The organism is Streptomyces sp. NPDC086147, assembly GCF_040702165.1.
Lineage (GTDB): Bacteria > Actinomycetota > Actinomycetes > Streptomycetales > Streptomycetaceae > Streptomyces.
This window is the reverse complement of record NZ_JBFBJO010000002.1, coordinates 452012-508778: the sequence shown is the minus strand read 5'-3', so window position 1 is coordinate 508778 and position 56767 is coordinate 452012. Positions and strand designations below refer to the sequence as shown.

Genomic DNA, 56767 nt, shown 5'->3' with positions numbered 1-56767 from the left:
CGCACCGACCTCCTGGAGCTGCTGCGCGAGCAGGGCCGCGACCAGCTCGTGGTCACGGGCGTGTACGCGCACATCGGGGTCCTGATGACGGCCTGCGACGCGTGGATGAGCGACATCCGGGCCTTCGTCGTCGCGGACGCCGTGGCCGACTTCTCCGAGCGCGAGCACCGGATGGCCCTGGAGTGGGCGGCGGGCCGCTGCGCCGTCGTCACGACGACCGACCGGGTGTTCTGACCCGCCGTGCGCTACGAGGAGGTCCCGGGCCACCCGGGAGTGGTGACGGCCCGCGTGTCGGAGGCCGCGGGCCCGGCCCGCGCGCTCACGTCCGTGCTGGACGACGAGGAGCGCGCCCGGGCCGCCCGCTTCCGGTTCCCGGCGGACGCGGACCGGCACCGGGTCGCCCACGCGCTGCTCCGGCTGGTCCTGGGCCGTCACGTGGGCGAGCCCCCCGGGCGGCTCGTCCTGCTCCGCCGGCCGTGCGCCGGCTGCGGCGGCCCGCACGGCAAGCCGTACCTCCGGGGCCACGACGCCGCGCACTTCTCGCTCTCCCACGCGGGGGACCGGGTCCTGGTGGCGGTCGCCCCGGTGCCGGTCGGCGTGGACGTCGAGGCGGTCCCGGAGGCCGGCCTGGTGCGGGACATGACGGGCGCCCTCCACCCGCGCGAGCGGGCGGAGCTGGACGCCCTCCCGGCCGCCGCCCGGCCGGCCGCGTTCGCCCGCTGCTGGACCCGGAAGGAGGCCGCGCTCAAGGCCTCGGGCACGGGCCTGGCGCGGGGCGCCGCCGAACCGTACGCGGGCACCGCCGCCCGCCCGGCCCGGATCCCCGGCCTTCACCTCGTCGACCTGCCCGTGCTCGACGGCCACCTCGCCGCCCTGGCCCTGCTCACCCCGCCCGAAACGGCGTGACGCCCGGGGGCCGTTCGTCCGGCACACGGCCCCTCCGGCCTCCCGACGCGTGATCCCTCCGCCCTCCCGGTGCACCACGGCTCTCCGGCATCACCCGGCCCCGGCGCGCCGTTCACCCGCATGGGCCACAGGGTTCCGGGCACCCGGGGGAAGGGGTCTTGCGGGGGATCACGCGACGGAGAGGGAACCATCCATGGCTTCTGAAGTGTCACGGGCCTCCTCACCAGGCCCGGAAGAGTCGTCGACGGTCACCACCGCCGTCCCCGCCCGCCTCGACCGCCTTCCGTGGTCGCGGTGGCACTGGATGATCGTGATCGGCCTCGGCACCGTCTGGATCCTGGACGGCCTGGAGGTCACGATCGTCGGCAACGTCGCCGGCCGCATCGCCGAGGACGGCAGCGGCCTGGACATCACCGCCGCCCAGATCACCGGCGTCGCCGCCGCCCTGTACGTGGCGGGCGCCTGCTCGGGCGCGCTGTTCTTCGGCTGGCTGACCGACCGCTACGGCCGCAAACGCCTCTTCATGGTGACGCTGGTCGTCTACCTGGCGGCGACCGCGATGACGGCGCTGTCGTTCGAGACCTGGTGGTTCTTCCTCTTCCGGTTCCTCACCGGCTTCGGCATCGGCGGCGAGTACGCGGCCATCAACTCCGCCATCGACGAGCTGATCCCGTCGCACTACCGCGGCCGGGTCGACCTCATCATCAACGGGAGCTACTGGCTGGGCGCGATCGGCGGCTCCCTGCTGTCCATCGTGATGCTGGACACCGACATCTTCCCGAAGGACCTCGGCTGGCGGCTCAGCTTCGCCCTCGGCGTCGTCCTCGGCCTGGTCATCCTGCTGGTGCGCCGGCACGTCCCGGAGAGTCCGCGGTGGCAGTTCATCCACGGCCGGGGCGACGAGGCGGAGGAACTCGTCGGCGCCGTGGAGAGGGAGATCGAGGAGGAGAAGGGCGCCCCGCTGCCCCCGCCGGACCGCGAGATCACCATCCACCAGCGCAAGAGCATCGGCTTCGGCCTGATCGCCAAGACGGTCTTCCGGTCCTACCCGCGCCGGGCGGTCCTCGGGCTCTCGCTCTTCATCGGGCAGGCGTTCCTCTACAACGCCATCACGTTCGGCTTCGGCACCATCCTGATCACCTTCTTCGACGTGCCCACGGGCAGCACCGGCTACTACTTCGCCGTGATCGCCGCGGGCAACTTCATGGGGCCGCTGCTGCTCGGCAAGCTCTTCGACACGGTCGGCCGCCGGATCATGATCTCGTCGACGTACCTGCTCTCCGGCATCCTCCTGTTCGGCACCGCCTGGCTCTTCGACCGCGGCTCGCTGACGGCCACGACGATGACGGCCTGCTGGTGCGTGGTGCTGTTCTTCGCGTCGGCGGGCGCGTCCAGCGCGTACCTGACGGTCTCCGAGATCTTCCCCATGGAGACCCGCGCGATGGCCATCGCCTTCTTCTACGCCCTCGGCACGGCGGCCGGCGGCATCAGCGGCCCGCTGCTCTTCGCGGACCTGACCGCGTCCGGCGTCGTCGGCGACACGGCCCTCGCCTTCCAGATCGGAGCCGGGCTGATGTGCGCCGCCGGCCTCGTCGCCGCCTTCCTGGCGGTCAACGCCGAGCGCCGCTCCCTGGAGGACATCGCGGAGCCCCTGTCGACGGCGCGGCCGGCCTCCTCCGCCGACGCCTGAGGTCCGGCGCCGGACGCCCGACGCCCGATGCCTCCGGGGGACGTTTGGATCCTCGAAATCGGCGCAAACGTTCGATGTAAGCGTTCAATAAGCACGGAACGGGCCGCACGGCACACGCGAAGGAGACGGGAACCATGGGAATCATCGCTTGGATCGTCATCGGACTGCTGGCGGGCCTCATCGCGAAGGCCCTGACCCCCGGGCGCGACCCCGGCGGGTTCATCATCACCACGCTGCTCGGCATCGCGGGCGGCCTCCTCGGCGGCTGGCTCGGCAAGGTGATCTTCGGGGTCGACTCCATCGACGGCTTCTTCGAGCTGTCGACCTGGATCGCGGCCATCATCGGCTCGGTGATCCTGCTCCTCCTCTACCGCCTCTTCACCGGCAACTCGCGACGCCGCGCGTAACGGCGTGAGGCCAGGTCACCCGGCCCTCCGCACGATCCGCACACGACGCGCGCACGGCCCGCCCCGGGCCCCGCACACGGCCCCGCCCCCGGTTCCCCCGAGGGCGGGGCCGACGCGTGTCCGGCGGCCGGAGGTCCGCTCCCCCGGTCCGTCCGCTACCGTGGGGCGCGCTCTCCGCCCGGGCCGACCGCGCCCGGGCGCTCCGTCCCGCACACCGAGGAGGTCCGCGTGTCGCCCGTCACCTCCCTTGGCGCGCCCGCGGGCCACGGCGTTCCGCCGACGCCCCGAAAATCCGCCGGACGCGCCCGGCCGACCCCCGCTTCCCGGATCTTTTCCGGAAAGCCGGGGGATTTCTGTTATCGGCCCGGCGCCCGGCGGTCTCCCATGTGTTGGCCCCCGAGGACGACCGGAACAGGCAGGGTGATTCGAGCATGAGTACACAGCAGCTCACGGAGCTGGTCAGGGCCGCGCAGAGCGGGGATCCGCAGGCGCAGGACCGCCTCCTCACCCACCACCTGCCGCTGGTCTACAACATCGTGGGCCGGGCGATGAACGGCCACCACGACGTGGACGACGTCGTGCAGGAGACGATGCTGCGGGCGCTCGCCGGGCTCGGCGACCTGCGCGCCCCGGACAGCTTCAGGTCCTGGCTGGTGGCCATCGCGATGAACGTCGTCCGGGGCCACTGGCACCGGCAGCAGAACTCCTTCGTCACGGGCGGCCTCGACGACGCCCGCGACCTCCCGCAGCCGGGCGCCGACTTCGTCGGCCTGACCGTGGTCCGGCTGAACCTGTCCGGCCAGCGGCGCGAGACCGCCGAGGCGACCCGCTGGCTGGAGCCGGACGACAGGGCCCTGCTGTCCCTGTGGTGGCTGGAGTGCACGGGCGACCTGACCCGCCACGAGGTGGCCTCGGCCCTCCAGCTCTCCCCGGAGCACACGGCGGTGCGCGTCCAGCGCATGAAGGCGCAGCTGGACGCCGCCCGTGTCGTCGTGCGGGCCCTCACCGAGAACCCGCTCTGCCCCGACCTGCGGTACGAGCTCGGCGGCTGGGACGGGCGCCCCTCCGGGCTCTGGCGCAAGCGAATAGCCAGGCACGCCCGCGCGTGCGCCCACTGCGCCGGCCTGTCCCACGGCCTCTACCCGGCCGAGGGCCTGCTCGCCGGACTGCTCCTCGTCCCCCCGGCCGGACTGCTGCTCGCGGCCTTCCGCGAGCGGGCGGGCCTCGACCTCGCCACCGCGACCGCCCCGCTCGGCACCCCCGCGTACGAGCCGGTCTCGTACGGACAGATGCCGTCCGGACAGGCTCCGTACGGGCAGACCTCGTACGGGCCGACCCCTTACGAGCAGACCTCGTACGGACAGACCTCCTACGAGCAGGTCCCGTACGAGCAGTCGGGGCCGACCGGCCACGAAATACCCCAGACCGGTGGATACGCCCACGAACCGGCTGGATACGTCCAGGAGTCGGCGGAGTACGCCCACGAGTCGGCGGAGTACGCGTACGAGCCGCTGGAGCCGGCCGGGTACGAGTCGGCGGGAGCGGCCGGACCGGCCTCCTCCCCCGCCGTCGGCGCCCGCGGCGCCCGCGCCACGCGCCGCCGCAGGCGGGAGCAGCAGCAACAGCGCGGACGCCGACGCGTGGCCATCGCCGCGAGCATGGCGGTGGCCGCCGTCACCGGAGGGGCCTTCACCCTGGTCAACGGTCCCGACGAGGACGACCTGACGGCCCTGGACGCGCCGCGCGCCTCGACCGTGGACCTCACGGTCCCCGCGTCGGCCCCGGCCGGAGGCTCGACGGCGACCACCGCCTCGGCCGCGGTCACGCCCACGGCCACGCCGTCCGGCACGCCCCGGCCCAGCAAGACCGTCTCCGCCAAGCCCAAGGCCACCACGTCGGCCCCGGCTCCGGCCACCACGACGGCCGCCGCCCCGCAGACCTCGCGGCCGGCCGTGACCAAGCCGACCCGCAGGCCCACCCAGGCGCCCGTCACGAAGGAGCCGACGACCCCGAGCCGTCCCACGGCCACGAAGCAGGACTCCGGCCACAGCTCCGTCGAGGAGCAGGTGATCGCCCTGGTCAACGCCGAGCGGGCCAAGGAGGGCTGCGGCGCCGTCACCGGGAACTCCCTCCTGGCCAGGGCCGCCCAGGGCCACTCCGACGACATGGCCGCGCGGGACTTCTTCGACCACACCAACCCGGACGGCGCAGGGCCCGGCGAGCGCGTCACGTCCACCGGGTACGGCTGGTCCACCTACGGCGAGAACATCGCGATGGGCCAGCGGACGGCGGAGCAGGTGATGGAGTCCTGGATGAACAGCCCCGGCCACCGCGCGAACATACTGAACTGCTCGTTCAAGGAGCTGGGCGTCGGCCTGCACACGGGTGACGGCGGTCCCTACTGGACCCAGGTCTTCGGCGCGCGCTGACCCGGGGTCCCGCGCCGGGTCCGGCACCGGGGTTACGGTCGGCGGCATGGTTGGTGATCGTCAGGGGTGGCTCCGGTGCCTGCTCGGCGGGGCCGTGTTCGTCGTGGGCATGGCCGGCACCACGCTGCCGACCCCGCTCTACCCGCTCTACCAGGAGAAGTTCGGGTTCTCCGAGCTGACGGTGACCGTGGTGTACGCCGTGTACGCCTTCGGGGTCATCGGAGTGCTGCTCCTGGCGGGCAACGCCTCGGACACGGTCGGCAGGCGCCCGACGCTGCTGTGGGGCCTCGGGTTCGCGGTGGCGAGCGCCGTCTGCTTCCTGTGCGCCGACGGCCTGGGGTGGCTGTACGCGGGCCGGCTGCTGTCGGGCCTGTCGGCGGGCCTGTTCACGGGCGCCGCCACCGCCTACGTCATGGACCTGGCGCCGCCGGGCGGCGCGTCCCGGGCGACACTGGTGGCGACGGCCGCCAACATGGGCGGCCTCGGCTGCGGCCCCCTGCTCGCGGGACTGCTCGCGGAGTACGCCCCCGAGCCGCTGCTGCTCCCGTTCGCCGCGCACCTCGCCCTGGCGGTCCTCTCGGCCGTCGTCGTCCTGCGGCTGCCGGAGACCGTGCGGGAGGTCCGGCCGCTGTCCGCCGTACGGCCCCGGTGGCCCGCCCTGCCCGCGCCGGTCCGCCCGGTGTTCGTGCCGGCGGCGCTCGCCTCCTTCGTGGGCTTCGCCCTGTTCGGGGTGTTCACCTCGGTCAGCCCCGCCTTCCTGGCACGGTTCCTGGACGTGGACAACCACGCCGTGACCGGTCTGGTCGTGGCCCTCGCCTTCTTCTCCTCCACCGCCGGGCAGCTCGCCGTCGGCCGCGTCGGGGTGCCCCGGTCCCTGCCCCTGGGCTGCGCCGTGCTCTTCGCCGGCCTGGCCCTCCTGGCGGGCGCGCTCGCCACCGAACTGTTCGCGCTCGTCGTCCTGGCCGCCGTCGTCGGCGGCACCGGGCAGGGCCTGACCTTCCGCGCGGCCCTGTCCGCTGTCGCCGGGGCCGCGCCGGAGGACCGGCGCGCGGCGGTGATCTCGACCCTGTTCCTGGTCGCGTACACGGGGATCTCGCTCCCCGTGATCGGCGTCGGCCTGCTGAGCGGGCCGCTCGGTCTGGAGCGGGCCGGCCTGGTGTTCACCGGCTGCATGCTGCTGCTCGTGGCCTGCGCCGCCGCCTATCTGCTCCGGCGGCCGGTGGGGGCGGGGACGCGGTAGGACGGCAAGGCCTCACGTCAGGATTTCGACGTACCCGTCGGTGCCGTGCACGCGGATCCGCCGCCCGTCCTCGATCAGCCGGGTGGCCCCGGCCACGCCCACGACGGCCGGCAGGCCGTACTCCCGGGCGATCACCGCCCCGTGGGTCATCAGGCCGCCCACCTCCGTGACCAGGCCCGCGATGCCGACGAACACGGGCGACCAGCTCGGGTCGGTGAAGGCCGTGACCAGGATGTCGCCCGCTTCGAGGTCGGCCTCTTCCATGTCGAGGACGACGCGGGCCCTGCCCTCGACGGTGCCGGCGGAGACCGGCAGCCCGGCGAGGGCGCCGTCCGGGACGTCGTCCCGCCGGTAGGACCCGTCGAGGACCTCGCCGTCCGAGGTCAGCACCCGGGGCGGGGTGAGCGCCCGGTGCGCCCGGAACTCCTCCTCGCGCCGCCGGACGAGCCCCTCGTCCACCCGCCCCGTGCGCACGGCCTCGTGGAACTCCTGGAACGTCAGGTGGAAGACGTCCTCCACCGCGGCGAGGACACCGGCCCGCACGAGCCGCTCCGCCTCCTCCATCAGGGCCCGCTTGTAGACGGCGTAGCGGCTGACGATGCCGTACTTCGGATACTCACGGTATCCGGCGAAGGTCCGGACCCGGTCGATCATCCGCTTGGTCTCCTCGGCCTTCCGCTCCCCGTCGGGCAGGACCCGCAGGCGGGTCAGCACGTCCCGCTCCTTCTCCCGCGCCGTCCGCAGGCCCTGCTCGAAGCGCCGCTCGGCGGCGCCCGGCCCGAAGTTCCTGACGTTGTCGAGGATCGCGGGCACGAGCGCGGTGGGGCGCTCGCGCCAGCGCGGCCTGGTGATGTCGATCTCGCCGACGCAGCGCATGCCGTACCGGTCGAGGTAGGCCTCCAGGGCGTCGCGCGCCCCGGCCCCGCCGGGGAGCTTCGGCAGTTCGTCGAGGAAGCCGTCGTCCTCGGCGCCCTCCAGGAAGGCCACGACGTCCGGATGGGGGCGGATCGCGTCGGCGACGTCGAGCAGGGCGAGGCCCATCTCCGACGTGACGTTGTCGGGGGCGGACAGCGTCAGCGCGTCGGCCGCGTTCTTCTCGCCCAGCCACTCGAAGAGCTTGTCGTTGAGCCACCAGGTGGCCTCCATGCCCGCCGTGAGCACCTGGAAGCTCAGCGGATCGCCGAGGACCCGCTTGTGCTCCTCGAAGGCTTCGAGGAGGAAGTCGAACAGCTCCGGTCCGCTCTTCGTCCGGATGTCGCGCTCCAGGGCGGCGACGGACGCCCGGCTGCGTTCGATCAGCGAGGCGACGATCGCCGGGTCGGTCTCGACGGAGGCGGGCGCCCCGCCGGCCGCGGGCGCGCCGGGACCGGCGTCCGGCAGCGACGGGACGAAGCCGTCACGGTCGAGGACGGTCTCCAGGGCGTCCCTGATCAGCGGGTCGCCCTTCCCGACGACCTCCAGGAGGCCGGCCCGGCTCGCGGGCGAGGCCAGGCGCCGGGTGACGTCGACGAACAGCCTCCCGCCGGCCTCGTGCATCGGCACCATGGCCGTGAGCTGCCACATGGAGTACCCCAGGGGCTTCATGGCGTCGGTCATCATCTGCTGGTGCCCGACCGAGACGTAGACGTGGTTCTCCCCGTCGCCGGCCTCGGGAACGGGGAACAGCGTGGTGACCGGCCGGCTCTGGACGATCACGAAGTCGTCGTCGACCAGACACCACTCGATGTCCTGCGGGCGGCCGAAGCGCTCTTCGATCCGCCGTCCGAGCCGTACGAGCCGCACGACCTGCTCGTGCGTCAGCGCCGGCCGCTCCCGCCCCTCCGCGTCGACCGCCGCCTCCCGCGTGCCGCCGCCGGGCAGGGGGTGGAGGGCGTGCCGTTTGTCGGCGATCGTCGCGGCGACGACCTCATCGTCCCGCACGGTGAAGACGTCCGGGTTCACCAGGCCGGAGACCAGGGCCTCGCCGAGTCCGAGTCCGGCGTCCACCGTGGCGGTCCTCCGGTCGCCGGTGACGGGGTCGGCCGTGAACAGGACTCCGGCCGCGCGGGGGAAGGCCATCCGCTGGACGACCACGGCCATGCGGACCGTGCGGTGGTCGATGCCGTTGCGGTGGCGGTAGACGACGGCCCGCTCGGTGAACAGCGAGGCCCAGCACCGGCCGACGTGCCGGAGGACCTCCTCCGCGCCCACGACGTTCAGATAACTGTCCTGCTGGCCGGCGAAGGAGGCCGTCGGCAGGTCCTCCGCCGTGGCGCTGGAGCGGACGGCGTAGGCGTTGTGCGCGCCGAACCGGGCGAGCGCGCCGGTGACCGCCTCCGCGACGTCGTCGGGTACGGCGGTCGCCTCGACGGCGCCGCGGATCTCCGCGCAGATCGCACGGATCGCGTCCCGGTCGTCCCGGTCCTCCGGGTCCAGGAGGGACAGCCGGTCGAGCAGCCCGTCGAGCGCGGGCGTCCGCTCCACGACCCGCCGGAAGGCCTCCGTCGTCACGCAGAAGCCGGCCGGCACGCGGACGCCGTCGAGCCGCGACAGCGCGCCCAGGTGCGCGCCCTTGCCGCCGACGAGCGCGATCCGCGTCTCGTCGGTCTCCTGGAGGTCCCACACGTACCGCGCGTGCATCGCGCTCCTCTTTTCCGCAGGTCATGGCCGAGGCCGACGATTCTGCGCCACGACGGGGGCCTTGCCGCAAGCCCCCCGGTGCGCTATAAGTTGAGCACGGCGAGGAGAGCGATCTCCTCGCCTTCGTCGTTCCCGCACCGGTCCCCCGTCGGTGCCTCCGCGGTCCTCCTCCGGGCGGATCGGGACGCCGGGGCGTTGTCAGTGGGGCCCTATAGCTTCGGAGTTGTTCGAGAAGCTGTGCGAGAGGGGCGGACTCATGAGTGTCCGGCATGCGTTGAGGGTCGTACTGGTCGACGTGAACGCCGAGGTGGTGGCGGCCTGGCGGTCCGCGTTCGCGGACACGCCCGAGGTCGAGATCCGGCGGGGCTCCCTCCTGGACGTCGACGTCGACGCGTGGGTGTCCCCCACCAACGCCGGGGGCCGGATGGACGGCGGCGTCGACGCCGTCGTCAAGCGGTACCTCGGCGCCGGCATCCAGGTGCGGGTGCGGCGGGCGATCCGCGAGCGGTTCGGCGGGAGTCTGCCGGTGGGCAGCGCGGTGTGCGTCCCGTCCGGGGCCGCCGTGCCCCGCTACCTGATCTCGACCCCGACCATGCGCCAGTCCTCGCAAGACGTCGGCGAGACCATGAACGTGGCCCTGGCGTGCGCGGCCGCGTTCCAGGCGGTGCACCTGCAGAACCGGGCGGAGCCCGGCAGCGTCCGGTCGGTGGCACTGGTGGGTCTGGGGGCGCAGACGGGGCGGGTGCCCGCGCAGGTGTGCGCCAATCTGATGTGGACGGGCTACACCCTGTTCCACGACCACGGGTTCGCGGATTACGACGAGTTGAGGGCCGCGGTACTGGGGCAGCTCGACGACATCCGGGGAGCGGGGTCCGCGCGGCGGGTCCGGATCGACGTGCCGCGGCGGCCTTCCTTTCGCCGCTGACCCGAAGACGCCGCAGGGCCCGCAGAACGACGCCGTCCCCGCCGACTCCGCCCCCTCCGTACCGAATCCCGGGAGTTCCGCCCCCATGAGCGATGCCGACGTCTCCGCCGCGGGTGATCCGCTGAAGCTGGCCGAGCTGTTCACCGGTGGCGGCGAGCCGTGGCTGCCGCTGCTCGCCCCGGTGATCGGGGCGCAGCCGGGGGCCGCCGACTTCATCGGCCCGGAGCGGAGCCCGGAGGTGGTGCCGGTGAGGGAGTTGACGTTCCAGGCCCTCAAGCCGCATCCGCCGCACAAGTGGAAGGTGGTCGCCTTCGGCCAGAACCCGTATCCACGGGCGGAGAGCGCGACCGGCATCGCGATGTTCGACAACACCTTCCACGACTGGAAGGACAGCCAGTTCGGCCGGGTGGCCAGCATCCGCTGCATCATCAAGGCCGCCGCGATGTGGAAGTACGGCATCGTCAAGAAGACGCCGATCGCCGACGTCCGGGCCCTGTTGGAGAAGGAGGACACGGTCCCGCCGCCTGAGTGGTTCCAGGCGATGCTGACCCAGGGCGTGCTGCTGCTCAACGCGTCCCTGACGGCGAGCGCGGACGGGTCGGTGCCGACCGACCGGCACACCGCGTTCTGGCGGCCCGTGGCCGAGCAGATCGTGGAGGAGATCCTCCGGGCCAAGCAGGAGGCCCCGGAGGAGGACCGGGGCGTGGTGTTCGCCTGGTGGGGCGCGCACGCCCGGAGCCTGAAGCGGGTCGTCCAGCGGCTGGAGAAGAAGTACCCGGGGGTCGAGGTCCGGCACCTGGACCACGCGAATCCGGCGGCGCAGGGGGACGTCTTCTGCGAGGGCGACCACTTCGCCCGGGTGAACGACGCCCTGGCGGCGGTGGGGACCGAGCCGGTCGACTGGCTTCCGGTGAAGGGCTGGGACCGGGAGGCGGCGGGGTCCGGAGCGCCGGAGGACGGTGGGGTCGCGGAGCGGATGGGGGCGTTCATCGCCTCGACGATGGAGCTGCACCAGCTCTATCTGGAGCGGCTCACGAGCGTCAAGGACGAGGGCCTCGTCCTGCCGCCGATCACCGGTGTGTTCGACACGCCGCTGATGGACTTCCGGAAGGCCGTCGAGCCGGTGTCGGGGGTGCTCCGGAACCTGGACCGGCACATCGAGCGGTCGGGCCTGTTCGGGGAGGCGAAGGCCGCGTCGGCGGAGGACGTCGGCGGGCTGTCCGCCGACGCGATCTCGGCGCTCCACCTGTACACGTGCGAGTCGGCGTTCTACCGCGAGATCAACGCCGTGCTGCGGTCCCCGGACCGGGAGCGGCTGGTGCCGTACCTGCCGTACCTGCGGCTGCTGTTCTCGGCGGTGGCGGAGCTGCCGGCGCGAAAGGAGCCGCTGTGGCGGGGCGTGGCGCTGGACCTGCGGTCGCAGTATCCGGTGGGGCGGACGGTGACCTGGTGGGGCGTGTCCTCGTGCACGTCCGAACCGGCCGTGGCCCGGGGGTTCCTGGGGAGCCGGGGCAAGCGGACCCTGTTCGAGGTGACGCCAGCGAGGGCGGTGGGGATCCGGCGGTTCTCCGCGTTCACCGGCGAGGAGGAGTACATCCTCACGCCGGGAACGCGGTTGGAGGTGACGGAGGTGAAGGCCGAGCGCGGGGGTCTGTGCACCGTGCGGCTGACGGAGCTGGAGGGCCCGGGTCCGGTGTCCTGAGCGGCCGCTCCGGAGTGGTTCGCCCGGGAGCGGCCCGCCTCGGGGCGATCCGCCTCGGAACCGCCCGGCTCAGAGCAGTCCGACGGCGTGGGGCGGGGCGTAGACGTGGCGGGCGAGGTGCTCGCCGCCGCAGCGGACGAAGAGGTCCCGGTGCGGGCCGGGTTCCCGCTCGCGGGCGATCCGCTCCCGGTGGCGGGCGCAGGTCTCGCAGCCGGGGTCCCAGTCGGGCAGGAGGTCGCGGTGGCGGGCGGCGAGGTGGGTGCCGAGGGCGATCTGGGTGGTGACGGTGCTGTCGAACGGGTCCCAGTCGACGCCGCGTTCGCCGGTGAGGCGGAGTTCGGCGATCCGGTCGCCGACGCTCCGCATGGTGCGGTAGAGACCGGCGCACTCGTCGCAGTCCCACATCCAGGGCGGAGGCAGGGGCCACTCGTGGCCGGGGTCGATCTCGTCCGGGCTCATGGAAGGGACGATAGTGCGCGGGGCCCGGAACTCCGGGCCCTTTCCCCGAACAGGCGGTTACCGTCCGGTACCGGGACGCGGCGGCCCCGGGCACGCTATGACGCTCTTCCCCGGCCGGGCTACAGGTCCTCGCAGAGGGATCGGGCCCGGTCCAGCTCCTTCTTCACCTCCGCGTTGAACTCGAAGGTCATGGAGAACCGTTCCCGGGAGCCGCGGACGGCCTGGGCGAGCGGCTTGTACCGCGCGTCCCCCGCCGCCGCCGCCGTGGAGAGGGCGCCGGCCGCCGCGTAGCGGTTGAGGGCGATCTCGCCGGGGGCGCCCTTCGCGGTGGCCTTTCCCGGGTCGAATCCTTCGAGTGCCCGGCACGCGGCGTGCGCGTCCGCGGCCGCGCCTTCTCCGGCGGAGGCGGTGTCCCCGCTCAGCATCCAGGCGGCGCCCGTCCCCGCGACGCCGAGCAGGAGCCCGGCTATGAGGGAGAGGGCCACGGTTCTGGTGCGGTTGCGGGGCGGCTCGGAGACCACGGGCGCGGGAGCGGCGTATGGCTGCTGTGGCTGCATGCGGCCCAAAATAGCCCGCCCGCTCACCGCCCTGGCAAGAGGCGGACCGCCCCGAAGCCTCCCGTGTCCGGGCGGACTCGGCGGCGTCCGGGGACGGCGGCACGGGGAACGGCCTCACCGGAAGGGGGGGCGGTGAGGCCGTTCGGTTCCCGTGGGGAAGCGGGGAGAGGTCACTCCATGGGGGCGAGCATGCCCTTGCGGAGGCGGGCCAGGTTGCGGGAGAGCAGCCGGGAGACCTGCATCTGGGAGATGCCGAGCCGCTTGCCGATCTCCGACTGCGTCAGCTCCTCCACGAACCGCAGGTGGATCAGCAGCCGGTCCCGCTCACCGAGCTCGGCGACGAGGGGCGCGAGGGCGTGGAAGTCCTCGAACAGCTCGAGCGCCGGGTCCTCTTCTCCTATGAGGTCGGCGAGCATGGCGCCGCCCTCCTCCCCCTCGCCGCCGACGGTGGCGTCGAGCGAGGTGGAGTTGTAGCCGTTGGAGGCGATCCGCGCCTCGATGACCTCGTCCTCGGAGAGGTTCATCAGGGCCGAGAGCTCCGCCACGCTCGGCGAACGGCCGAGGCGGGAGCTGAGCTCCTCCGTCGCCTTGGCCAGCTCCACGCGGGCCTCCTGGAGGCGGCGGGGAACGTGGACGGCCCAGGAGGTGTCGCGGAAGAACCTCTTGATCTCCCCCACGATGCAGGGGACGGCGAAGGTGGTGAACTCCACCTCGCGGGAGATGTCGAACCGGTCGATGGCCTTGATGAGGCCGATGGTGCCGACCTGGACGATGTCCTCCATGTCGTCGCCGCGGGCCCGGAAGCGGCCGGCCGCGTAGCGCACGAGCGACATGTTCATCTCGATCAGCGTGTTGCGGGCGTACTGGTACTCGGGCGTTCCCTCCTCCAGCACCGCCATCCGGTCGAAGAACACCTTCGACAGCTCGCGCGCGTCCTTCGGCGCCACCTTGCCGGGGGCCTCGAGTACGGGAAGGCCCCCCGCGGTCTTCTCGGCGCCGGTCTTCGTCTCCATCAGCACTGTGGTCGGCACTTCGATGACCCCCTCTTTCGTCGACAACGAGTCTTCCCCCGGACCGCCCGCATACCCCGGGTCTCACGGAGCATGCACATCTTCTTGAAAATTTCTCTCCGAGCGTGCGGAGCCCTCGTCCGGGCGGTGTTCAGACGAGGGCGAGGCGCGCCCTGACCCGCTTCCCGGAGGGGTGCGGCTCGACGCTGACGCTCTCGCAGACGGCGACGACGATCTCCACGCCGTGCTGGCCGATGCGGCCGGGGTCGTGGCCCCGGGGCACGGGAGAGGTCTCCAGGCGGTCGAACACCGAGATCTCCAGAGCGTCCTCGAAAAGTTCGAGGAGCAGTCGGCAGGGGCCGGGCGCGTGGCGCACGGCGTTGGTCACCAGCTCGCTGACCACCAGGCGCGCGAGGTCGACGCGCTCGCGTGCGACCGGCCGGCGTCCCGCGGCCGGTGAGGCGGTGAGGAAGTCGGCGGTGAAGTCGCGGGCGGACGCGACCATGCCGTCGTCGGCGTCCGCGCCGTCGTAGTCGACGCTCGCGTACAACAAGGGCTCCTGTGTCGCGCGCTCCGCGGCGATCGCGTCCGTCATCGGCCTGCCTCCCCTCACACGGCTCGGTGCCGTGCTTCGTACCTCATCCTGCGCACCTTCCCTCCTTTGCGATTTCCACACCATCGGCCTCCGAGAACGCGCACACGGCCGTACTCATACGGCGGATGGGCCGGGAAGCCCTCCCCGATCCCCATCCGCGTCCGCGCGCGGCCCGGCGGGCCCACGGCCGTGCCAGTCCAGACAGAGTACGAGAACGTCGTCCGGCAGTCCGCCGGGGGCTTCCTCGCGCAGCGCCCGGACGACGGCGCGGGGGGCGTCCGCGCAGTCCGCCTGGCGGGCTCCCTCGATCGCGCGGCGCACCGAGCGGTCGAGGTCCGTGTCGCCGCCGTCCGGCGGGGCCTCGCCCCGGTCGCAGGCGACGAAGACGAGCCGGTCGCCGGGGAGGACGCGGAGGCGCTGGGTGACGTAGACGGTGTCCTCGAACATGCCGAGGGGCAGTTGCCGCTCCAGGTCGATCCGCTCGGCCGCCGCGCCCCGGCCGCGCCAGACCGTGGGCGAGCCGGCGTCGACGACCAGCACCTCGCCGGTGGCGCGGGCGAAGCTCAGCAGGAGGGCGGAGAGGGACCGCTCGCCCCGGTGCTGCCCGTAGAGCGCCTGGTCGGTGAGGCTGGCCTGGCCCACCAGGTCGAGGCCGGCGCGCCGGGCGTTGCGGATGGCGTTCAGGGCAAGGCTGCTGACCAGGGCGGACGGGGTGTCGGGGCCGGTGCCGTTGGCGACGACCAGGGTGAGCCCGTCCTCGGTCGCGCACCAGTCCAGGACGTGTCCGCCCGAGGTGTAGGAGGGCTCCCAGTAGGCGTGCAGGTCGAATTCCGGACCGGTGCACGCCCGCCCGGGCAGCACGCCCCACTGCATCTCCGCCGGGACGCTGAGGGCGTTCGCCCTGCGCGTCCGGCGGTACAGGTCGGTGTGGCGGTCCGCGACGCGCAGGGCGTGTCCCAGCGTCTCGGCGATGTCGGCGAGTTCCTCGGTCGCCGCGGGAGTGGCCAGGTCCGAGGGGAGGACGACCACGAGGACGCCGTACCGCTCGCCGCGAACCGTCACGGGAAGGTACGCGGTCGCCGTGGGCCCGTCACCACCGAAAAGATATGGTTGCTGTGTGGAAAGCGCGTGACCCGCGGGCCCCGGCCCCACGGCCACGTGCCGCATCCTGTCCGGAGCCTGCACGGGCTCGACGGGGCGCAGCGACGTGAGCCCGTAGTCGAGGAGCAGGAGATCGGCGGAGAGCACGGCGAACCGCCGGGCCAGATCGACACGGAGGGAGTCCAGGAGGCGGTGTGGCGGCGCCCCGCGCAGAGCGCGTTCCACTGTCACGTGTCGATCCACCGAACCCGTACCGCCTTCTGGAGAGATGTGGAGATGACCGGCGCGTCGCGAGGCCGACGCCTTCGGCCCCGGACGCCTGAGGAGTGTCGGTAGCCATGGACACGAACCCCGCCCCGTCCCCGCGGGAGCCGCAGGGGACGGCACAGGCCGCCCGGGAGCTCATCGAGCTTCTGGAGGTGCTGTGGGAGCGCGGCCGGGACATGGTGTCGGCGACACCGGTGTCGGCGTCTCAGCTCCGCGTGCTCTACAGCCTCGACCGTGAGGAGGGCATCAACCTCCGCGCCCTGGGGGAACTGCTCGGTTCCGCGCCGCCCTCGGTGAGCCGCATGTGCGACCGCCTGGAGGCGCTGGGGTTCGTGCAGCGGCTGCCCAGTCCGGTCAGCCGTCGGCAGCTCGAACTGCACCTGACCGTCCGCGGCAAGGCGTACCTGCGCGATCTGCGGGTCCAGCGGGAGGAGGCCCTGCTCACGGTCATCTCGGGCATGACCCCGACGAGCCGCAAGGCGCTGCTGCGCGGGCTGACGGGCTTCCAGGACGCACTGGACAAGGAAAGACCGTCGGCGCCCCCGGTGAGCCGGGGCGCGCCGCTCAAGGACGTCCGGTCCGCCTGACCCCCGCGCGCCCCGCGCGCCGCCCGGTCACGTAGCCCATGTCCCACTTGTCACCCTCTGCCCGCCCATGACACGTCCACCGGACACGAGCCAGGTGTTGCCCCAAGGATACAGTTGCCGCACGGCAACTGTTGACACCGGGCGTACGGGTGGACGCGCGAGGACGCGTCAGGCGTCGGAGCCCACCGGAAGGCCGCCTCCCGACAGGCCGGGGCCGAGGAGACCGGGGCCGGGATCGGATCCGTCCTCCTGCCGTCCGTACCAGTCGAGGCAGACGACGAGCGCGTCGTCCTCCAGCGGGGCGTCGCCGTGGTACGCGGCGAGTTCGCGCAGCACCGCGCCCGGGACCTGCGAGGACGGCAGCAGTTTCGTGGCGGTGAGCGCGCGGGCCAGCGCCCGGTCCCCGTAGGTCTCCCCGTCGGGGGAGGCCGCGTCGTACACGCCGTCGCTGCCGAAGAGCAGCCGGTCGCCCGGGCGCACCTCGAGGCGCTGCGGCACGTAGACGGTGTCCTCGAACATGCCCAGGGGCAGCTGGGCCTCGAACGAGACGGGCTCGACGGAGCGGTCCCGCAGCCGCCACAGGCGCGGCGAGCCGGCGTCCACGGCCTCCACCCCGCCCGTGGCGAGGTCGAAGCGCAGCAGCAGCACCGAGACGAAGGCCCCGCCGCGGTACTGCGCGTACACGGCCTGGTCCGCCAGGGCCGCCTGGTCGGCGAGACCGAGGCCGGCGCGGCGGGCGTTGCGGAGCGCGTTGATGGCGAGGGTCGACAGGAGGGCGGCCTCGATGCCCTCCCCCATCCCGTTGGTGACCGTGAGGGTCAGGTGGTCGGCCGAGGCCGACCAGTCATAGTTGTCCCCGAAGATCGCGTAGGCGGGCTCCAGGTGCGCGCCGAGGGCGAACTCGGGGCGGACGCAGGAGCGGCCCGGCAGGAGCTGCCACTGCATCTCGGCCGCCAGCGTCAGCCGGGTGGCCCGCCGCGCGAGGTCGTACAGGTCCGTGTCGCGCTCGGCCACCAGGATCTCGTGACCGAGCGCGTCGCAGACGTGCAGCAGCTCGGGCAGCAGGGACACGAGGTCGCCGCCCGGCGGCAGGGCGACGGTGAGGACGCCCATCCGGTCCCCCCGGACGGTGACCGGCAGGTGTACGGAGACGGCCTCGGTGTCACGGGTGACGTACGGCTCCTGGGCGCCGAAGGCGCGCCCCTGCGGGCTGCCGTGGATGAGGACCGGCGGGATCGCCTGGGGAACGCGCTCGACGAGCTGGAGCGACCGCAGCGCGTAGTCGGCGAGGCGGAGCTCCACCCGCAGCGCTCCGCACTGCTTCCGCAGGGCGTCCGCCACGACGCCCACCAGCAGGTGCGGAGCGGCCCGGCGCAGTGCCCGCTCGACACCGGTGATCTCGTCCACGTGTTCCGGCTTCTCCTTCTCGTTCTCGTCCCCGTCCGCGGCGCGGTCCGCTAGCCCTCGTGCCCGGCCGCGACGAGCGCGCCCGCCACGTCGGCGTGCAGGGGCGTCGTCATCGTCAGGCCCGTGATCTCCAGGATGCGGCGCACGGCCGGGGTCGGCGCGGCGAGATGGAGGTCTCCCCCGGACTCCCGTGCGTCCCGCCCGGCTCTGATCAGCACGTTCAGACCGGAGGAGTCCATGAAGTCCAGGGCGGAGAGGTCCAGGACGAGGTGGCGGCGGCCGTGCAGGAACTGGTTGGCCAGGTGGTGGTGGAGCATGGTGGCCGTCTCGATGTCGAGTTCGCCGCCCACGGACAGGACCGCCGTGTCGGCGTCACGGATCTCCACTTCGACGTCCAGGTTCACTTCGCGTTCGGGCATGCTCTTCCTGCTTTCCACGGGTGGGGTGATGGTCGGTGGGGCGTGCGGTCAGGTGACGCGCACGCCGATCAGACACGTGTCGTCGTCGGTGTCGGACTTGCTGTGCGTGAGCAGCAGGTCGAGACGCCGTTCCAGTCCGTCGGCCGGCCTGCCGGCCGTGGCGAGCAGCTGGTCCAGGGAGTCGTGCACGGAGGTGTCCCGCCGCTCGACGAGGCCGTCGGTGTACATCAGGACGGTGTCGTCGGCCTCCAGCTGGATCTCCGCCTCCTCGTACTCGGCCTCGGCGAGGGCTCCGAGCAGCAGCCCCTGGAGGAGCGGCAGCGTGGTGGCCCGGTCGCCCCGGACGAGCACGGGCGGGAGGTGTCCAGCCCTGGCCCAGCGCAGGGTGCGGGTCACGGGGTCGAAGACGCCGCAGACGGCGGTGGCCGTGACCTGGGCGGTGAGGTGGTGGGCCACGTTGTTCAGCCAGGACAGGAGCTGTCCGGGGCCCGCGCCGGTCACGGCGAGGCCGCGCAGGGCGTTGCGCAGCACGACCATGCCGGTGGCGGCCTCTATGCCGTGGCCGGCGATGTCGCCGACGCACAGCAGGATCTTCTTGGACGGCAGGACGACGGCGTCGTACCAGTCGCCGCCGACCAGGGACTCGGTCTCGGCGGGCCGGTAGCGCACGGCGACGTCGAGGCCCGGGGCGTCGAGCGGGGCCTTGGTGGGCGGCATGATGGCGTGCTGGAGCTGGAGGGCCAGCCGGTTGCGCTCCGCCGACTCCTGCTCGGTCAAGGCGAGTTGGTCGCGGGTGGCCGCCAGGGCGACCTCCGTCCAGTGCTGCGCGGAGATGTCCTGGTAGGCGCCCCGCACGGCGAGGAGCCGTTCGTCGATGTCGAGGGAAGGTTCGGCGATCACCCGGATGTGGCGGGTCACCCCGTCCCCGCGGAGCATGCGGAAGGCCGTCGAGCTCGCCCGCCGCTGGTTCAGCACGGCATGGAGGAAGCGGCCGATGGCGACCGCGTCGTCGGGGTGGGCGTGGGCGGTGAGGTCGCGCAGCGAGACCGGCCCCTCGGTCATGTCCCGCCCGAAGAGGTCGAAGAGCTGTCCGTTCCAGGTGATCTCCCCGGTCAGGACGTCCTCCTCGAAGCCGCCGATGCGGCCGAGGCGCTGGGCGTGCTGGAGCAGGCTGGCGAGCCGGGCGGTCTCGTCCTCGATGCGCCAGATGAGGAGCACGCTGTCGCCGTGCCGGCTGATGCTGAGGTCGGCGGCGGACGCGAGCGGCACCTGGTCCACGAGGGCGGTGAGGCGGGTCCGCCGGGCGCGGAAGGGCTCCCCGGTGGCGTAGACGCGCTCGATCCGCTCGAAGAGCTCGTTCTGGCCGGCCGTGGTGGGGTACGCCTCCAGGAGCAGGGCCCCGTCGACGGCGCCGCGCGAGCGGCCCGCCGGGTCCTGGAAGTGCTCGTTGGCGTGGCGGATGCGGAAGTCCCGCAGGCGCCCCTCGTCGTCCAGGTGCGGGGTCAGGACCAGGGCCGGGTCGTAGAGGCCGTCGGCGAGTTCCACGAGCTCCGACGCCCCGGCGGCCGCGGGCGAGAGCGCCCGGGTCGGCACCGGCTGGAGGGGGAGGGTCTCCAGGGTGTGGGCGCACAGTTCGGCGAGGGCCTCGATCTGGCGCTCCACCGCCTGCGGCTGGGGTTCCAGCGGCCGGGGCCAGCAGATCTCCAGGACGCCGTGGATCCGTCCGCCGGTCCCGGCGGGCACCGCCACCCGGCCGCCGTCGGGGTGGCGGGTGTGGCCGATCGAGGGGATGCCGACGGCCGCGAGCGAGCGGAACCGCACGGTCCGGCGGGCGGTGAGGGCCTCCCGGGCCACGGTGGCCACGCCGGGCGGCACGTAGCGCCAGCGGGCGGGCTCGTCGGCGCCGAAGCCCGCGTGGCCGCAGAGGGTCAGGGAGGCGTCGGGGCCGGTGGTCCAGATGGCGACGGCGCAGGCGCCCAGGGGCGCGAGGGCGTGTGCGAGGAGGGACTCGGCGACGGCCTGGCTGTCCCCGGCGTTGAGCGCGGCGCTCTCGGCCGTGCGCAGGCGCACGGCGACCGACCCGTCGGCCCCGATGTCGGTTCCGTCGGCCCCGGCGTCCGTCCCGGGCCCGTCCGGCTCCCGTACGGTCCTGACGAAGTCGTCGGCGACCTCGGCGACCTGGTCGTGGGCGGCCTGGTTGATGATGTCCGCGGCCAGTTCCAGCTGGGAGAGCCCGGCCTGGCCGGCCAGTTCGGCGAGCTGCTTCGCGGCCTGGGCCGGGCCGCAGCCGAGCCGCTCGACGATGACGCCCTTGGCGAGTTCGATCAGGGCGCGCCCCTCGGCCGCGGCGTGCGCGGCGCGCACCTCCTCGCGCAGCCGCTCCACCGTCTCGGCGAGCCGGCCCACGGTCGAGCGGTCGTCCGGCGACCGCGCCTCCTCCTCTTCCCGGGAGGGGGCGGGCGCGGCGGACTCGGCCGGTGTCGGAGCGCCGTCCCCGTGGGGACCGACGGCGGGGTGTCCGCCGCGGCGGTGGGGAGCACTCATGACGCGGACTCCTCGGGGGACGGCGGCCGGGGCCGCGGGCGGACGGAGGGAAGAGCGGGGGGCGGAAGGGGCCGTGGCGGGCCCGTGGTCTAGCCGTCGTGCAGCCACCGGCGGATGCAGGCGATGAGGTCGTCGGCGTCGACCGGCTTGGTCACGTAGTCGCTGGCGCCCGAGGCGAGGCTCTTCTCGCGGTCCCCCGGCATGGCCTTGGCGGTGACCGCGATGACGGGCAGCCCGGTGTGGGCGGGCATCTGCCTGATCTTCGAGGTGGCGGTGTAGCCGTCCATCTCCGGCATCATGACGTCCATCAGGACCAGGTCGATGTCGGGGTGCGCGGCGAGCGCCTCGATGCCCTTGCGGCCGTTCTCGGCGTGCAGGACCTTGATGCCGTGCAGCTCCAGGATGCCGCTCAGGGCGTAGAGGTTGCGGGCGTCGTCGTCGACCACGAGGACCGTGCGGCCGTGCAGGGCGGTGTCGATGGTCTGCGGCGCCGGGGGTCGGTGCTCGCCGCGCACCAGGGGCACGACGTCGCCCGGCTGGTCCGCGGACAGGTGCAGGGCGATCCGCTCGCGCAGTTCGTCGAGGCTGGACAGCAGCTCCAGCGGGCGCCGGCGGGCCCGGCTCTGGAGGGCCCGCTCGTGCTCGGCGGTGAGCCTGCGGTTGTTGTGGGCGAGGACGGGGACGGTGCGCAGCGCCTCGTCGCCGTCCATGGCGTCCAGGAAGTGCAGGGCCTCGCCGTGGGCCATGTCGACCTCCAGCACGACGCAGTGGAACGGCTGGGTGGCGAGGGCGGTCGCGGCCTCCTGCGGGCCCACGGCCGTGATCAGCTCGATGTCCTCCCGGTCCGCGCGGTCGCGGGCCGCGGCCAGCTCCACGACGGCGTTCTCCGCGACGAGCGAGAGCAGGCCGCGCGGGCGCTCCTCGATCACGAGGAGGCGCCGGATCTGCCGGGCCGTCGGTGCGGCGGGCAGGGCGGGGCGGAGGGCCGAGGCGTCGGCGGGGAGCTGCGCGATCTGTTCGTCCTCCTCGGGCCGGAGGACCGGGGCTTGGGTGGACTGCTCCTTGAAGTCGGCCCGGGCGACGGGCAGGTAGAGGGTGAAGGTGCTTCCCTCACCGGGCTCGCTGGCGACCGTGAGGGCGCCGCCGAGCAGGTGGGCGATCTCCCGGCTGATGGACAGGCCGAGTCCGGTGCCGCCGTACTTGCGGTTGGTGGTGCCGTCCGCCTGCTGGAAGGCGCCGAAGATGGCGTCCAGGTGCTGGGCGGCGATGCCGATGCCGGTGTCCTTGACCCGGAAGGCGACGACGGGGCCGCCGCGGTGGACCGTGGGGGGCAGCTCGGCGTCCGAGGCGGGCTCGATCCGCAGCTCGACGCTGCCGCGTTCGGTGAACTTGACGGCGTTGGAGAGCAGGTTGCGCAGCACCTGCCGCAGCCGGGAGTCGTCGGTGACGAGGTCCACGGGGACGCCGGCGGCGGTGGAGACGGTGAAGGTGAGGCTCTTCTGCGTGGTGAGCGGCCGGAACGTGGCCTCGACGTAGTCGAGGAGGCGGCGCAGCGCCACCCGTTCCGGGTTGAGGTCCATCTTCCCGGCCTCCACCTTGGACAGGTCGAGGATGTCGTTGATCAGCTGGAGCAGGTCGGAACCGGCGGAGTGGATGATGCCGGCGTACTCGACCTGCTTGGCCGTGAGGTTGCGGGTCGGGTTCTGGGCGAGGAGCTGGGCCAGGATCAGCAGGCTGTTGAGCGGGGTGCGCAGCTCGTGGCTCATGTTGGCCAGGAACTCGGACTTGTACTTGGAGGCGAGGGAGAGCTGCTGGGCGCGGTCCTCCAGCTCCTGCCGGGCCTGCTCGATCTGCAGGTTCTTGGCCTCGATGTCGCGGTTCTGCGAGACGAGCAGGGCCGCCTTCTCCTCCAGCTCGGCGTTGGAGCGCTGGAGCTCCTCCTGCTGGACCTGGAGCTCCTCGGAGCGCGCCCGCAGCTCGTCGGCGAGGCGCTGGGACTCCCCCAGGAGCTCGTCGGTGCGGACGTTGGCGACGATCGTGCTGAGGTTAACGCCCACCGTCTCCATGAGCTGCTCCAGGAAGTCCCGGCGCACGGAGGTGAAGGGGGTGAAGGAGACCAGTTCGATGACGCCCAGGACCTGGTCCTCGACGACGATCGGCAGCACGATCAGGCTGCCTCCGGCGGTGCGGCCGAGGCCGGAGGAGATGTACACGTAGTCGCCGGGCACGTTGTCGGCGGCGATGGTGCGGCGGCTGCGGGCGGCCTGGCCGACGAGGGACTCGCCGAGGCGGAAGCGGTCGCGGCTGTCCGCGGGGCGCCCGTAGGAGCCGACGAGCTTGAGCTCGACGCCCTCCGCGCCGTCCTCGGCGAGGTAGAACGCGCCGTACTGGGCGGCCACCAGCGGGGTCAGCTCGTCCATGACGAGTTCGGCGACGACGGCGAGGTCGCGGTGGCCCTGCATCAGCTCGGAGATGCGGGCGAGGCTGGACTTGAGCCAGTCCTGCTCCTGGTTGGCCCGGGTGGTCTCGCGCAGCGAGCCGACCATCGCGTTGATGTTGTCCTTGAGCTCGGCCACCTCGCCGGAGGCGTCGACGGTGATGGAGCGGGTCAGGTCGCCCTCGGCGACCGCGCTCGCGACCTCGGCGATGGCGCGCACCTGGCGGGTGAGGTTCCCGGCCAGCTCGTTGACGTTCTCCGTCAGGCGCTTCCAGGTGCCGGAGACGCCCTCGACCTCGGCCTGGCCGCCGAGGCGGCCCTCGCTGCCGACCTCGCGGGCGACGCGGGTGACCTCGGCGGCGAAGGAGGAGAGCTGGTCGACCATCGTGTTGATGGTGGTCTTCAGCTCCAGGATCTCGCCCTGGGCGTCGACGTCGATCTTCTTCGAGAGGTCGCCGTTGGCGACGGCGGTGGTGACCTGGGCGATGTTGCGGACCTGGCCGGTGAGGTTGTTCGCCATCGAGTTGACGTTGTCGGTGAGGTCCTTCCAGGTGCCGGCCACGTTCGGCACCCGGGCCTGGCCGCCGAGGCGGCCCTCGGTGCCGACCTCGCGGGCGACGCGGGTCACCTCGTCGGCGAACGCCGACAGGGTGTCGACCATCGTGTTGATGGTGTCGGCGAGCGCGGCGACCTCGCCCTTCGCCTCCACGGTGATCCGGCGGGAGAGGTCACCGCGGGCCACGGCGGTGGCGACCTGGGCGATGGAGCGGACCTGGCCGGTGAGGTTGGACGCCATCACGTTGACGTTGTCCGTGAGGTCCTTCCAGGTGCCCGAGGCGCCCCGCACGGTGGCCTGGCCGCCGAGGTTGCCCTCGGTGCCGACCTCGCGGGCGACGCGGGTGACCTCGTCGGCGAACGCGGAGAGCTGGTCGACCATCGTGTTGATGGTGTTCTTCAGCTCCCGGATCTCGCCCTGGGCGTCGACGTCCACCTTCTTGGAGAGGTCGCCGTTGGCGACGGCGGTGGCGACGTGGGCGATGGAGCGCACCTGGGCGGTGAGGTTGCCCGCCATGGAGTTGACGGAGTCGGTGAGGTCGCGCCAGGTGCCGGAGACGCCCTTGACGTCCGCCTGGCCGCCGAGGATGCCCTCGGTGCCGACGTCGCGGGCCATGCGGGTGACCTCGTCGGCGAAGGAGGAGAGCTGGTCGACCATCGTGTTGATGGTGTTCTTCAGCTCCAGGATCTCGCCGCGGGCGTCGACGTCGATCTTCTGGGAGAGGTCGCCCTTGGCGACGGCGGTGGCGACGTGAGCGATGTCACGGACCTGGGTGGTGAGGTTGCCCGCCATCGCGTTGACCGAGTCGGTGAGGTCGGCCCAGGTGCCGGAGACGCCGGGGACCTCGGCCTGTCCGCCCAGGGTGCCCTCCGTGCCGACCTCGCGGGCGACGCGCGTCACCTCGGAGGTGAAGAGGGAGAGCTGGTCGACCATGCCGTTGAAGACGCTGGAGATCTCGCCCATGAGACCGCCCGCCTCGTCGGGCAGCCGGGTGCCGAAGTCCCCGTCGCGCACGGCGGTGAGGCCGGCCAGGAGCTGGCGTAGCTCCGCCTCTCCCACGGCGGCCGGTCCCGGCCGCCGTGCGGCCGAGGAGCCCTCGATCGTCGTCTCAGACATGCCTCATCCTCGTTCGCTCGCCAGGCACCACAGCGGTCCTGAACACAACCACGGCCGCAGGTCGGGCCACCGCTCTCCCGGTACGACTCCGACCTCGACCGTTGTCATACGACAATAAACGACGACCCTACTCCCCCGTGATCGTCACGAGGAGGGCGGTGGGGAGGCAAGCGGCCGGAACGAGCCGGTACGGGAGCCGGTGCGAAGGGGCCGGGGCCGCACCGGAGGTGTCGAGTCCTCGCCACCGGACTCCACCCCTCCGTCCGCATACAACGCGGGGGCCCGGGTAAGCGGCGCATCGAACCGGGCGGTCGGCGCCCTGACGGCGAGGGGAGACCCACTGTGTTGATGGCCCATCCCGCGGTGTTGAGCAACCTGATCGAGCAGTACGAGACGCTGAGGCTGCTGCACGCGGAGAACGGAAGCCCCGAGGTGCGACAGCGCATGGACGACATCGCGTACACGCTGTGCGTCTCCACGGGCACGCGCGACGTGGACACGGCGCTGATCGCCGCCCGCCACCGGCTCCCCGGTGCGCGTCCCGAGGATGACTCGGTGCTGATGGCCTGATTCCACACGCCGGACCCGGCACGACCCCTTCGCGGGGCGTGCCGGGTTCCGTCGTTTCCGGGGGCGGCCCGGCTCCGGGGCGTTCGTCCGCCTCCGGGGACGGTCCGTTTCAGGGGAGGTCCGTTTCCGGGACGGTCCGTTTCCGGCCGGGCGCGCACGACCGCGCCCGCCACCGGTGTCGGTGGCGGGCGCGGTCGGTGCCGGCGGGGTGCCGGTTACCAGCGGTACCAGCGGCCCGAGCCGCCCTTCGGCCGGGCCACGAAGCCGAGGAGCCAGAGGACGAGCACGATCACGGCCACCCACCAGAGGGCCTGCACCGCGAAACCGGCACCGAAGAGGATCAGCACGAGCAGCAGAACCAGCAGAAGGGGAACCATTTCTTCAACCTCCGAATTTTCACGTGACCCCGCACCCGATTCTCGATCCTCCGGAAATTCCCGCCGCACGGACGGGAATTCAGTTCTTTCTTTCCGGCGGCCGGTCGAACGGGTCCGGGATACTACACAAATAAAAAAATATCGCCAAAGAATGAAAGGGAGCGTCTTCGGGGAAGAGTGCCGCCCCGCGGGAGGGACGGCTCCGGCGCTCCGGAACCGCCCCTCGGCGGGTGTCAGATGCGACCGCCGGTGAGCCGGGTGAGCGGGCCGCGCGAGCGCGTCCCCGTCCTGCGCCCCAGGACGTACGCGCCGGTGAGCGCGGCCGCACTGACGGCGGCGGTGCCACTGGTGAGCGCCTTGCGGGAGCGCACGGCGGTCCACACGAGGCCGCCGGTGCCCCGGACGGCGTGGACGGCCGCGAGGGTCTTCTCCGCGAGGGGCGCGGGAAGCGCGGTCAGCACGCCGCCCGCCGCTTCTCCGGTCTCCCCGGCGCCCTTCTCCGTCTTCCCGGCCGGGGCCTCGGCCCCGGCCTGGGCGCGGAACGTGCCGCCGTTTCGGGTGCCGTCGGAAGCAAAGGACGAACCGTTCCGACGGTAGTGGTTTTCGTTGCTCTTCTCCGATGCACTCATGTTCTTCGTGTAGCCGGACCGGGCCGGAACAAACCCTTTCTCACGGGAATTCCCGCCGGCCCTCGGCAGGCCGGTCGAGGGCCTCCGAAAGACTCTCCTCCTCTTCTTCGAGGAGGCGGCGCACGCCCGGCTCGCCCCGGCGGACGGTCCCGAGCCGCAGGGGGACGGTGGTGGTCCGCCGGCCCGCCGCCGCGAGCACGCCGTGGTGGGCCCTGACCACGTTCGCGAGCCAGTCCGGGTCCTCCATCCGCGCGCGCAGGGGCGCCTCGTCGAACTCGGCCTCCGGGACCTCCTCGACGACGGCGGTGAGGCCCCGGTGCTCGACGGTCGCGAGCCCGCCGCCGAGCGTCACGTCGGGGGGCGGGTCGGCGGGCTGCCCGTCGTCGACGTCGGCGGACCGGACGACGGCGTACACGTACAGCAGCGGTTCGTCGGTGAGCGGTCCCACGGGATCAGCCCGCCTCGACGAAGCTGTACGGGGGAAGCGGCCCCATCACCTGCTCCCGCAGGTGCTCGTGCTCCTGGTGGAGGGCGCGCACGGCCTCCAGGAACTCGTCCCGCCGCTCGCGTTCCACCAGGAACGACAGGTTGACGAGGTGGCCGGTGTCCCCCGGTCCGTGCACCGTGGCCGCCGCGTGGGCGGAGAGGGTCCGCTCGACGAGGACGGCGTCGGCCCGCTCGCGTTCGGCGACGGCCCGCGCGACCAGCTCGTCGAAGACGCTCCGCTCCTCGTGGCTCGCGCCGCCCGACGCGCGGCCGGCGACGTGCCGGGCCATCAGGTCGGGGTCGTCGGTGAGCACCGCGTGGAGCACCGCCTCCGCGTCGTGGTGCACCTTGAGGTTGAACTCGTCCTTGCCGGCGAGCGCCTCCAGACGCTCCGCGTAGAGGTCGTGGTGCTCCTCCAGGACCGCGGCGACCGTGGCGTCGTCGGGGGAGATCCTGCCGAACCGCAGAGGCAGGACCGGGCCGTCCTTGGCGGCCTCGATCACGACGTGCTGGTGTGCGAGGAGGTCGCGGCGGTCCGCCTTCACCTCGGTCGTGGCGTCGCTGCACAGGGCCACCAGGTCGCCGCCGCGCACGGTGCGCACCGGCCTCGGGGGGTTGCCGATGCCCTCGATGGCGTCGGGGAGTTCCCGGCCGGCGGGGGCGATGCCGTAGACGTACGTACTCATTCCTTCTCCTCCCGGTGGTGCGGAAGCGCGGCGGCGCGGCCCGCCGGCGCTGCTCCCGCTGGTGCTCTTCTCCTCGCGGGCCGGGGTGTGCAGGCCCTCCCCCCGGGTCGGTGCGGCGACGCCTGAGATCTCCACGGCCGCCTCCTCGGGCTCCGGACGGGTGCTCGGAATCCGCCTGCCCGCCGGACGCGACTCCACGCCCGTTCGCCGCGGACCGGTGCGAACGGTCCCTTCCCGGACGTTCCCCCGCATCGGCTCCGCCCGCGCGGGCAGGCGGGACGGGAACCCCGTGCACCGGAGCCCCGGCACACCGTCGGTCCCCGCACATCCGTACATCCGTACATCCGTACATCCGTGAAAGGACATCCCATGACTCGTACCGTCGCCAAGGTGATCGTCGACGCCCTCGCCGACCTCGGCGTCGGCCACGTCTTCGGCGTGGTCGGTGACGCCCTCAACCCCCTCACCGACGCCATCCGCACGACGGACGGCGTCGACTGGGTCGGCTGCCGGCACGAGGAGGCCGCCGCCTTCGCCGCCGGGGCGCGGGCCCAGCTGTCGGGCCGCCTCGGCGTCTGCATGGGGACGGTGGGGCCGGGCTCGGTCCACCTCCTCAACGGGCTGTACGACGCGGCCAAGAGCGGCGCCCCGGTCCTCGCGATCTGCGGCCAGGTCCCGCTGTCCGAGGTCGGCGGCGACTACTTCCAGGAGGTGGACAACGACCTGCTGTTCCGGGACGTGGCCGTCTACCGGGCCACCGTCACCTCGCCCGAGCAGATGCCGAGGCTCCTGGAGTCGGCGGTCCGGGCCGCCGTGACCCGCGGCGGCGTGGCGGTCCTCACGGTGCCGGGGGACCTCGGGGACCGGGAGGTCGAGGACGACCGTCCGGTGCGGTTCGCCCTCCCCCGGCCGGCCGTGACCCGCCCCGACGACCCGGCCCTGGCCGAGGCCGCCGAGCTGATCGGCGGGGGCTCCCGGGTCACCCTCCTGGTGGGGCGCGGCGCGCAGGGCGCGCGGGAGGAGGTGCTGCGCCTCGCCGAGCACCTCTCGGCCCCGATGGTGCTCACCCTCAAGGCCAAGGAGGGCTTCGAGGCGGACAACCCCTACGAGGTGGGGCAGACGGGTCTGATCGGCAACCCGGCCGCCGCCCACGCCCTGGACTCCTGCGACACCCTGCTCATGCTCGGCACCGACTTCCCGTACCGCGACTGGTATCCGGAGGACTGCCGGGTGGTGCAGATCGACCTGCGGGAGGAGCGTCTGGGCCGCCGCGTCCCGGTGGACGTCGGGCTCGCCGGGGACGTCGGGGCCACGCTGCGGGGCCTGCTGCCGCTGCTCGCGCCGGTCGGGGACCGCGCCCACCTCGACGACGCCCGCGAGCGGTTCCTGAAGTGGGAGGAGGAGCAGGCCGGCCTCGCCCACCCGGACCACGACAAGCGGCTGGTGGGACGGGTGCGGGCGATGTTCGACAACCGGGGCCACGAGATACGGCCCGAGGCGCTCGCCGCGGCCGTGGACCGGCACGCGGCCGAGGACGCGGTCTTCACCTCCGACACCGGCATGGCCACCGTCTGGCTCTCGCGCTTCGTGCGCATGCGGGGCACCCGCCGGCTGCTCGGCTCCTACAACCTGGGCTCCATGGCCAACGCCATGCCGCAGGCGCTCGGCGCCCAGCTCTGGGACCGCGACCGCCAGGTGGTGGCGTTCTGCGGCGACGGCGGTCTGAGCATGCTCCTGGGCGACCTCATGACGCTCCGGTCCGAACGGCTCCCGGTCAAGCTGGTCGTCTTCGACAACCGCCGGCTCGGCATGGTCAAGCTCGAACAGGAACAGGCCGGCCTCCCCGAGTTCGGCACCGTCCTCGACAACCCCGACTTCGCCGCCGTCGCCGAGGCCCTCGGCCTGACCGGCATCCGCGTCACCGACCCGGCGGACCTGGACGGGGCCGTGCGCCGGGCCTTCGAGACCCCGGGCCCGGTGCTCCTCGACGTCCTGACCAACCCGGAGGAGGTCGCCGTCCCCGGCAAGCCGACCGTGGCCCAGGGCTGGGGCTTCGCCATCGCCAAGATCAAGGAGAACCTGCCGTCGGGTGGCAACTGACCTGTACCGTACCGGACTTCCCGGACGGGCCCGGGGAGGACCGCCCGGTCACAGCCCTCCCAGCCCCGGTCCCTCGTAGACCACCACCGGTTCCGGGCGCGGCTCGGGATCGGGTGGGGGCGGGTCGGTGCGATGGGGCTCCTCCGGCTCGTGCAGCGGGTGTCGGGCCGAGAGGATCTTCGGGCCGTCGATCGCGAGGTGCCGCAGCCGGGCGGGCTCTCCCGGGCGGATCCACTCGGGGCTCTCCGCCGCCTTCATGGCCGCCCGCCCGGCGGCCGTGACGCCGTGAGCGCCGACGAAGGCGCTCTCGGCCCGGCCCTTCACCCGGTGGGCCCACCACAGCAGCGGCGGGTAACCAAGAAGCGGGAGGTAGGAGTCGGTGGCCACCGCCAGGGCGAGGCCCGCCGCGGCGGCCGCGGGCAGCCAGCGCACGACGGTGTCGTGGCGGTTGCGGGCCTCCAGCCTGCGCCGGGCGGCCGGCGACCGGCGGAGCACGCCGGCGGGGTGCCCGTCGTCGCCCTGAAGGCCGTCGAGGACGAGCCGGTCGCGCAGGGCCCGTATCGCGGGCTCGTCGTCCCGGGCCCGCAGCGGCCAGGGCACGTTCCCCTCCTCGTCGGCCGCCCGGGCCGCGAGGTCGAGCGCCGTCCTCTCCGTCTCGTCCCGGGGCCCCCGGCCCAGGGGCCGGAGTACGATGCTCCGCTTCGAGACCCGACGCACTTCGAGGCGCCGGCCCGCGTGCATCCGCAACAGGGCGACCTGGACGACGCGTTCGGCGCGACCGTGCAGATAGGCGAGTTCGTACAGGTCCAGGCGCTGCTCCGGCGGCCGTGGCGGCCGGATCCCGGCCGTCATGGCGCGGTGGGCGCGCCACAGGGCCACAGCCGTGGTCCGTACGGTCATGAGCAGGGCCAGTGACAGCGCGGCCCCGAGCAGGTTCCCCCACCACGTCCCCATGCGCTTCCCCCTCGTGGAACGGTGTGCTTCACTCCCTGTCTGCCCGCGCCGGGCCGGTACGAGACATTCCCCGTCCGTCCCTCAGCCGGCCGCTTCGATCTCGGCCCACACCGTCTTGCCCTCGGTGGTGTAGCGCATGCCCCAGTTCTCCGCGAGGGTGGCGCAGATGAGGAGGCCCCGGCCGCCCTCGTCGACGGCCTTGGCGTGGCGCAGGTGCGGGGCGGCCTGGCCGGCGTCGGTGATCTCGCAGATCAGCGTGGTGGAGTCGGTGATGAGGCGGAGGGTGACCGGGGCGGCGCCGTAGCGGATGGCGTTGGTGACGAGTTCGCTGACGACGAGCGTCGCCGTGAACGGGTCGACGGGGTGGTCCCAGCTCCGGAGCCGCTCCTCGACGTGCCCGCGCGCGATGCCGACGGCGGAGAAGTCGAAGGGGACGGTCCACTCGGCCAGTTCGTCCGGCGACAGGTGCCGGGTGCGGGCGACGAGCAGGACGCGGTCGGAGGCGAGGAGCCGGGCGACGTCGTCCGCCATCGCCTCCGGGGAGCGCCCCGGGTGCGCGAGGGCGTTCACCAGGTCCTCCGTCCGCGTGCCGCCCTCGCCGGGCGCCATGCACAGGGTGCTGCCCTCGGGGAGGACCAGGGAGGCGCAGGCGAAGGGCGGTCCCTCCCCGCCGAGCAGCGGGCCGTCGTCGACCGGCCGGGTCTCGACCGATCCGTCGGGGCGGACGACGGCGAACAGCGAGGTGCCGGCGCGCGCGATGTCGAGCCGCCCGCCGATCGGATCGTGGACGGCGACGGTGCAGCTCGCCGTCGCCCCGTCTCCCCCGGGCCCGGTCTCCTGCTCCCCGGCGAGCCGGAGGGTCGTGGCGTGGAGGCGGGCGAGGAGTTCGTGCGGGTCGAGGTCGAGGGTGGTCAGGCTGTAGACGGCGGTCCGCAGCCGGCTCATGGTGGCGACGGCGCTGAGCCCGGCCCGGTCGACCTGGCCGACGACGAGCGCCACCCGGGCCCCCGACAGGGGAATGACGTCGTACCAGGAGCCGACGCCGCTGCCGTCGGGCTGGTTGCGCCGGGCGATGTCGACGGCCTTCTGGGTGGCCTCCTCCTGGCGCAGCGGCCAGCTCTGGAGCGCCGTCATGACGATGTGCTCGCGGGTGAACCGCAGGGCGTTCTCCAGGCAGGTCGCCGTGCGGGTGGCCATGCCCTCGGCCAGTTCGAGGTCGTCCTCGTCGTACGGTTCGGCCCCTTCCGCGCGCTGGAAGACGACGGCCCCGAAGACCTGTCCCCGGACGAGCAGCGGGGCCACGAGCCGTGTGCCGCCGGCCTGTTCGTCCCGTTCCGGCGGGAGCAGCCGGGGCTCCGTCGGCAGCACCTTCCCGAAGATCCCGGGGAGCAGGAGGGCGCCGGCCGTCGGGATCCGGGGGCCGGTCTCCGTCCCGCCGGTCGCGGTGCAGCGCAGCAGGGGGGCCGGGTCGTGGGAGCGGAGGCCGGGCTCCCTGCCCCTCAGCACGGCGTCGGTGAGGGCGACCACCACCGTGTCGGCGAACCGCGGCACCGCGACGTCGACCAGTTCCCGGGCCGTGCGCTCCACGTCCAGGCTGGAGCCGATCCACTCGTGGGCGTCGTGCAGCAGCCGGAGGCGGGCCTGCGCCCGTTCGCGTTCGGTGACGTCCGTGCTGGTGAGGACCACGCCCAGGACCCGTCCGGCGGCGTCGAGGAGGCGGTGGGCGGAGACGGAGAAGACGTACTCGCTGCGCGGGTCGGTGAACGGGCGCCCCCGGACGAGGTGGTCGAGCCTCGGCCGGCCGGTGGCGAGGACCTCCCGCAGCATCTCCTCGTCGACGTCCACCCCGAGGGGCGCGTACGCCTCCGCGGCGGGCAGGCCGACGATCCGCTCGGCCGGGATGCCGCGGATGCCGACGGCGACCGGGTTGACGCGGACGACGCGCAGCTCCGTGTCGAGGACGTGGAGGCCGACGTCCGACTGGGTGAAGATGGCGTCCAGGACCGCCTCGTCCCACTGGTCCGGGGTGCCGGAGCCGGGGTGCCTCCCGGAGTACGCGTCCATGCGTCCCTACCTCCTTGTCGGGCCGGGGCGGTCGTGTCGGGCCGGGGCGCTCGTGTCAGGCCAGGGCGGTGCGCAGCGCGGTCCAGGCGACCTCGGGGTCGGAGAGGCCGTGGTACATCGGCGGGACCTCCCGGTCGACGTCGAAGTGGTGGTGGACGGCGGTCATGGCGGAGCGGACCGCGTACTCGGCGGTGGAGACGACGTCCTCGGGGATCTCGACGAACTGGCCGAGGAAGGCGAAGTTCCGGGCCCCGTCCGGGACGACGAGGGGGCGGTCGGAGGGGCTCCGGCGCTGGAACTGCGCGGTGGCGTAGGGCATCTGGGCGGTGGTGATCCGGGTGGTCCCCCGCACCTCGTCGGCGATGTCGTCGAAGCCGAGGTGGCCGAGGAGTTCGTCGAGGATCTCGGCGCCGGTGCAGTCGTCCATCGGCTTCGGCACGTGGTCGCCGGGGACGTCGCCGAACAGCGCGTACCCCCACAGCGTGTACGTGTCCTCCTCCTGGTCGCGGAAGTGGGGCTGGGGCGGCACCGCGACCGAGAGGAGCCAGCGGGAGTCCTTCCAGGTCGTCAGGGCGCCCTCGCCGGGGACGTTGCCGGTGTACTTCTGGATGCGGTCCAGGAGGAGGCTGCCGGTCGTGGTGAGGGTGAAGGACTCCCGCTTGGTCTCGTCGATGTTGCCGCAGAAGGCGTGGGGGCGCCCGAAGTCCGGGGCGTTCCTGGCGACCGACTCCCACAGGCGCCAGGAGCCGTCCCGTCGGTCGCGGACCAGTTCGGGGACGGTGGTGCTGTCGCCGTAGGTGGTGTCGGCGGTCGCCGAGCCGAGGGTCAGGAAGGCGTAGTCGTCCTCGCCCAGCTCGATCGTCCCGGCCTCGGCGCCGTTCCGCCGCAGGTGCAGGCGGGAGAGGCGGCGGGCGGCGGGACCGGAGAAGTCGGCGTCGGCGACGGTGGTCCCGAAGTCGGTGCGCACGCCCCGGGCGGTGAGCCACTCCTGGATCGGGCGGACGACGGAGTCGTACTGGTTGTACCTGCCGCGCCGGATCCCGGACAGGGTGTGAAGGCGGGCGAACTCCTGGACGAAGGCGAGGAGGTGGCGCTTGAGCTCGACGGCCGAGTGCCAGGTCTGGAAGGCGAAGGTCGTGCGCCACATGCACCAGAAGTGGGTGGTGAAGAAGTGCGGCCGGAAGAAGTCGTCGACGCGCCGGGCCCCGATCAGCCGCTCGGGCAGGGCGAGCAGCCGGGTCATGTCGGCGCGGTCGCGGGCGTCCAGGCCGAGTTCCGAGGCGTCGGCGATCGTGCGGTCGCCGTTGACGATCCGGGCCCTGGCGTGCGCGGGGTGCTCGGTGTCGAAGGCGCGCATCTCCTGCCGTACGGAGACCGCCGGGTCGTCCAGGGCCGGGATCGTCTCCAGGAGGTTCCACAGGCACACGGAGTGCTCGTCGTCGAACATCGGGCCGCCCCGGGTGACGTGTCCGCCCTCGCGCGTCGGGGCGGGGACGCCGTCCAGCGAGCCGCCCGCGACCGGCAGCTGCTCCAGGACGCGCACGTTCTCGCCGGGTACGCCCGCGTCCCGGACGAGGAAGACGGCCGCGGCGAGCGAGGCGATGCCGCCGCCGACCAGGTGGACCTTGGAGCGCTTCGATGCCGGCACGGGCTGACCTCCGGTTTCGGTGGACGGACGCGACGCGGGCGGTGGGCGGGCGCGGCCCTGGTGTCGACCCTCGCCCGGGGCGGTGGGCCGGGCGAGGCGGAAGGGGCCGTACGGGTGAGGGACGTCCCCGCCCCGCCGCACGCGCGTGCGGCGGGGCGGGGACGGGGTCCGTGCCGGTTACGAGGCCGGGACGGTGTCCACGAAGGCGGTGCCCGCCGAGCGGTAGGCGGCGACCTTGGCGGCCACCTGCGCCGGGGTCAGGACCTGGTCCTTGACGTGCAGGACGTAGTCGACCTTCTGGTCGTAGGAGCGCGGCGTCGTCGAGGTCTGGCCGGCCAGGTCGATCAGCCACTGGTTGAAGTTGATCGACATCGGGCGCTCGGGCAGGTAGCGGGCGTCGTGCCGGCCGAACTCCTGGCCGTCGACGTAGTACACGATGCTGTTGTCGTCGACGGTCAGGACGAGGTCGTGCCAGCCGGCGTAGCTGGTCCGGGACTCGGAGTGCTGGTTGACGGCCTCCCAGGGGTCGGGCCGGTAGGTCTCCCACGAGGTGGTGTAGAGGATGTTGGCGGGCTCGCCCCAGCCGCCGTTGGGCAGGTACTCGAAGTCGTACTCGGCGTAGTCGTCGGCCATCGGGGCCTTGAGGTCGTTGATGGTGAAGAAGGTCTGGACGACCCGGTCGCCGTCGGGGCCCGACAGCGGGGCGTCGGAGAAGCGGACCCGGGCCGCGTAGGTGCCGTTCTTGAACTTCGTCGCCTTGGTGAGGACCTCGGTGTGCCTGGTCGACTCGCCCGTGCCCGCGGTGGAGGACCGCAGGTTCATGATCGAGTTGGTGCCCTCCTTGGCGAAGGTGACGTTCTCGGGGGCCCAGGTGGCGCCGGGCACGCCGGGGCCGCCGGAGTTGGAGCGGACGCTCCAGCCGTGCGAGTCGATCGCCGGGTCGGTGTGCCCGGTGTAGTTGAAGTCGTCGAAGAGCGCGGCGCCGGTGGGCGGCGGGGTGGTCGGGTCGGTGGGCGTGGGCGTCGGGGTGGGGTTGTTGCCGGCCGGGGCGGTGCCCCAGACCGGGACGCCGCCGACGGTCGCGGTGACCTTGGTCCAGTTGGCGTACGCGGTCTGCGCCGGGCCGAAGGAGTAGTCGTCGCTCTGGTTCAGCGGCTGCCAGTTGGAGCGGTGGAAGCGCAGTTGCATGTCGCCGGTGTCCGCGCCGGGGGCGAGGGTGCCGGCCCCGGCGGTGAAGCCGACCTCCAGGTAGCGGTCGGCGGTCGCGGTCGGGTTGGCCAGGGTGCCGAAGGTGCCGGTGATGTTGGCGCAGCCCTTCACGGCCCAGGAGCAGGCGTAGGTGTACGAGGCTCCCGCGTCGGCCTTGAAGTAGTAGCGCACCTTGACCTGGCTCAGCGGCACGCCGGTCGTGCCGGTGTTGACCACCTTGAGCCAGGGCTCGACCTGGTCGCTGCCGGTGGCGCTCTGACGGTACTGGACGGCGACGGCCTCGCCGGCGGCGGCGGCCGGGAGGGCGGTGAGGGCGGTGGCGCCGAGCCCGGTCACCGCGGCGACGGCGAGCGCGGCACGGAGGCGCAGGGTGCGCGTCCTGGTCTGGTCGCTCATGGGGGTTCCTCTCCTCGGAGGTGTCAGGGACGGGGGACGGGGGTTGCGGTGGTGGAGAGACGGCGCGGCACCCCGAGGGCGTCGAGCCGGGTCCTGTGGTGGCGCAGGCGCTCCTGGAAGCCGGGCCAGTCGTGGCGGCCGGTCCAGACGACCTCCGCGAGGGCGCAGAGCCGGGGGAAGGTGAGGTATTCGGCGTGCGCGGCGGTGGGGACGTACTCGGTCCACAGCTGGACCTGGGAGCCGAGGACCCGGGCGGCCTCCTCGGGGCTCCAGTCGGCCGGGGCCGGGTCGTTGCCGTGGACGGTGCGCAGGTCGACGACCTCGCCGGCCTGGCCGGGCGGTTCGGCGGGGCTGGTGGACTGGGGGTAGTCGAGGTAGGTGGTGCGGTGGGGCGCCATGACCACCTCGTGGCCGCGGCGGACGGCGGTGCGGCCGTGGTCGGAGTCGCGCCAGGGCATGACGGTGAAGTACTCCGGGAGGTCGGCGCCGTTCTCGGTCCAGCTCAGCGGCCGGCGGCCGGCCCGCAGGAGGTGGTCACCGATCCGCTCCATGAACCAGCCGTGCAGGGCGTCGGGCCCGGGGAGGCCCTCCTCGGCGACCCGCCGGAGCGCGTCCGGGGACGTGTGCCACTCGGTGGTGGGGCACTCCTCGCCGCCGATGTGGACGTACGGGGAGGGGAAGACGTCCATCACCTCGTCCAGGACCGTGCGGCAGAAGTCGAGGGCCGTGTCGTGGACGCCGAGGATGGTGTCGCACACGCCCCAGCGGTCCCACACGTCGTAGGAGCGGCCCGGGGTGTTGCCCAGCTCGGGATAGGCGGCGAGGGCGGCGCGGACGTGGCCGGGCATCTCGATCTCGGGCACGACGGTGATGCCGCGCTCCGCCGCGTAGGCGACGAGTCCGGTGAGTTCGGCGCGGGTGTAGGCGCCGCCGTGGGGCGTTCCGCCGACCTCGGTGAGGCGGGGCAGGGCGGGGACCGGCATGCGCCAGCCCTGGTCGTCGGTGAGGTGGAGGTGGAGGACGTTGAGCTTGTGGAGGGCGAGGAGGTCGACGTACCGGCGCAGGTAGGAGACGGGGCGGAAGCGGCGGGCGACGTCGAGCATGGAGCCGCGCCAGGGGAAGCGGGGGGTGTCGGTGATCTGCACGCAGGGGACGGTCCAGGCGACGCCGGCGACGGGCTCGTCGGCGAGCGCGTCGACGGGCAGGAGCTGGCGGAGCGTCTGGACGCCGGCGAGGAGACCCGCGGGGCGGGCGGCCCGGAGCAGGACGCCCGCGGTGCCGACGGTGAGGCCGTAGCCCTCCTCGCCGAGGCCGGTGAGGGCCGGGTCGAGGGCGAGGACGACGGAGCCGTCCGGGCGGGCGGGCAGCGGCAGGCCGGTGGCCGGGCCGAGCAGGGTGCGCAGCAGCCGGGCGGCGCCCTCGGCGCCGGGGGTGACCTTGAGGGCGGTCGCGGCGTCGAAGGTGAACCGGCCGGGCAGCGGCGAGAGGTGGGTGGGGTCGGGGACGAGGCGGGGCAGGGGCATCGCGGGGCGTTATCCCTTCACGGCTCCGCCGGTCATTCCGGCGGCGACCCGGCCCTGCAGGACCAGGAAGAGGACGAGGACGGGCAGGGCGAAGAGCGTGGAGGCGGCCATGGTGGCGCCCCAGTCGGTGCCGAAGACGTTGGAGAAGGACGAGAGCCAGACGGGCAGGGTGCGGTCGTCCTGGTCCTTGATGATCAGCATGTTGGCGAAGGCGAACTCGTTCCAGGCGGTGATGAATCCGAAGAGCGAGGTCGCGAGGAGGCCGGGCGCGAGCAGCGGGAGGGTGACCCGGCGGAAGGCGGCGGCCCGGGTGCAGCCGTCGACCTGCGCGGCCTCCTCCAGTTCGGCCGGGACGCCGGCCAGGAAGGAGCGGAGGGTGACGACGGTGAAGGGCAGGGTGATCATGAAGTAGATCAGGCTGAGGGTCACCAGCCGGTCGAGCAGGCCGGCGTCCCGGGCGATGACGTACATCGGGATGAGCAGCGCCTCCCAGGGCGCCATCTGGGCGATGAACACCATGAGGAGGAAGGCGCGCCGGCCGCGCCAGCGCATCCGGGCGACGGCGAAGGCGGCGGCGAGGGCCACGACGAGGGCGAGCAGGACGCAACCGGCGGTCACGAGCAGGCTGTTGCCCCAGAAGGTCCAGAAGCCGTCCGCCGCGACGGCGTGCTCGAAGTGCTCCAGGGTGACGGAGACGGGCAGGAAGCCGGGGGTCTCGGACTGGATGTCGCGGGTGGGCCGGAAGGCGGTGAGGACCATCCAGTACACCGGGAAGACGGCGAGCAGGAAGACGATCACGGCGGCGGTGTTCAGGGGGAGCCGCCGCAGGGCGCGGGGGGTGGCCCGGCGGTCTCGCGGCGGGGCGGGGCGTGCGGGGCCGCCGGTCGGCGTCCCGCCGGGGCGGGGGCGTGCGGGGGCCGTCGGCCGGGGTTCCGTCGGGGCGGGGCGTGCGGGGGTCACCGGTCGGCCTCCTGTCGGAGCAGTTGGCGGAAGTAGGCGATCAGGACGGCCACGAGGATGAGGACGGTGAGGGTGGAGACGGCCGCCCCGAGGTCATAGCGGTGCAGGGACTGGGCCACCCGGTAGGCGTAGACCGGCAGGGTGGTCGTCGCCTCGCCGGGGCCGCCCTTGGTGACGGCCCAGATCTGGGCGAAGCAGCGGAAGACCCAGATGACTTCGAGGCAGAGGACCAGGCCGAAGATCGGCCGCAGGAGGGGCAGGGTGACCGAGCGGAAGATCCGCCCGGCGCCGGCCCCGTCGAGCCGGGCCGACTCGTACAGCTCGGCGGGGACGGTCAGGAGCGCCGAGTGCAGGGTGATGGCGGCGAAGGGGACCGACTGCCAGACCACGAGCAGGACCAGGACGGTGAAGGCGGCGGGGCCGTCGGCCAGCCACGAGTAGCCCTCGAAGGACTCGAACCCGAGCCGGACGAGCACCCAGTTGACCACGCCCAGACGGGAGGCGAAGAGCCACTGGAAGACGGTCGTGGTGGCGATGACCGGGCTGGCCCAGGCGAGGACGAGTCCGCTGGTGACCAGGATCCGCATGCGGCGGCCGAGCCGCTGCATCATCAGGGCGACCAGGGTGGCGATCACCATGATCAGGACGACGTTGACCAGGGTCCACCAGAGGGTGCGCCGGACGACCTCCCAGAAGACGGGATCGGCCAGGACGGTCCGGTAGTTGTCGAGCCCCGCGAACCCGGCGCCGCCGCGGATGAGTTCCCCCATGCCGTACTCCTGGAAGGAGATCAGCAGGTTGCGGACGAGGGGGTAGCCGAGGAGGAGCGCTCCGCCGAGGACGGTCGGGGCGACGAGGAGGTAGGGCCAGGGGGAGGGCCCGAGGGGGCGTCTCACGAGCCGAGGGTCCTGGTGATGCTCTCGGACGCGGTGCGCGCCGCGGTGGCGGGGTCGGTGCCGGTGAGCACGGCGGTCATGTACTGCTTGACCGGGTTGGTGGCCTCGACGGCCGCCCACTGCGGGGAGTTGGGGGTGGCCCGGCCCTGTGCGGCGCCGGCGGCCATGACGGCCGTGCCCTCGTCGTCCTGGACGACCCGGGCGAGGGAGGTGCGGTTGGGGACGTAGCTCATCGTCCGGGCCATGTCCGTCTGCCACTTCTCGCCCGCCAGCGCCTTGACCACCTGGTAGGCGGCGTCGGGGTGGGTGGAGGCCTCGGGGACGATGAAGTCGGAGCCGCCGGTGAAGACCGCGCCGGGCTTGTCGGCCGTGCGTCCGGGGAGGGGGAAGAAGGCGAGCTTGCCCTTGAGGGCGGGGTTGATCTCCTCGACGATCTTCGCGCCGCCGGGGACCGCGATGATCTGGGCGACGTCGCCCTTGGCGAAGACCTCGGCCTGCGGGGGCTTGGACTCGTCGGCGTCCTTGGGTCCCTTGCCGAGGGCCTGGAGCTTCCGGTAGAAGTCCATGCCGGCCAGGGCCTGCGGGGTGTCGAGCGCGCCCTTCCACGTGTCGCCGTCCCGGACGGCGAGGTCGCCGCCGGCCTCCCAGACGAAGCCGGAGAGGGTGTACCAGTTCTGGCCGGGGAGGTAGATGCCCTGGACCTTGCCCTTGTCGAGCTTCTCGGTGGCGGCGAGCCATTCGTCCTGGGTCTTCGGCGGGGTGACGCCGGCCGCGGCGAAGAGGTCCTTGTGGTAGATCACGACGCGGCTGGCCCCGTACCAGGGGATGCCGTACTGCTTGCCGTCGACCTTCCCGGGCTCGGCGAGGCCGGGGAGCCAGTCGGCGCCGTTCAGTTCGGCGACCTTGTCGCTGAGGTCGCGGACGCCGCCGCTGGCCGCGTACTGGGCGACCTGGGTGTTGCCGACCTCGATGACGTCCGGGGCGTCCTTGCTGGCGAGGGCGGCCGTGACCTTCTCGCCGATGCCGTCCCACTCCTGGATCTGGATGTCGAGGTCGATGCCCTGGTGCTCCGCCTCGAAGCCGGTGCGGAAGCGGTCGAGGAAGGCGTCGGTGACGCTGTCCTTCATGATCCAGACGGTGACCTTCTCCGGTCCTCCGGAGGCCTTCGGGTCGTCGGAGCCGCCGCAGGCGGTGGCGGCGAGCGCGACGGCCACCGCGAGGGCGACGGTTCTGCTGAGGGGACGGATCTGCACAGGCACCTCGCTGCATGGTTGACCAATTGGTCAAGTGGTCAGGTGTGTGAGCAGAAGGTGGCACGGACCGTTCCGGCCGTCAATCCCTTGGAAAACATGCGCCGTTCACTCGACCACAGGTCAACTCGTCGGGTTACCATCGGCTTTACCAGTTGACCAGCCACAACCGGCCGACCAGTCAGGGAGAACGGCATGTCAGGGAGAGCGGCATGAAGGACGGCTCCTCCAGCGGAGTGCTGAAGCGGGAGCGGGTGCGGGAGCACCTCCTCGGCCTGATCGAGGCGGGCGGCCCGGGCGACCCCATCCCGTCGGAGCGCACCCTCTGCGCCGCCCTCGGCGTCTCACGCCCCACCCTGCGCGCGGCCGTCGACGAGCTCGTCGCCACGGGCGCGCTCGTACGGGAGCACGGCCGCGGCATGTTCGTCGCCCCCGCCAAGATCGTGCAGCAACTCGCCCCGGACGATGCGGCCTTCGCCGTCCCCCGCGCCTCGGGCACCTGGTCCAGCACCGTCCTGGAGTTCGCCACGGTCCGGGCCGGGGCCCGCATCGGCCGCCGGCTCCGCCTCTCCCCCGCCGCCGGGCTGCTCTACGTCGCCCGCCTCCGCCTCGTCGACGGCTCGCCCATGGCCATCGAGCACCTGCACATCCCGGCGGACCTGGTCGGCTCGGCGCTCACCCCGGAGGAGCTGGAGGCGGGCGACCTCTACGACCACCTGCGGGAACACCACCGGGTCCGGGTCAAGGAGGCGACCCAGTCGATCGAGCCGACCGTCGTCAGCGAGGACGAGGCCGCGCTCCTGGACGTGCCCGTCCTCTCCCCCGCGCTGCTCATCGAGCGCCTCACCCTCGACGCGGAGGGGCGGCCCGTCGAGTACGTCCACTCGGTCTACCGGGGCGACCGGTACCGCATCGTCTCCCGCCTCGACTTCACCCGCGACGGCGTCGTGACCTCCTCCACCGAGGGGGATGCATACTGACCGGCGGCGGACGGCACGGCGGGAGGGGCGGGCATGGAGCTCAAGCGGGAACGGGTACGGGAGCACCTGCTGACCGTGATCGACGGGCGCCGCCCCGGCGCCGCCCCGGCGACGCCATCCCCTCCGAGCGCACCCTCTGCGCCGCCCTGGGCGTCTCGCGCCCCACGCTGCGCGCGGCCGTCGACGAACTGGTCGCGACGGGCCTGCTGGTGCGGGAGCATGGACGGGGGATGTTCGTCGCGCCCGACAAGGTCACGCAGGAGCTGGTCGCCGAGGACCGGGCGGCGGGCGCGCCCCGGAGCCGGGGCGACTGGACGAGCACGGTGCTCGACCTGCGCACGGTACGGGCCGGTGCCCGGATCGGCCGGAAGCTGGCGGTCTCCCCGGCGGCGGAGCTGGTGCACGTGACCCGCCTCCGGCACGTCGACGGCGCCCCGATCGCCCTGGAGCACCTGCACGTCCCCGCCGACCTGGTCCCCGGCCTCACCGCCGCCGACATGGAGGGCGGCTTCTACGCCCATCTGCGCGAGCGGCGCGGCATCCGCACGGCCCACGCGGTCCAGTCCATCGAGCCGACCGTCCTGAGCGAGGAGGAGGCCGCCCTCCTCGACGTCCCGGTCCTCTCCCCCGCCCTGCTCTTCGACCGGACCACCTCCGACACCACCGGCCGCCCCGTCGAGTACGTCCGCTCCCTCTACCGCGGCGACCGCTACCGCATCGTCTCCCGCCTCGCCCTGGACACCCGCCTGCCCGACCACCCGGCCCCGGGGGCGGGACGGACGGGGGCGTGGTGGGGGACGGTGGAGTGACCGGCGCGTCGGGTCCGGCCGCGAGTCCGGCGAGCCGCCACGGGGAGGTCCCGGTCCCGCTCGCGGCGATTCCGCTCGGGACGGTGGCCCGTTTCGTACGAGGAAGGCGACGGGGGACGGTCCGTCCGGACGGCCGGGGCCCGGAGGCGCGGCCCGGACCGGCCCCCGGTGACCGCCCGGGGGCGCCGCCCTCCGGCCCGGGCGGGAAAAGCCCCGGTCACCTCGGAGAACGTCCCGTAAGGGAAAGGACACACGCCTGCTTCGCCCCCGGTTCGCGGAATGTGCACGGGACGGATCGTTCCGTTCCGGAGACGAACCTGTTCTGATTGGTGGTCAGCAACTGCTGGGTGATTGCCGGCCGTTCACGACGGGCAGGTTTGGAGGGTTGTGGGGCGGGCACCGCCCGGCCTCGCGGCCGGGGGACGGTTGCCGTCACGTAAGAGAAGGAGGTCGGTCCTCATGACCGTGCGCACCGTCGAACTCCCGCGGCTCTGGATGCCCCACCCACTGCGGGTGAACCCGTACCTGTCGAACCTGCACGAGGAGAGCGAGACCTGGGCGCGCGAGATGGGGATGCTGGAGGGGCACGGGGAGCTGCCCGGCCAGCGGCCCATATGGTCCCGGGACAAGTTCCACGCCATGACCGTCGACCAGCTCACCGCCTGGACCCTCCCCGACGCCTCCCTGCCCGCCCTCCGGCTCAACCACCGGTTCAACATCTGGGCCCTGGCGTGGGACGACTACTTCGCCGCCGCCTTCAAGCAGACCGGCGACCTGCCCGGCGCGCGGCTCTTCACCGCCCGGCTGCACGCCTTCCTGCGGCCCGAGCCCGACGCCCGGCTGCCGGAACCGGTGAACGCGGTCGAGCGGGGCATCGCCGACCTGCAGCGGCACCTCTTCCCGCCCGGCCTCGCCCACTGGCGGCACGACTTCAACCGGGCCCTGGCGCGGTACGTCGACGCGGGCGTCGAGGAGCTGGCCAACAGCCGCACCGGCCGCGTCCCCCACCTGATCGACTACGCGCCGTTCCGGCGGGAGAGCTTCGCCGCCCACACCGCCCCCTACTCCGTCGAGCTGGCGACCGGCGCCCGCATACCCGAGCAGATACGGCACAGCCGCACCGTCCGCGCCCTCCTCGACGCCTTCATGGACTTCATGGGGCTCGCGAACGACATCGCCTCCTACGAGCGGGAGGTCCACGAGGAGAACGACGTCAACAACCTGGTCGTGGTCGTCGGGACGTCCCTCGGGATCGCCCTCCACGACGCCGTGCCCGCCGCCCTGAACCTGGTGAACGCGCGGCTGCGGGACTTCGAGCACCTGAGGCGGAACGAGATGCCGCTCCTCGTGCGCCGGGCCGGTCTGGACCGGGACGAGCAGGCCGAGTCGGAGGCCTGGCTCCGGGGGGCCTGCGGGTTCCTCTCCGGGATCCACGCCTGGTACACCGGCGCCCCCCGCTACACCTCCGCCCCGGACGTCCCGTTCCCGGGATGACGGCGGCGGGGACCGACCCCGCCGCCGTCGCCCCCGTCACGCGGGAGGACGCCCCTACCGCCCGCGCAGCAGGCGCTTGACGCGCGTCCACCACGAGGCACGGGCCTCGGGCCGGCGCGCGCCCCCGGGCCCGCCCACCGGCATCGGCGGCACCGGCGGGACACCGTCGCTCTGCACGGGCGGGGCCGGGAGCGGGGCCGGGCCGTCGTCGACCCGGGGAGCACGCGGCGAGAAGCTCACGGGCAGCGCCGTCAGGTGCCGGGCCCAGGTGCTGGAGCGCCAGGTGAGGCTCTCCTCCGGGACCGAGAGGACGACGTCGGGCAGCCGGGTGAGCAGGATGTCGATGCCGGCGTCGGCGATGATGCGGCCGATGTCCTGGCCGGGGCACTCGTGCGTGCCGGCGCTGAAGGACAGGTGCGCCCGGTTGTGGTGGACGGGGGCCGCGGGGTCCGGGCGGATCGCCTGGTCGACGTTCCCGGCGGCCAGGCCGAGGAGGAGCATGTCCCCCGCCTTGATCTCCTGTCCGCCGAGGGTGGTGTCGCTGTTGGCCCAGCGGCCCGGGCACACCATCAGCGGCGGCTCGTCCCACAGGACCTGCTCCACGGCCTCGGGCAGGGTCATCTGGCCGCCGGCCAGCGAACCGCGGAACCGGGGGTCGGTGAGGACCATCCGCAGGACGTTGGACATGAGGTTGGCGGTCGTCTCGTACCCGGCGAGCAGGATGAGGCGCAGGTGGTGCTTGACCTCCTCGTCGGTGAGGCCGGCGGGGTGGGCCATCAGGGCGGAGGCGATGTCGTGCCCCGGGTGGGCGCGCTTGGCGGCGACGAGCCGTTCGAGGCTCTCCAGGACGAAGGCGTTGCTGGCGAGCGACGTCTCGGTGGCCTTGAAGAGGTCCCGGGCGGCGTGCACGAGTTCGGGCGCGTCCTCGTCGGACATGCCGAGGAGGTGGATGAGGGTGAGCATGGGCAGGTGCTCGGTGAACTGCCCGACGAGCTCCGCCTCGCCCTTCTCGCAGAACCCGTCGATCACCTGGTGGGCGAAGCGGATGATGTGGCGGCGGACCCCCCGGTGGTCGAACTGGCCGAGGCCGGCGGTGAGCGCACCGCGCAGCCGCTGGTGCTCCTCGCCGTCCGCGCAGACGCAGTCGGGGCGCCAGCCGATCATCGGCATGAGCGGCGAGGTGGCGGGGTCGATCTCGCCGGTCCGCCAGCCGTGCCAGACGCGGGGGTCGCGGGAGAACTGGGTCGGGCGGCTGGCCACGTCGCGGTTCTCCAGGTACCCCAGGACGAGCCAGGCGCGCACGTCGCCGTCGAGCAGGACGGGCGCCACCGGGCCGTGGGCGGCCCGCAGTTCCTCGTACAGGCCCATGGGGTCCGTGGCCGCCGCCTCGCCGTAGAGCCGGGTCGCTCCGCCGGCTCCGGTGGCGGCGTGGGCCGGGCAGCCGGGGGGCGGGACCCGGCCCGCCTGCGCGGTGGCGTGTTCGGCGGGTGGGAAGGTCATGCGGTCTCCTGGGCGGCGACGAGGGTGTGCAGGTAGTCCATCAGCGAAAGCAGGGCGTCGCGGCAGGACGCCCGGTCCCGTGCGTCGCAGGCGACGAGGGGCACGGATTCGCCGAGGGCCAGGGCGGTGCGCAGCTCCTCCACGGGGTACTGCGGTGCCTCCGGGAAGGTGTTGACGGCCACGACGAAGGGGACGCGGCGGTCCTCCAGGCGGGTGATGACCTCGAAGCAGACCTCGATCCTGCGCGTGTCGACGAGGACCACGGCGCCGAGCGCGCCTTCGAAGATGCCGTTCCAGAGGAACCAGAAGCGCTCCTGCCCAGGGGTGCCGAAGAGGTAGAGGACCAGCTCCTGGTTGATGCTGATCCGGCCGAAGTCCATCGCGACGGTCGTGGTGTTCTTGCCCTCGACGCCGGGGTTGTGGTCGATCCCGACGCCCGCCTGCGTCATGGTCTCCTCGGTGGTCAGGGGCGGGATCTCGCTCACCGCCCCGACCATCGTGGTCTTGCCGACGCCGAAGCCGCCGACGACGACGACCTTGACGCCCCTGGCGCTGTGCGGCAGGGGCATGCCGGCGCCGCGCGGGCCGGGAACGAGCGTGTCAGAGCTTGCGTAGTCCATGGATCACCGCCTCCAGTAGGCCGCGTTCGGGATAGGTCGCCACCGGTACGGGCGCGATGGCCTCGACCCGCTCGTTCTCGACGAGTTTGAAGAGCAGGGCGGTGACGACGCTGAACGGAAGGCTGAGGTACGCCGAGAGCTCGGCCACCGACAGCGGATAGGCGCACATGGTGAGGATGGACGCCTGCTCGGGCTGCATCGAGGGGTCGGGCGCGGCCCGTGCCACGATGAGGGTGACCAGGTTGAAGCCCTTGGCCGAGGAACCGGAGCCGCCGGTGATGACGTAGAGCGGAACGGGGTTGCCTTCATTCCAGGGGCCCGGATTCTCCGATGTCACATCGCCTGCCTGACGTCCTGCCGGGGCGGGCTGGTCATGTGCTGGCCGATCCGGGCCACCAGCGTCCGCATGCGGTCGCCGAGCAGTCCGGCGTCCACCTCCTGGTCGGCGAGGACCGCGAGGTAGGCGCCGGGGCCGGCCGCCATCAGGGAGAAGTAGCCTCCGTCGGCCTCGATGCCGACCATCCGCGTCGAGCCGTCGCCGTGCGGGAACATCTGGGCGATGGCCCGGGCCAGGCTCTGGATGCCGGAGCAGGCGGCGGCGATGGCGTCGGCGGTGTCGGGCGCCGTGTTCGCCTGCCCGATGCTCAGTCCGTCCGCCGAGAGGATGACCACGTGGCGTACGAACGGAACGCTGTTGACGAGCTCCGTGAGCATCCAGTCCATGTTGGGCAGTGGCTGCATGTTACTCGACCTCATCCGAAGGCTCGTTGGGGGAAGGGGTGGGTTCGGCGGCCGCTCTCTTCTCGCCGTTGAACGCCTCCCACATCAGGCCCGGCTGGGGGGAGGGCCGGGAGGAGGCGGGCGTGGTGGGGGGCGTGGGGCCCGTCACCACGACCGGGATCGGGACGGGCGACTCGCGCCGCCGCTGCGGGAGGCCGTTGGGGGCCCTCCTGATCCCGCCGGTCTCCGCGGTCTCCGCGGCGAGGGCGGGCGACGGCATGGGCGGGGGCGTCGGCGTGGGCACCGGAGCGGTCCGGGTCGGGCCGCCCACGGTGCGGTGCGGGCCGGCCGCGCGCCGCTTGGCGAAGTCGTTGGGCCGCACGGCGGGCCGGGGCATCGTGGTGATCAGGTTCCGGGGGACGAGCACGACGGCCCGTACGCCTCCGTAGGCGGAGGTGCGCAGGTGGACCTCGCAGCCGTGCTCGCGGGCGAGGCGGCTGACCACGGGCAGGCCGAGCTGGGTGACCTCGCCCAGGCTCGCGAGCTGGATGGTCCGCTGCGACTGCGCCATGACGTGCTCGACGCGCTGCCTGACCTCCTCGGTGAGGCCGACGCCCCGGTCCTCGATCTCGACGACGACGCCGGAGGGCACCTCGTTGGCGGTGACCTCCACGGGGGCGTGCGGCGGCGAGAACGACGTCGCGTTGTCGAGGAGTTCGGCGAACAGGTGCATCAGCGGCTCGGCGCCGGGGCCGACCACGGCCACCTCGGCCACCGCCTGGAGCTTGACGCGGGGGTAGTCCACGATGCGCGACATGGCTCCGCGCAGGATGTCGTAGAGCGGGATCGACTTCGACCACTGGCGGCCGGGGCGGGCGTCGCCCAGGACCGCGATGCTGGCCGCGAGGCGGCCGATCAGGGCGTTGCGGTGGTCGACGTCCTGGAGGCCGCGGGAGACCACGATGTCGTTGCCGTGGAGGATCTGCATGGCGTGCAGGTCCTTGGTGAGCTGGTGCACGATCGCCTGGACGCGGCGCGCGACCGCCACGAGGGCCCGCTGGGAGGCGTCGCGGGTGTGCTCCTCGGCCTCCACCGCCTCCAGGAGGGTCCGCAGGGCGCCCTTGAGCGCTTCGCTGAACTCCTTGTCGAGGTGCCTGCCGAAGTCGACGGCGCGCAGGATGTCCGAGGCGGCGTCGCCCCTCTTGAGGCGGGCGACGGCCGCGGGCAGGAGCTCTTCGGCGAGCCAGACGGTGGTGGCCCGCTGGTCGGCGAGCCGTCCGAGCAGGGCGGCCTCGCGCTGCTCGTAGTACTTCTCCGCCTCGACGGCCGCCCGCTTGTGGCGGGCCGCCTCCGCCGCGCGCAGCCGGCGCGCGGTGCCGGCCGAGGTGAGGACCGTCAGGAGCACCGCGGTGAGACCGCACCAGGCGACCGGCGTCCGTATCTGTGCAGGGGAGAGGAGGAGTGCGATCAGGGAGGCTCCCGCCAGAACTCCCGGGGGGAGGAGCCATTCCCGGACGACCGGAGTCGGCCGGGCTCTGGAAATCGAACCTGCACGAACCATCAGGAGGGTCCCTAAGAAGTCTGGAATGAGCGGACCGTGGGTGTGGTGCGCCGAAAGGAGCGAAGGCGGACTTCATTCGGGCACGTGTACGCGTGCCCCGACGAGAACCCGACGGGCGGAAACCCGGGGGGTCGCTCGGGAAATCGCGCCGGCGGGCGCTTTTTCTCGCGGCCGTACTCCGTCCACGCGCTCACGGCGTTCATGACTCGCTGTGAGCGTGTCGCAACACACCGGTGAGCATAGTCAGTTCGGGTTCTCCGTGTGACGTCGCCGAAAGGACAACCTTCACCGGTCATTCCGATCGCATAAAGCGACGGACGGCCGTACCTGAAATGCAATAAACCGATCAAATTCTGTCGCCCGCTCATCGGGAGGCCAGAGAGAGGCGCCCCGCCGGTCGCCGTCGGATCCGTCGCGGGCATTGACAGGTCCATCCCATGCTCCCATCCTTGAGAGCGCTCTCAAGAGTGCTTCCACGAGCTCGATCCCCCCATGGATTCCCCCCACACGGAGTCCCCCCACCTCCGAGGAGCCCCACGTGTCCGCACGTCACAGGCGCACGCGCGTCCGACTCGTCCCCCTTCTGGCGGCCGCCGCGCTGATCGGCACCGGCATCACCGTCGCCGCCTCCTCCGACCCCGTCGAGGCCGCCGTCCCCGCGACCATCCCGCTCACCTTCGCGAACAACTCCGGTCGCGGGGAGCAGGTGTACGTCTACAACCTCGGCACCGAGCTCTCGACGGGCCGGCAGGGCTGGGCGGACGCGAACGGAACCTTCCACCCCTGGCCGGCCGGGGGCTCCGTCCCCGTCCCCGCGCCCGACGCCTCCATCGCCGGCCCGGCCAACGGGCGGTCGATGACGATACGGATGCCGAAGTTCTCGGGCCGCGTCTACTTCAGCTACGGCCAGAAGCTGAACTTCAAGCTGGCGACGGGCGGCCTCGTGCAGCCCGCGGTCCAGAACCCGAGCGACCCCAACCGGAACATCCTCTTCAACTGGTCCGAGTACACCCTCAACGACGCGGGCCTCTGGCTCAACAGCACCCAGGTCGACATGGTCTCGGCGCCCTACTCGGTCGGCGTGAAGCGGCCGAACGGCTCCGTCGCGAACACGGGCCGCCTCAAGCCCGGCGGCTACCGGGGCTTCTTCGACGCGCTGCGCGCCCAGCCCGGCGGCTGGGGCGGCCTCGTGCAGACCCGCTCCGACGGCACGGTGCTGCGCGCGCTCGCGCCGGGCCACGGCATCGAGGCCGGCGGGCTGCCGGCCGGGGTGATGAACGACTACGTCAACCGGGTCTGGAGCAAGTACTCCACGTCGACCCTGACCGTGACGCCCTTCGCCAACCAGCCCTCCGTGAAGTACTACGGGCGGGTCTCGGGCAACGTCATGAACTTCACCAACGGGTCGGGCCAGGTCGTCACCTCCTTCCAGAAGCCCGACTCGGACAGCGTCTTCGGCTGCTACAAGCACCTGGACGCCCCGAACGACCAGGTGCGCGGCCCCATCTCCCGTACGCTCTGCGCCGGTTACAACCGCTCCACCCTGCTCACCAACCCCAACCAGCCGGACTCCTCGTCGGCCGGCTTCTACAAGGACGCGGTGACCAACCACTACTCCCGCGCGATCCACGAGCGGATGGTGGACGGCAAGGCGTACGGCTTCGCCTTCGACGACGTCGGCGCGCACGAGTCGCTGGTGCACGACGGCAACCCGCAGCAGGCGTACGTGACGCTCGACCCGTTCGACTAGAACGCGCCCCTCCGATCCGCTCGCCGGTTGATCGGGCGCGTCTGTCCGGCCGGTCACCAGCCGTGTGGCGCGGGACCGGAACCGGCGCTCCGCCCCTCGTCGAAGAAGCCGGCCCCTCCCCCGGGAGGAGGAAGGGCCGGCTTTCGCGGTCCGCGCCGCGGGGGGGCACGGGGTCAGGAACGGTCGAGCGCGCGGGCGAGGAAGCGCCGCGTGGCCCGCTCCCGCGGAGCGGTGAGCACCTGCTCCGCCGTGCCCTGTTCCACGATCACGCCGCCCTCCAGGAAGCAGACCCGGTCCGCGACCCGCCGGGCGAAGTCCATCTCGTGCGTGGCCATCAGGATGGTCAGGCCGCGTCCCTTGAGGTCGGCGACGACGTCCAGGACCTCGCCGACCAGTTCGGGATCGAGGGCGGACGTGATCTCGTCGAAGAGCAACAGCTCCGGCTCGGTGGCCAGGGCGCGGGCGATCGCCACGCGCTGCTGCTGTCCGCCGGACAGCCGGTCGGGATGTTCGTGCGCCTTGTCCGCGAGTCCGAGGCGTTCCAGGAGTTCCCGGGCCGATGCCTCGGCCTTCCCGCGCGGGACGCCGTGGACCTGGCGGGGTGCGAGGGTGATGTTGTCCAGCACGCTCAGGTGCGGGAACAGGTTGTACGCCTGGAAGACGATGCCGATCCGCCGGCGGGCGACGTCGGGGTCCAGCCGGGGATCGGTCAGTTCGCTCTCCCCCAGGTGGACGGTGCCGTCGTCGACGACTTCGAGCAGGTCCACGCACCGGAGCAGGGTCGACTTGCCCGAGCCCGAACCGCCGATCAGGCAGACGACCTGGTGCTCGGCGACGTCCAGGTCGATCGAGCGCAGCACCAGTCGCTCCCCGTACTGCTTGCGGAGGCCACGGATGCGCAGCAGCGGTCCGCTCATCGGCCCGCCCCCGCCCGGGTGCGCCGCACGGCCCGACGCTGGAGCCGGTCGGCGACGCGGGTGAGCGGGATGGTCACCGCGATGAACAAGAGGGCCGCTCCCAGGTACGGGGTGTAGTTGAAGTCGTAGTCCGCCTTGATCTGCGCGGCCCGCAGCGCTTCGAGCGGGCCGAGGACGGCGACCAGCGCGGTGTCCTTCTGCAGGGCGATGAAGTCGTTCAGCAGGGGTGGGAGCACGTTGCGCACCGCCTGGGGCAGCACGACGTGCCGCAGGGTCTGCCGCTCGTTGAGACCGAGGGCCCGGGCGGCGTTCCGCTGCGCGGGGTGGACCGAGTCCAGTCCCGCCCGGAACACCTCGGCGACGTAGGCCGTGTAGGAGAGGACCAGGGCGATGACGCCGAGGATCCACGGCTCGGAGGGGGTGCCCTGGAGCTGCAGCGCCGGCAGTCCGAAGCCGACGAGGAAGACGAGCAGCAGGGTCGGTACGCCGCGGAAGACGTCCACGTAGACGGTGGCGGCGAGCCGCAGCGGCTGGAGACCCGGTGCGCGGGTCACCCGTACCAGGGCGATCAGCAGTCCCAGGACGAGGATCAGCACCTCGGCGACGAGGAACATCTGGATGTTGAGCCAGAAGCCCCGGAGGAGGTCGGGGAAGGCGGAGCGGAACTCGGCGCCGTCGAAGAACAGGCTGTCGACGCGTTCCCAGCCCGGCGAGGCGACCGCGGCCGCGCCCACGGCCGTCAGGCCGAGCAGGGTGCACAGGAGGGAGACCCAGGTGTGGCGGCGCTTGCGGGAGCGGCGGTACCGCTGCCGCTCCCGTTCGTGGTCGCTGGGCCGGTAGAGGGCGTCGGGCGTCCCGGACGCGTCCGAAGGGGTGGCCGGCCGGTCCGGTGCGGCCGTCTTGCCGATGTCCACGGTCTGCCCGTCAGCGCTTCAGCTCGGGGACGTTCGCCGAGGCGGAGAGCCACTGCGTGGTGAGCCTCGCGAGTGTTCCGTCCGCCCTGAGCTCGTCGAGGGCCCGGTTGACGCAGGAGGTGTACCCGCTGTTCTTCGGCAGGAGCAGGCCGAACTTCTCGGGGGTGCCGCCCGCGTAGCCGAACTGGCCGACGATCTCGCCGTTCTCCAGCTCGGCTCCGGCCAGGTAGAAGACCGTGGGCAGGTCGGTGACGATCGCGTCGATCTGACCGTTCCGCAGCGCGGTGACCTCGTCCTTGGTGGTGCTGAAGACGCTCGGCCGCTTCGAGGGCTTGATCTGGTCGAGCACGGCCTGGTAGCTGGTCGTCGCGACCTGCACGCCGATTTCGGCGTCCTTGAAGGCGCTCAGGGACGTGGCCTTCGCGAACGCGGACCCGTCGAGCGTCAGGATGGCCTGATTAGCCGTGTAGTAACTGGTGGAGAAATCGACGGCTTTCGCGCGCTGCGGCGTGATGGAGATCTGGTTGATGTCGAAGTCGAAAGACTTCTTCCCAGGGGCGTAGGAATGGGCGAAGGGCTCGACGACCCATTTCACCCGGTCGCGTTCGAACCCCAGCTTTTCGGCCACCGCGTAGGCCACGGTGCTTTCGAAACCCTTTCCGTTGGAAGGGGTGTTGCTGTCGAACCACGGCTCGTAGGCCGGGGAATCGGTCGCGATGGTGAGCCGGCCGCGCTCATGGAGACTCGGGCTGTCGGTCGTGCACGGGGAGGCTTTCTCGGCGCCGGCCGATCCGGAGGTGGTCTGCGGCTGGGGCGCGCAGCCGACGGCCGCCAGCGCGACGACGGTGACGGCGGAGAACGCCAGAGATGTGCGGGTACGGGACATCAGAGGTCCTTCGAGGGAAGTCCGGGAAAGTACGGGAAAGGAGGGCCGGTGCTGTGCGCTCAGCGACACAGATCGGCCGCACAGCGCACGTGGTCCACGTGGCGGCGGCGTACCAGCAGGAGAGTTCCGGACATGCTTTTCAGCATTCCGGTTCACGGAGACCGGCGTCAATCTCGAAGACCACCGCCGGGGTAACGCGTTGATAACATGTCAGCCAGTGAGATGAAAGACTCGGTCGCCTTGGTTCAGGCCGAAGACATCTGCCGCGGAACCACCGCGGATTACCAGTTCGGCGAATCCGATCCCGGAGCTCCCGACGGTGATTCCGGGTTCGCCGAGCGGGACGTCGGGGAGGCGGTCGTAACAGCGCACCGGGACGTCGCGGCCGTCGAGTCGATTGCGCACGAGAAGGCTCCCGGCAGTGTCGTAGCCGGGCAGGTCGGCGGCCGGGCGATCCAGCTTGCAGTTGCCGAAGTTGTCGACGACGGCGATCCGTACGTCGTCGTCGACGGGCGGGCGCACTGCCGACGTCCGGGCGGGGACGGGGTGTCCGTCCACCAGCCAGCGGGCCAGCAGGGGCGCGTACCACAGGCTGCGGAACTGGGTCCGTACCATCTCCTCGATCTCGGCCGGCGTCAGCTCGGCCCAGTCGCCGGCGGCGGCCTCCAGCACCTCGCGGACGTCGGTGACCCGCACCTCCGTCAGCTCCAGGTAGGCCGCCAGCGGGGCGAGGACCCGCTGGTTCAGGGTGCTGACGACCAGGTGGTCGCCGTGGCGGAAGGAGCAGAAGGGCACGCCGTTGGGCCAGTGCCCGTTCCTCGGCGCGATGTTGACGAGCACCACGACCGGGCGGCTCGGGCCGCCGATCAGGTCAGTGGAGCGGAGCAGGTCGAGCAGGGTGAGGGCGGCGGCGCCCTCCGGGTCCGTTCCACCGAGCGGCAGGACGGTCGGTGTGGAGCCGAAGAGGGCGGCAATCCTGGTGGACTGGCGGGCGAGGGCGTTGGGGTCGGAGCAGTCGGTGAGGGAGACGACCGGGGGAAGGGTCATGGCGGTACTTCGCCCTTCTGTCGGGAGACGTGCGGTGGGAGTGGAGGTCGAGGTCCGGCTCGCGGGCTCGGTGGCCGGGTCCGGGCAACAAAAAACGGACCCTCCGTTTCCGGAGGGTCCGTCGCGTCCTGCGCGCACATGGCTTCGCTAGCGAAGCGCCTCCGGGAGCGGGGGCATCATTCGCATCATGGCGAGGGTGGCGGTGTGCTGCATGGGCCGGACGATAGCAGAAGCCCCGACCGCCCCAGTCACCTTTCCACATGGTGGACGAGCCGTTCCGATGGCGCGGCTAGAGGACGTCTCCCATGACCGAGGTGAGCCGCATCCGGCGAGCGACTCGACGGCAGACCGCCCGGGGCGGGGACCCCCACCACGCCCTCGTCCGTCCCGGCCGAGGGCGCCGGACCGCCGCGTCGACGTCGGCGATGCGCCGTGGACATGCTCCTCGCAGGACGGACTCCAAGCGGCGGAAGCCCGCACGGCCGGCCGGGGAGGTCGGTCGTGCGGGCTTCCGTGTGACGGGCGGGAAGGTCAGGGCGTCATCTCGTACGCGCCCGAAAGCGCCTCGACGCGCTGCCAGACGCGGCCCGAGCGCGCCTCGTCGACGACGGGGCGGCGGACGGCGCCGAGCGCCCAGAGCTGCTGCTGCTCGGTCGCGGAGTCCTTGCCGTGCAGCTCGACGGCGTGCGCGGAGAAGTCGCGGACGAGGACGGCGAACAGCTCGTCGAGGACGTCCTCGTCGAGGCCGGTCAGCGCGGCCTGCTCCAGGACCAGCTGCCCGTGGACGACGAGCGCGAAGAGCTGGCCGACGGCGAGGAGCAGGTCCAGGTCGCGGCTCTGCTCCTCGTCCGGGGCGGCCTTGAGGACGAACTCGCAGAGCGCGTCGGCCTGTTCGCGGAAGCGGGCGACGTTGGCCACGTGGGCGTACGCGTCGTAGGCGGCGCGCCAGTCGTGGAAGCGGACCGAGCCGAGGCCGCGGGCCGGGCCCTGGCGGAAGAGGAAGGCGTCGTCGGCCGCGTCCAGGCGGGTCGGGACGGGCTCGTAGGCGACCGGGTCGAGGAGGTGGTTGCGCAGGAACTTGAGGATCAGCGCCAGGTTGACGTGGACGGTGCCCTCCAGCTTCGGCAGGCCCCGGATCTCCACGGCCGCCTCGGCGAAGTAGTTGTCCTTCTCGAAGCCCTTGGCGGCGATGACGTCCCACATCAGGTCGATGACCTTCTCGCCCTCCGTGGTCACCTTCATCTTCGTCATCGGGTTGAAGAGGAGGTAGCGGCGGTCCTCGGGACCGGCGGTGCGGAAGTAGTCGACGGCCCGGTCGCTGAACAGCTTCATGCCGACGAGCCGGACGTAGGCGTCGGTCAGCTCGCGCCGCACGTGCGGGAAGGCGGTGACGGGACGGCCGTACAGGATCCGGTTCTGCGCGTGGGTGACGGCCTCGTACATCGCGTGCTCGCAGATGCCGATGGAGGCGGTGCACAGGTTGAACTTGCCGACGTTGACCGTGTTGAGGGCCGCGTCGAAGGCGGCGCGGCCGGTGTGCAGGACGTCCTCGGCGGCGACCGGGTAGTCCTCCAGGCGGAACTCGCTGACGTACTTCGAGGAGTCGACGACGTTCTTCACGAGGTGGTACGCGTCGTGGCGGCTGTCGGCGGCGAAGAAGACGTAGCCGTCGGGGCCCTCGACGTCGGTGCGGCGGCCGAAGACGGAGACGAGCCCGGCGGCGTTGCCGTTGCCGATGTAGTACTTGGAGCCGGTGGCGCGGAAGCCGCCCTCGCCGTCGGGCGTGAGCAGCATGTCCGTGGAGTAGATGTCGGCGCCGTGGGTCTTCTCCGAGAGGCCGAAGGCGAACACCTCGCCTTGGGACAGGAGTTCGGCGGCGCGGGCGCGGGCGGCGGCGTTGTCGCTCTGCCAGACCGGGCCCAGGCCGAGGATGGTGACCTGCCAGGCGTACCAGTAGTCGAGGCCGTAGAAGCCGAGGATCTCGTTGAGGGCGGCGATGCGGGCGGTGTCCCAGCGCTTGTCGCCCTCGTCCTCGCCGGCGGCGGAGGACGGGGTGAGGAAGGTGGCGAAGAGGCCCTCCTCGGCGGCGAAGGCGAGGAAGTCGCCGAGCCAGGCGCGGGTCCGGTAGTCCTCGATGAGCCGGCGCTTGCCGCGCGCCTCGAACCAGTCGACGGTGGCGCGCAGGAGCCGGCGGGTCTCCGGGTCGAAGTGCGCCGGGTCGTAGGTGTGCGGGTTGAACAGCAGCGGGTCGGCCATGACGTCCGCCTTTCCGGCTCGGGTGAGGGGTGGGGGTGGGTGGTGGGATGTGCGGGGGGGGGCGGGGCGGCCCCCGGGTTCAGCGTTCGGCCCCGAAGCGGGCGAGGGTGGCGAGGACGTCGTCGAGCCAGGCGATCATCATCCGCTCGTACGCGATGCCGCCCCGCAGCACGACGTGCTGGAGTTCCCGCTCGGCGTCGAGCGGGCCGTCCGCCGCCCGGCCGTCCGCGCCCGGCTCCCCGAAGTCGCGGGTCTCGCCCGCGAGGTAGTGGGCGAGGCGGTCCGTGTGCGCCTTCCGGTGCCGCTCGACCTCGCCGGTCAGCGCGGCCGGGTCGTCGAAGGCGGCGCCCCGGATCTTCACCGCGAGGTCGTGCCGCACGCTCTCGGGCTCGATCGGCTCGCCCAGCCACGCGGAGAGCGCGTCGCGGCCGGGGCCGGCGACGGAGTACTCCTTCTTGTCCGGGCGGCCCTGCTGGGGCACGTCGCGGACGTCGATCCAGCCGTCGCTCTCCATGCGCTTGAGCACGCGGTAGATCTGCTGGTGGGTGGCGGTCCAGAAGTATCCGATGGACCGCTCGAAGCGCCGGGCCAG

At 72.7% G+C, this 56767-nt stretch carries 47 protein-coding genes and 1 pseudogene (2 of these 48 cut by a window edge); 15 read left to right on the top strand and 33 right to left on the bottom strand.

The annotated features are described in order from the left end of the window. From AB0398_RS07055 to AB0398_RS07030, 6 genes are all read left to right on the top strand, one after another. On the top strand, window positions 1-234 hold the 3' portion of the coding sequence (locus AB0398_RS07055) for an isochorismatase family protein (protein WP_366372826.1). It extends 390 nt beyond the left edge of the window; 234 of the gene's 624 nt are visible here — the last part of the coding sequence; the start codon falls outside the window, past its left edge; it ends in the stop codon at window positions 232-234. 6 nt (window positions 235-240) lie between these two features. Next, window positions 241-906 (top strand): 4'-phosphopantetheinyl transferase superfamily protein, encoded by a 666-nt coding sequence (locus AB0398_RS07050; protein WP_366372825.1) that lies wholly within the window; start codon window positions 241-243, stop codon window positions 904-906. Between the two features lie 193 nt (window positions 907-1099). After that, window positions 1100-2596, top strand: a complete 1497-nt coding sequence (locus AB0398_RS07045) for an MFS transporter (RefSeq protein ID WP_366372824.1) — start codon at window positions 1100-1102, stop codon at window positions 2594-2596. A gap of 134 nt (window positions 2597-2730) precedes the next feature. Continuing rightward, on the top strand, window positions 2731-3003 hold the full coding sequence (locus AB0398_RS07040; RefSeq protein ID WP_366372823.1) for a GlsB/YeaQ/YmgE family stress response membrane protein: 273 nt from the start codon (window positions 2731-2733) through the stop codon (window positions 3001-3003). Window positions 3004-3434: 431 nt separating this feature from the next. Further along, the gene (locus AB0398_RS07035; protein WP_366372822.1) at window positions 3435-5432 is read left to right on the top strand and encodes a sigma-70 family RNA polymerase sigma factor; all 1998 of its coding nucleotides are present in this window, start codon (window positions 3435-3437) and stop codon (window positions 5430-5432) included. Window positions 5433-5478: 46 nt separating this feature from the next. Next, window positions 5479-6672 carry an MFS transporter gene (locus AB0398_RS07030; RefSeq protein ID WP_366372821.1) on the top strand — a complete coding sequence of 398 codons (1194 nt, stop codon included), beginning with the start codon at window positions 5479-5481 and terminating at the stop codon, window positions 6670-6672. A gap of 12 nt (window positions 6673-6684) precedes the next feature. On the opposite strand, the gene rph is transcribed toward AB0398_RS07030, so the two are convergent. Next, entirely contained in the window at window positions 6685-9291 is a 2607-nt protein-coding gene (gene rph / locus AB0398_RS07025) for a rifamycin-inactivating phosphotransferase (RefSeq protein ID WP_366372820.1), read from the bottom strand. A 256-nt stretch (window positions 9292-9547) separates the two neighbouring features. Between rph and AB0398_RS07020 the strand changes: the two genes are divergently transcribed. Both AB0398_RS07020 and AB0398_RS07015 read left to right on the top strand, forming a co-directional pair. Beyond that, window positions 9548-10216, top strand: coding sequence for a macro domain-containing protein (locus AB0398_RS07020; protein WP_366372819.1), 669 nt, complete (start codon window positions 9548-9550; stop codon window positions 10214-10216). 85 nt (window positions 10217-10301) lie between these two features. Beyond that, the gene (locus AB0398_RS07015; RefSeq protein ID WP_366372818.1) at window positions 10302-11918 is read left to right on the top strand and encodes an ADP-ribosyltransferase domain-containing protein; all 1617 of its coding nucleotides are present in this window, start codon (window positions 10302-10304) and stop codon (window positions 11916-11918) included. Between the two features lie 69 nt (window positions 11919-11987). Here AB0398_RS07015 and AB0398_RS07010 read toward each other — a convergent pair whose 3' ends face one another. The 5 genes from AB0398_RS07010 to AB0398_RS06990 all read right to left on the bottom strand — a co-directional run bounded on the left by AB0398_RS07010 (window position 11988) and on the right by AB0398_RS06990 (window position 15601). Beyond that, on the bottom strand, window positions 11988-12377 hold the full coding sequence (locus AB0398_RS07010; protein ID WP_366372817.1) for a hypothetical protein: 390 nt from the start codon (window positions 12375-12377) through the stop codon (window positions 11988-11990). Window positions 12378-12496: 119 nt separating this feature from the next. After that, complete coding sequence (locus tag AB0398_RS07005) at window positions 12497-12934, bottom strand: hypothetical protein (RefSeq protein WP_366372816.1); 438 nt, start codon at window positions 12932-12934, stop codon at window positions 12497-12499. A gap of 170 nt (window positions 12935-13104) precedes the next feature. Continuing rightward, window positions 13105-13947 (bottom strand): RNA polymerase sigma factor SigF, encoded by an 843-nt coding sequence (locus tag AB0398_RS07000; protein ID WP_366373019.1) that lies wholly within the window; start codon window positions 13945-13947, stop codon window positions 13105-13107. A 148-nt stretch (window positions 13948-14095) separates the two neighbouring features. After that, window positions 14096-14539, bottom strand: coding sequence for an ATP-binding protein (locus tag AB0398_RS06995; RefSeq protein WP_366372815.1), 444 nt, complete (start codon window positions 14537-14539; stop codon window positions 14096-14098). A gap of 114 nt (window positions 14540-14653) precedes the next feature. After that, window positions 14654-15601 (bottom strand): PP2C family protein-serine/threonine phosphatase, encoded by a 948-nt coding sequence (locus AB0398_RS06990; protein ID WP_366372814.1) that lies wholly within the window; start codon window positions 15599-15601, stop codon window positions 14654-14656. Window positions 15602-15978: 377 nt separating this feature from the next. On the opposite strand from AB0398_RS06990, the gene AB0398_RS06985 reads away from it, so the two are divergent. Then, window positions 15979-16494 (top strand): MarR family transcriptional regulator, encoded by a 516-nt coding sequence (locus AB0398_RS06985; protein WP_366372813.1) that lies wholly within the window; start codon window positions 15979-15981, stop codon window positions 16492-16494. A 168-nt stretch (window positions 16495-16662) separates the two neighbouring features. Here the strand turns inward: AB0398_RS06985 and AB0398_RS06980 are convergent, their stop codons facing one another. The 4 genes from AB0398_RS06980 to AB0398_RS06965 form a co-directional block, all read right to left on the bottom strand. Then, window positions 16663-17901 carry a PP2C family protein-serine/threonine phosphatase gene (locus tag AB0398_RS06980; protein WP_366372812.1) on the bottom strand — a complete coding sequence of 413 codons (1239 nt, stop codon included), beginning with the start codon at window positions 17899-17901 and terminating at the stop codon, window positions 16663-16665. Window positions 17902-17951: 50 nt separating this feature from the next. After that, window positions 17952-18320, bottom strand: a complete 369-nt coding sequence (locus AB0398_RS06975) for an STAS domain-containing protein (protein WP_366372811.1) — start codon at window positions 18318-18320, stop codon at window positions 17952-17954. A 48-nt stretch (window positions 18321-18368) separates the two neighbouring features. Beyond that, the gene (locus AB0398_RS06970; protein WP_366372810.1) at window positions 18369-20864 is read right to left on the bottom strand and encodes a SpoIIE family protein phosphatase; all 2496 of its coding nucleotides are present in this window, start codon (window positions 20862-20864) and stop codon (window positions 18369-18371) included. A gap of 89 nt (window positions 20865-20953) precedes the next feature. Next, a complete protein-coding gene (locus tag AB0398_RS06965) occupies window positions 20954-24973 on the bottom strand; it encodes a HAMP domain-containing protein (protein ID WP_366372809.1) in 4020 nt (1339 codons plus the stop codon). A gap of 342 nt (window positions 24974-25315) precedes the next feature. On the opposite strand from AB0398_RS06965, the gene AB0398_RS06960 reads away from it, so the two are divergent. Beyond that, window positions 25316-25543, top strand: coding sequence for a DUF5133 domain-containing protein (locus AB0398_RS06960; protein WP_366372808.1), 228 nt, complete (start codon window positions 25316-25318; stop codon window positions 25541-25543). Window positions 25544-25758: 215 nt separating this feature from the next. Here the strand turns inward: AB0398_RS06960 and AB0398_RS06955 are convergent, their stop codons facing one another. The 4 genes from AB0398_RS06955 to AB0398_RS06940 all read right to left on the bottom strand — a co-directional run bounded on the left by AB0398_RS06955 (window position 25759) and on the right by AB0398_RS06940 (window position 27721). Next, entirely contained in the window at window positions 25759-25920 is a 162-nt protein-coding gene (locus AB0398_RS06955) for a hydrophobic protein (RefSeq protein WP_366372807.1), read from the bottom strand. A 233-nt stretch (window positions 25921-26153) separates the two neighbouring features. After that, the gene (locus AB0398_RS06950; RefSeq protein WP_366372806.1) at window positions 26154-26549 is read right to left on the bottom strand and encodes a hypothetical protein; all 396 of its coding nucleotides are present in this window, start codon (window positions 26547-26549) and stop codon (window positions 26154-26156) included. A 40-nt stretch (window positions 26550-26589) separates the two neighbouring features. Continuing rightward, window positions 26590-26997, bottom strand: coding sequence for a GvpL/GvpF family gas vesicle protein (locus tag AB0398_RS06945; protein WP_366372805.1), 408 nt, complete (start codon window positions 26995-26997; stop codon window positions 26590-26592). Window positions 26998-27001: 4 nt separating this feature from the next. Then, window positions 27002-27721 (bottom strand): GvpL/GvpF family gas vesicle protein, encoded by a 720-nt coding sequence (locus AB0398_RS06940; RefSeq protein WP_366372804.1) that lies wholly within the window; start codon window positions 27719-27721, stop codon window positions 27002-27004. A 369-nt stretch (window positions 27722-28090) separates the two neighbouring features. Here AB0398_RS06940 and AB0398_RS06935 point away from each other — a divergent pair, with 369 nt between their 5' ends. Continuing rightward, entirely contained in the window at window positions 28091-29821 is a 1731-nt protein-coding gene (locus AB0398_RS06935) for a thiamine pyrophosphate-dependent enzyme (RefSeq protein ID WP_366372803.1), read from the top strand. Between the two features lie 48 nt (window positions 29822-29869). Here AB0398_RS06935 and AB0398_RS06930 read toward each other — a convergent pair whose 3' ends face one another. The 8 genes from AB0398_RS06930 to AB0398_RS06895 form a co-directional block, all read right to left on the bottom strand. Beyond that, window positions 29870-30775: a TIGR04222 domain-containing membrane protein gene (locus tag AB0398_RS06930; protein WP_366372802.1), complete on the bottom strand. Its 906-nt coding sequence runs from the start codon at window positions 30773-30775 to the stop codon at window positions 29870-29872. 81 nt (window positions 30776-30856) lie between these two features. Beyond that, window positions 30857-32839, bottom strand: a complete 1983-nt coding sequence (locus AB0398_RS06925) for a SpoIIE family protein phosphatase (RefSeq protein ID WP_366372801.1) — start codon at window positions 32837-32839, stop codon at window positions 30857-30859. 55 nt (window positions 32840-32894) lie between these two features. Then, the gene (locus AB0398_RS06920) at window positions 32895-34487 is read right to left on the bottom strand and encodes an oleate hydratase (protein ID WP_366372800.1); all 1593 of its coding nucleotides are present in this window, start codon (window positions 34485-34487) and stop codon (window positions 32895-32897) included. A 177-nt stretch (window positions 34488-34664) separates the two neighbouring features. Beyond that, window positions 34665-36092, bottom strand: coding sequence for a cellulose binding domain-containing protein (locus AB0398_RS06915; RefSeq protein ID WP_366372799.1), 1428 nt, complete (start codon window positions 36090-36092; stop codon window positions 34665-34667). Window positions 36093-36115: 23 nt separating this feature from the next. Further along, window positions 36116-37615 (bottom strand): beta-N-acetylhexosaminidase, encoded by a 1500-nt coding sequence (locus AB0398_RS06910; RefSeq protein ID WP_366372798.1) that lies wholly within the window; start codon window positions 37613-37615, stop codon window positions 36116-36118. Window positions 37616-37624: 9 nt separating this feature from the next. After that, the gene (locus AB0398_RS06905) at window positions 37625-38374 is read right to left on the bottom strand and encodes a carbohydrate ABC transporter permease (protein WP_366373018.1); all 750 of its coding nucleotides are present in this window, start codon (window positions 38372-38374) and stop codon (window positions 37625-37627) included. Window positions 38375-38571: 197 nt separating this feature from the next. Further along, the gene (locus tag AB0398_RS06900; protein WP_366372797.1) at window positions 38572-39471 is read right to left on the bottom strand and encodes a sugar ABC transporter permease; all 900 of its coding nucleotides are present in this window, start codon (window positions 39469-39471) and stop codon (window positions 38572-38574) included. Next, window positions 39468-40724: an extracellular solute-binding protein gene (locus AB0398_RS06895; protein ID WP_366373017.1), complete on the bottom strand. Its 1257-nt coding sequence runs from the start codon at window positions 40722-40724 to the stop codon at window positions 39468-39470. The genes AB0398_RS06900 and AB0398_RS06895 overlap by 4 nt, the downstream gene beginning before the upstream one ends. Before the next feature lie 209 nt (window positions 40725-40933). Between AB0398_RS06895 and AB0398_RS06890 the strand changes: the two genes are divergently transcribed. The 3 genes and pseudogenes from AB0398_RS06890 (at window position 40934) to AB0398_RS06880 (ending at window position 44004) form a co-directional block, all read left to right on the top strand. Continuing rightward, window positions 40934-41701 carry a GntR family transcriptional regulator gene (locus tag AB0398_RS06890; protein WP_366372796.1) on the top strand — a complete coding sequence of 256 codons (768 nt, stop codon included), beginning with the start codon at window positions 40934-40936 and terminating at the stop codon, window positions 41699-41701. A 33-nt stretch (window positions 41702-41734) separates the two neighbouring features. Further along, a pseudogene (locus AB0398_RS06885) lies at window positions 41735-42510 on the top strand (GntR family transcriptional regulator). 459 nt (window positions 42511-42969) lie between these two features. Next, window positions 42970-44004, top strand: coding sequence for a hypothetical protein (locus tag AB0398_RS06880; RefSeq protein WP_366372795.1), 1035 nt, complete (start codon window positions 42970-42972; stop codon window positions 44002-44004). A gap of 54 nt (window positions 44005-44058) precedes the next feature. Here AB0398_RS06880 and AB0398_RS06875 read toward each other — a convergent pair whose 3' ends face one another. From AB0398_RS06875 to AB0398_RS06855, 5 genes are read right to left on the bottom strand one after another with little or no spacing between them, the layout of a single operon-like run. Continuing rightward, window positions 44059-45504, bottom strand: a complete 1446-nt coding sequence (locus AB0398_RS06875) for a cytochrome P450 (protein ID WP_366372794.1) — start codon at window positions 45502-45504, stop codon at window positions 44059-44061. Then, window positions 45501-46124 carry an ATP/GTP-binding protein gene (locus tag AB0398_RS06870; protein WP_366372793.1) on the bottom strand — a complete coding sequence of 208 codons (624 nt, stop codon included), beginning with the start codon at window positions 46122-46124 and terminating at the stop codon, window positions 45501-45503. Before AB0398_RS06870 ends, AB0398_RS06875 begins: the two co-directional genes overlap by 4 nt. Beyond that, complete coding sequence (locus AB0398_RS06865) at window positions 46105-46461, bottom strand: DUF742 domain-containing protein (RefSeq protein WP_366372792.1); 357 nt, start codon at window positions 46459-46461, stop codon at window positions 46105-46107. Before AB0398_RS06865 ends, AB0398_RS06870 begins: the two co-directional genes overlap by 20 nt. Beyond that, window positions 46458-46865, bottom strand: coding sequence for a roadblock/LC7 domain-containing protein (locus AB0398_RS06860; protein ID WP_260607026.1), 408 nt, complete (start codon window positions 46863-46865; stop codon window positions 46458-46460). The genes AB0398_RS06865 and AB0398_RS06860 overlap by 4 nt, the downstream gene beginning before the upstream one ends. Before the next feature lies 1 nt (window position 46866). Further along, a complete protein-coding gene (locus AB0398_RS06855) occupies window positions 46867-48249 on the bottom strand; it encodes an ATP-binding protein (protein WP_366372791.1) in 1383 nt (460 codons plus the stop codon). Window positions 48250-49003: 754 nt separating this feature from the next. On the opposite strand from AB0398_RS06855, the gene AB0398_RS06850 reads away from it, so the two are divergent. Continuing rightward, the gene (locus AB0398_RS06850) at window positions 49004-50155 is read left to right on the top strand and encodes a glycoside hydrolase family 64 protein (RefSeq protein WP_366373016.1); all 1152 of its coding nucleotides are present in this window, start codon (window positions 49004-49006) and stop codon (window positions 50153-50155) included. Window positions 50156-50328: 173 nt separating this feature from the next. Here the strand turns inward: AB0398_RS06850 and AB0398_RS06845 are convergent, their stop codons facing one another. The 6 genes from AB0398_RS06845 to AB0398_RS06820 form a co-directional block, all read right to left on the bottom strand. Continuing rightward, a complete protein-coding gene (locus AB0398_RS06845; RefSeq protein ID WP_366372790.1) occupies window positions 50329-51072 on the bottom strand; it encodes an amino acid ABC transporter ATP-binding protein in 744 nt (247 codons plus the stop codon). Further along, on the bottom strand, window positions 51069-51986 hold the full coding sequence (locus tag AB0398_RS06840; protein ID WP_366372789.1) for an amino acid ABC transporter permease: 918 nt from the start codon (window positions 51984-51986) through the stop codon (window positions 51069-51071). Before AB0398_RS06840 ends, AB0398_RS06845 begins: the two co-directional genes overlap by 4 nt. A gap of 10 nt (window positions 51987-51996) precedes the next feature. Continuing rightward, complete coding sequence (locus tag AB0398_RS06835) at window positions 51997-52872, bottom strand: ABC transporter substrate-binding protein (RefSeq protein WP_366372788.1); 876 nt, start codon at window positions 52870-52872, stop codon at window positions 51997-51999. 210 nt (window positions 52873-53082) lie between these two features. Further along, window positions 53083-53919 (bottom strand): SAM hydroxide adenosyltransferase, encoded by an 837-nt coding sequence (locus tag AB0398_RS06830; RefSeq protein ID WP_366372787.1) that lies wholly within the window; start codon window positions 53917-53919, stop codon window positions 53083-53085. A gap of 531 nt (window positions 53920-54450) precedes the next feature. Then, window positions 54451-56175 (bottom strand): acyl-CoA dehydrogenase family protein, encoded by a 1725-nt coding sequence (locus AB0398_RS06825; RefSeq protein ID WP_366372786.1) that lies wholly within the window; start codon window positions 56173-56175, stop codon window positions 54451-54453. 79 nt (window positions 56176-56254) lie between these two features. Next, on the bottom strand, window positions 56255-56767 hold the 3' portion of the coding sequence (locus AB0398_RS06820; protein WP_366372785.1) for a PadR family transcriptional regulator. 60 nt of this gene lie beyond the right edge of the window; only the last 513 of its 573 coding nucleotides appear in the window; its start codon lies off the right edge, out of view — the gene reads right to left on this strand; its stop codon occupies window positions 56255-56257.

Excerpts from the sequence above, each read along its gene's own strand:
- AB0398_RS07045 (WP_366372824.1), top strand. The coding sequence starts at position 1,100 with ATGGCTTCTGAAGTGTCACGGGCCTCCTCACCAGGCCCGGAAGAGTCG.
- AB0398_RS07040 (WP_366372823.1), top strand. The coding sequence starts at position 2,731 with ATGGGAATCATCGCTTGGATCGTCATCGGACTGCTGGCGGGCCTCATC.
- AB0398_RS07035 (WP_366372822.1), top strand. The coding sequence starts at position 3,435 with ATGAGTACACAGCAGCTCACGGAGCTGGTCAGGGCCGCGCAGAGCGGG.
- AB0398_RS07030 (WP_366372821.1), top strand. The coding sequence starts at position 5,479 with ATGGTTGGTGATCGTCAGGGGTGGCTCCGGTGCCTGCTCGGCGGGGCC.
- rph (WP_366372820.1), bottom strand. The coding sequence starts at position 9,291 with ATGCACGCGCGGTACGTGTGGGACCTCCAGGAGACCGACGAGACGCGG.
- AB0398_RS07020 (WP_366372819.1), top strand. The coding sequence starts at position 9,548 with ATGAGTGTCCGGCATGCGTTGAGGGTCGTACTGGTCGACGTGAACGCC.
- AB0398_RS07015 (WP_366372818.1), top strand. The coding sequence starts at position 10,302 with ATGAGCGATGCCGACGTCTCCGCCGCGGGTGATCCGCTGAAGCTGGCC.
- AB0398_RS07010 (WP_366372817.1), bottom strand. The coding sequence starts at position 12,377 with ATGAGCCCGGACGAGATCGACCCCGGCCACGAGTGGCCCCTGCCTCCG.
- AB0398_RS07005 (WP_366372816.1), bottom strand. The coding sequence starts at position 12,934 with ATGCAGCCACAGCAGCCATACGCCGCTCCCGCGCCCGTGGTCTCCGAG.
- AB0398_RS07000 (WP_366373019.1), bottom strand. The coding sequence starts at position 13,947 with ATGGAGACGAAGACCGGCGCCGAGAAGACCGCGGGGGGCCTTCCCGTA.
- AB0398_RS06995 (WP_366372815.1), bottom strand. The coding sequence starts at position 14,539 with ATGACGGACGCGATCGCCGCGGAGCGCGCGACACAGGAGCCCTTGTTG.
- AB0398_RS06985 (WP_366372813.1), top strand. The coding sequence starts at position 15,979 with ATGGACACGAACCCCGCCCCGTCCCCGCGGGAGCCGCAGGGGACGGCA.
- AB0398_RS06975 (WP_366372811.1), bottom strand. The coding sequence starts at position 18,320 with ATGCCCGAACGCGAAGTGAACCTGGACGTCGAAGTGGAGATCCGTGAC.
- AB0398_RS06970 (WP_366372810.1), bottom strand. The coding sequence starts at position 20,864 with ATGAGTGCTCCCCACCGCCGCGGCGGACACCCCGCCGTCGGTCCCCAC.
- AB0398_RS06965 (WP_366372809.1), bottom strand. The coding sequence starts at position 24,973 with ATGTCTGAGACGACGATCGAGGGCTCCTCGGCCGCACGGCGGCCGGGA.
- AB0398_RS06955 (WP_366372807.1), bottom strand. The coding sequence starts at position 25,920 with ATGGTTCCCCTTCTGCTGGTTCTGCTGCTCGTGCTGATCCTCTTCGGT.
- AB0398_RS06950 (WP_366372806.1), bottom strand. The coding sequence starts at position 26,549 with ATGAGTGCATCGGAGAAGAGCAACGAAAACCACTACCGTCGGAACGGT.
- AB0398_RS06940 (WP_366372804.1), bottom strand. The coding sequence starts at position 27,721 with ATGAGTACGTACGTCTACGGCATCGCCCCCGCCGGCCGGGAACTCCCC.
- AB0398_RS06935 (WP_366372803.1), top strand. The coding sequence starts at position 28,091 with ATGACTCGTACCGTCGCCAAGGTGATCGTCGACGCCCTCGCCGACCTC.
- AB0398_RS06930 (WP_366372802.1), bottom strand. The coding sequence starts at position 30,775 with ATGGGGACGTGGTGGGGGAACCTGCTCGGGGCCGCGCTGTCACTGGCC.
- AB0398_RS06925 (WP_366372801.1), bottom strand. The coding sequence starts at position 32,839 with ATGGACGCGTACTCCGGGAGGCACCCCGGCTCCGGCACCCCGGACCAG.
- AB0398_RS06915 (WP_366372799.1), bottom strand. The coding sequence starts at position 36,092 with ATGAGCGACCAGACCAGGACGCGCACCCTGCGCCTCCGTGCCGCGCTC.
- AB0398_RS06910 (WP_366372798.1), bottom strand. The coding sequence starts at position 37,615 with ATGCCCCTGCCCCGCCTCGTCCCCGACCCCACCCACCTCTCGCCGCTG.
- AB0398_RS06905 (WP_366373018.1), bottom strand. The coding sequence starts at position 38,374 with ATGGTCCTCACCGCCTTCCGGCCCACCCGCGACATCCAGTCCGAGACC.
- AB0398_RS06890 (WP_366372796.1), top strand. The coding sequence starts at position 40,934 with ATGAAGGACGGCTCCTCCAGCGGAGTGCTGAAGCGGGAGCGGGTGCGG.
- AB0398_RS06880 (WP_366372795.1), top strand. The coding sequence starts at position 42,970 with ATGACCGTGCGCACCGTCGAACTCCCGCGGCTCTGGATGCCCCACCCA.
- AB0398_RS06875 (WP_366372794.1), bottom strand. The coding sequence starts at position 45,504 with ATGACCTTCCCACCCGCCGAACACGCCACCGCGCAGGCGGGCCGGGTC.
- AB0398_RS06870 (WP_366372793.1), bottom strand. The coding sequence starts at position 46,124 with ATGGACTACGCAAGCTCTGACACGCTCGTTCCCGGCCCGCGCGGCGCC.
- AB0398_RS06860 (WP_260607026.1), bottom strand. The coding sequence starts at position 46,865 with ATGCAGCCACTGCCCAACATGGACTGGATGCTCACGGAGCTCGTCAAC.
- AB0398_RS06845 (WP_366372790.1), bottom strand. The coding sequence starts at position 51,072 with ATGAGCGGACCGCTGCTGCGCATCCGTGGCCTCCGCAAGCAGTACGGG.
- AB0398_RS06835 (WP_366372788.1), bottom strand. The coding sequence starts at position 52,872 with ATGTCCCGTACCCGCACATCTCTGGCGTTCTCCGCCGTCACCGTCGTC.
- AB0398_RS06830 (WP_366372787.1), bottom strand. The coding sequence starts at position 53,919 with ATGACCCTTCCCCCGGTCGTCTCCCTCACCGACTGCTCCGACCCCAAC.
- AB0398_RS06825 (WP_366372786.1), bottom strand. The coding sequence starts at position 56,175 with ATGGCCGACCCGCTGCTGTTCAACCCGCACACCTACGACCCGGCGCAC.